The sequence below is a fragment of the Duganella sp. Dugasp78 genome (assembly GCF_059491455.1).
The window spans coordinates 6,770,135-6,823,350 of sequence record NZ_CP168506.1 but is presented as its reverse complement, the minus strand read 5'-3'; the positions used below and the strand labels follow the sequence as shown (position 1 = coordinate 6,823,350).

58 protein-coding genes (1 of these 58 cut by a window edge) are annotated in these 53,216 nt (G+C 66.5%); 30 read left to right on the top strand and 28 right to left on the bottom strand.

Annotated elements, in window-relative coordinates; all coding sequences use genetic code 11:
• The 3 genes from alaC to ACEN9O_RS30360 all read left to right on the top strand — a co-directional run.
• A protein-coding gene (gene alaC, locus ACEN9O_RS30370) for an alanine transaminase (RefSeq protein ID WP_495615490.1) crosses the window boundary here: on the top strand, positions 1-589 show its 3' end. It extends 608 nt beyond the left edge of the window; the window shows 589 of its 1,197 coding nt (coding positions 609-1,197); the start codon falls outside the window, past its left edge; it ends in the stop codon at positions 587-589.
• A gap of 84 nt (positions 590-673) precedes the next feature.
• On the top strand, positions 674-1,210 hold the full coding sequence (locus ACEN9O_RS30365; RefSeq protein ID WP_495615489.1) for a hypothetical protein: 537 nt from the start codon (positions 674-676) through the stop codon (positions 1,208-1,210).
• Positions 1,211-1,400: 190 nt separating this feature from the next.
• On the top strand, positions 1,401-2,474 hold the full coding sequence (locus tag ACEN9O_RS30360) for an AI-2E family transporter (protein WP_495615488.1): 1,074 nt from the start codon (positions 1,401-1,403) through the stop codon (positions 2,472-2,474).
• A 72-nt stretch (positions 2,475-2,546) separates the two neighbouring features.
• Here the strand turns inward: ACEN9O_RS30360 and ACEN9O_RS30355 are convergent, their stop codons facing one another.
• Positions 2,547-2,771: a hypothetical protein gene (locus tag ACEN9O_RS30355; protein WP_495615487.1), complete on the bottom strand. Its 225-nt coding sequence runs from the start codon at positions 2,769-2,771 to the stop codon at positions 2,547-2,549.
• A gap of 139 nt (positions 2,772-2,910) precedes the next feature.
• On the opposite strand from ACEN9O_RS30355, the gene ACEN9O_RS30350 reads away from it, so the two are divergent.
• From ACEN9O_RS30350 to ACEN9O_RS30340, 3 genes are read left to right on the top strand one after another with little or no spacing between them, the layout of a single operon-like run.
• On the top strand, positions 2,911-3,624 hold the full coding sequence (locus tag ACEN9O_RS30350; protein WP_495615486.1) for a phosphatase PAP2 family protein: 714 nt from the start codon (positions 2,911-2,913) through the stop codon (positions 3,622-3,624).
• Complete coding sequence (locus ACEN9O_RS30345; RefSeq protein ID WP_495615485.1) at positions 3,558-4,541, top strand: diacylglycerol/lipid kinase family protein; 984 nt, start codon at positions 3,558-3,560, stop codon at positions 4,539-4,541. The genes ACEN9O_RS30350 and ACEN9O_RS30345 overlap by 67 nt, the downstream gene beginning before the upstream one ends.
• Before the next feature lies 1 nt (position 4,542).
• A complete protein-coding gene (locus ACEN9O_RS30340; RefSeq protein WP_495615484.1) occupies positions 4,543-5,361 on the top strand; it encodes a metallophosphoesterase family protein in 819 nt (272 codons plus the stop codon).
• Between the two features lie 87 nt (positions 5,362-5,448).
• Here ACEN9O_RS30340 and ACEN9O_RS30335 read toward each other — a convergent pair whose 3' ends face one another.
• The 3 genes from ACEN9O_RS30335 to ACEN9O_RS30325 all read right to left on the bottom strand — a co-directional run bounded on the left by ACEN9O_RS30335 (position 5,449) and on the right by ACEN9O_RS30325 (position 9,276).
• The gene (locus ACEN9O_RS30335; protein ID WP_495615483.1) at positions 5,449-5,598 is read right to left on the bottom strand and encodes a hypothetical protein; all 150 of its coding nucleotides are present in this window, start codon (positions 5,596-5,598) and stop codon (positions 5,449-5,451) included.
• 199 nt (positions 5,599-5,797) lie between these two features.
• Positions 5,798-7,174 (bottom strand): cardiolipin synthase, encoded by a 1,377-nt coding sequence (gene cls, locus ACEN9O_RS30330; RefSeq protein ID WP_495615482.1) that lies wholly within the window; start codon positions 7,172-7,174, stop codon positions 5,798-5,800.
• Positions 7,175-7,185: 11 nt separating this feature from the next.
• Positions 7,186-9,276 carry a site-specific recombinase gene (locus tag ACEN9O_RS30325; protein ID WP_495615481.1) on the bottom strand — a complete coding sequence of 697 codons (2,091 nt, stop codon included), beginning with the start codon at positions 9,274-9,276 and terminating at the stop codon, positions 7,186-7,188.
• Between the two features lie 214 nt (positions 9,277-9,490).
• On the opposite strand from ACEN9O_RS30325, the gene ACEN9O_RS30320 reads away from it, so the two are divergent.
• The gene (locus ACEN9O_RS30320) at positions 9,491-10,570 is read left to right on the top strand and encodes a porin (RefSeq protein ID WP_495615480.1); all 1,080 of its coding nucleotides are present in this window, start codon (positions 9,491-9,493) and stop codon (positions 10,568-10,570) included.
• 42 nt (positions 10,571-10,612) lie between these two features.
• Complete coding sequence (locus tag ACEN9O_RS30315) at positions 10,613-11,449, top strand: branched-chain amino acid aminotransferase (protein WP_495615479.1); 837 nt, start codon at positions 10,613-10,615, stop codon at positions 11,447-11,449.
• Here ACEN9O_RS30315 and ACEN9O_RS30310 read toward each other — a convergent pair whose 3' ends face one another.
• From ACEN9O_RS30310 to ACEN9O_RS30300, 3 genes are all read right to left on the bottom strand, one after another.
• Entirely contained in the window at positions 11,450-11,980 is a 531-nt protein-coding gene (locus ACEN9O_RS30310; RefSeq protein WP_495615478.1) for a DUF3617 domain-containing protein, read from the bottom strand.
• Between the two features lie 78 nt (positions 11,981-12,058).
• Positions 12,059-12,205, bottom strand: coding sequence for a lmo0937 family membrane protein (locus ACEN9O_RS30305; RefSeq protein ID WP_019921959.1), 147 nt, complete (start codon positions 12,203-12,205; stop codon positions 12,059-12,061).
• Between the two features lie 137 nt (positions 12,206-12,342).
• Positions 12,343-12,975 (bottom strand): glycine zipper 2TM domain-containing protein, encoded by a 633-nt coding sequence (locus tag ACEN9O_RS30300; protein ID WP_495615477.1) that lies wholly within the window; start codon positions 12,973-12,975, stop codon positions 12,343-12,345.
• 120 nt (positions 12,976-13,095) lie between these two features.
• Between ACEN9O_RS30300 and ACEN9O_RS30295 the strand changes: the two genes are divergently transcribed.
• Complete coding sequence (locus ACEN9O_RS30295) at positions 13,096-13,845, top strand: Crp/Fnr family transcriptional regulator (RefSeq protein ID WP_495615476.1); 750 nt, start codon at positions 13,096-13,098, stop codon at positions 13,843-13,845.
• 103 nt (positions 13,846-13,948) lie between these two features.
• Here the strand turns inward: ACEN9O_RS30295 and ACEN9O_RS30290 are convergent, their stop codons facing one another.
• Both ACEN9O_RS30290 and ACEN9O_RS30285 read right to left on the bottom strand, forming a co-directional pair.
• The gene (locus ACEN9O_RS30290) at positions 13,949-14,173 is read right to left on the bottom strand and encodes a YMGG-like glycine zipper-containing protein (RefSeq protein WP_495615475.1); all 225 of its coding nucleotides are present in this window, start codon (positions 14,171-14,173) and stop codon (positions 13,949-13,951) included.
• A 117-nt stretch (positions 14,174-14,290) separates the two neighbouring features.
• Positions 14,291-16,357, bottom strand: a complete 2,067-nt coding sequence (locus ACEN9O_RS30285) for an AsmA family protein (protein WP_495615474.1) — start codon at positions 16,355-16,357, stop codon at positions 14,291-14,293.
• Positions 16,358-16,495: 138 nt separating this feature from the next.
• Here ACEN9O_RS30285 and ACEN9O_RS30280 point away from each other — a divergent pair, with 138 nt between their 5' ends.
• The 7 genes from ACEN9O_RS30280 (at position 16,496) to ACEN9O_RS30250 (ending at position 20,678) form a co-directional block, all read left to right on the top strand.
• Positions 16,496-16,885 carry a DUF4398 domain-containing protein gene (locus tag ACEN9O_RS30280; protein WP_495615473.1) on the top strand — a complete coding sequence of 130 codons (390 nt, stop codon included), beginning with the start codon at positions 16,496-16,498 and terminating at the stop codon, positions 16,883-16,885.
• A 10-nt stretch (positions 16,886-16,895) separates the two neighbouring features.
• Entirely contained in the window at positions 16,896-17,789 is an 894-nt protein-coding gene (locus ACEN9O_RS30275; RefSeq protein ID WP_495615472.1) for an OmpA family protein, read from the top strand.
• Between the two features lie 22 nt (positions 17,790-17,811).
• Positions 17,812-18,339: a ferritin-like domain-containing protein gene (locus tag ACEN9O_RS30270; protein ID WP_495615471.1), complete on the top strand. Its 528-nt coding sequence runs from the start codon at positions 17,812-17,814 to the stop codon at positions 18,337-18,339.
• 61 nt (positions 18,340-18,400) lie between these two features.
• A complete protein-coding gene (locus ACEN9O_RS30265) occupies positions 18,401-18,703 on the top strand; it encodes an ElaB/YgaM/YqjD family protein (RefSeq protein ID WP_008446875.1) in 303 nt (100 codons plus the stop codon).
• A gap of 16 nt (positions 18,704-18,719) precedes the next feature.
• Entirely contained in the window at positions 18,720-19,088 is a 369-nt protein-coding gene (locus ACEN9O_RS30260; RefSeq protein ID WP_495615470.1) for a phage holin family protein, read from the top strand.
• Positions 19,089-19,100: 12 nt separating this feature from the next.
• Complete coding sequence (locus ACEN9O_RS30255; protein WP_495615469.1) at positions 19,101-19,469, top strand: hypothetical protein; 369 nt, start codon at positions 19,101-19,103, stop codon at positions 19,467-19,469.
• A gap of 45 nt (positions 19,470-19,514) precedes the next feature.
• Positions 19,515-20,678 carry a patatin-like phospholipase family protein gene (locus ACEN9O_RS30250; protein ID WP_495615468.1) on the top strand — a complete coding sequence of 388 codons (1,164 nt, stop codon included), beginning with the start codon at positions 19,515-19,517 and terminating at the stop codon, positions 20,676-20,678.
• On the opposite strand, the gene ACEN9O_RS30245 is transcribed toward ACEN9O_RS30250, so the two are convergent.
• The 3 genes from ACEN9O_RS30245 to ACEN9O_RS30235 are packed head-to-tail and all read right to left on the bottom strand — an operon-like array spanning position 20,675 to position 21,672.
• Positions 20,675-21,013: a hypothetical protein gene (locus tag ACEN9O_RS30245; protein ID WP_495615467.1), complete on the bottom strand. Its 339-nt coding sequence runs from the start codon at positions 21,011-21,013 to the stop codon at positions 20,675-20,677. The genes ACEN9O_RS30250 and ACEN9O_RS30245 overlap by 4 nt on opposite strands.
• Positions 21,014-21,030: 17 nt before the next feature.
• The gene (locus tag ACEN9O_RS30240) at positions 21,031-21,183 is read right to left on the bottom strand and encodes a DUF3309 domain-containing protein (RefSeq protein WP_161007251.1); all 153 of its coding nucleotides are present in this window, start codon (positions 21,181-21,183) and stop codon (positions 21,031-21,033) included.
• A 42-nt stretch (positions 21,184-21,225) separates the two neighbouring features.
• Positions 21,226-21,672, bottom strand: a complete 447-nt coding sequence (locus tag ACEN9O_RS30235; protein ID WP_495615466.1) for an outer membrane lipoprotein — start codon at positions 21,670-21,672, stop codon at positions 21,226-21,228.
• Positions 21,673-21,878: 206 nt separating this feature from the next.
• Between ACEN9O_RS30235 and ACEN9O_RS30230 the strand changes: the two genes are divergently transcribed.
• The 3 genes from ACEN9O_RS30230 (at position 21,879) to ACEN9O_RS30220 (ending at position 23,783) form a co-directional block, all read left to right on the top strand.
• The gene (locus tag ACEN9O_RS30230) at positions 21,879-22,190 is read left to right on the top strand and encodes a BON domain-containing protein (protein ID WP_486066981.1); all 312 of its coding nucleotides are present in this window, start codon (positions 21,879-21,881) and stop codon (positions 22,188-22,190) included.
• A gap of 63 nt (positions 22,191-22,253) precedes the next feature.
• Complete coding sequence (locus tag ACEN9O_RS30225; RefSeq protein ID WP_495615465.1) at positions 22,254-23,408, top strand: AI-2E family transporter; 1,155 nt, start codon at positions 22,254-22,256, stop codon at positions 23,406-23,408.
• A gap of 84 nt (positions 23,409-23,492) precedes the next feature.
• Positions 23,493-23,783, top strand: a complete 291-nt coding sequence (locus tag ACEN9O_RS30220; protein ID WP_495615464.1) for a hypothetical protein — start codon at positions 23,493-23,495, stop codon at positions 23,781-23,783.
• Here ACEN9O_RS30220 and ACEN9O_RS30215 read toward each other — a convergent pair.
• The gene (locus ACEN9O_RS30215; protein ID WP_495615463.1) at positions 23,759-24,637 is read right to left on the bottom strand and encodes a YihY/virulence factor BrkB family protein; all 879 of its coding nucleotides are present in this window, start codon (positions 24,635-24,637) and stop codon (positions 23,759-23,761) included. The genes ACEN9O_RS30220 and ACEN9O_RS30215 overlap by 25 nt on opposite strands.
• A gap of 39 nt (positions 24,638-24,676) precedes the next feature.
• Positions 24,677-25,717, bottom strand: coding sequence for an OmpA family protein (locus ACEN9O_RS30210; RefSeq protein ID WP_495615462.1), 1,041 nt, complete (start codon positions 25,715-25,717; stop codon positions 24,677-24,679).
• Positions 25,718-26,053: 336 nt separating this feature from the next.
• Here ACEN9O_RS30210 and ACEN9O_RS30205 point away from each other — a divergent pair, with 336 nt between their 5' ends.
• The 3 genes from ACEN9O_RS30205 to ACEN9O_RS30195 all read left to right on the top strand — a co-directional run bounded on the left by ACEN9O_RS30205 (position 26,054) and on the right by ACEN9O_RS30195 (position 29,117).
• Positions 26,054-26,686 carry a winged helix-turn-helix domain-containing protein gene (locus ACEN9O_RS30205; protein ID WP_495615461.1) on the top strand — a complete coding sequence of 211 codons (633 nt, stop codon included), beginning with the start codon at positions 26,054-26,056 and terminating at the stop codon, positions 26,684-26,686.
• A gap of 132 nt (positions 26,687-26,818) precedes the next feature.
• Positions 26,819-27,688, top strand: a complete 870-nt coding sequence (locus tag ACEN9O_RS30200) for a M90 family metallopeptidase (RefSeq protein ID WP_495615460.1) — start codon at positions 26,819-26,821, stop codon at positions 27,686-27,688.
• Between the two features lie 109 nt (positions 27,689-27,797).
• Positions 27,798-29,117, top strand: a complete 1,320-nt coding sequence (locus tag ACEN9O_RS30195) for an ATP-binding protein (RefSeq protein WP_495615459.1) — start codon at positions 27,798-27,800, stop codon at positions 29,115-29,117.
• Positions 29,118-29,134: 17 nt separating this feature from the next.
• On the opposite strand, the gene ACEN9O_RS30190 is transcribed toward ACEN9O_RS30195, so the two are convergent.
• Genes ACEN9O_RS30190 through ACEN9O_RS30165 form a run of 6 tightly spaced genes read right to left on the bottom strand, consistent with a single transcriptional unit; the run spans position 29,135 to position 35,267 of the window.
• Positions 29,135-29,629, bottom strand: coding sequence for a response regulator (locus ACEN9O_RS30190; RefSeq protein WP_495615458.1), 495 nt, complete (start codon positions 29,627-29,629; stop codon positions 29,135-29,137).
• Positions 29,626-30,954 (bottom strand): response regulator c-di-GMP phosphodiesterase, NosR family, encoded by a 1,329-nt coding sequence (nosR, locus tag ACEN9O_RS30185; RefSeq protein WP_495615457.1) that lies wholly within the window; start codon positions 30,952-30,954, stop codon positions 29,626-29,628. Before nosR ends, ACEN9O_RS30190 begins: the two co-directional genes overlap by 4 nt.
• A complete protein-coding gene (locus tag ACEN9O_RS30180; RefSeq protein ID WP_495615456.1) occupies positions 30,951-32,441 on the bottom strand; it encodes an ATP-binding protein in 1,491 nt (496 codons plus the stop codon). The genes nosR and ACEN9O_RS30180 overlap by 4 nt, the downstream gene beginning before the upstream one ends.
• Complete coding sequence (locus ACEN9O_RS30175; RefSeq protein WP_495615455.1) at positions 32,438-33,271, bottom strand: HDOD domain-containing protein; 834 nt, start codon at positions 33,269-33,271, stop codon at positions 32,438-32,440. The genes ACEN9O_RS30180 and ACEN9O_RS30175 overlap by 4 nt, the downstream gene beginning before the upstream one ends.
• Positions 33,268-33,600 (bottom strand): hypothetical protein, encoded by a 333-nt coding sequence (locus tag ACEN9O_RS30170; protein ID WP_495615454.1) that lies wholly within the window; start codon positions 33,598-33,600, stop codon positions 33,268-33,270. Before ACEN9O_RS30170 ends, ACEN9O_RS30175 begins: the two co-directional genes overlap by 4 nt.
• Positions 33,597-35,267 carry an EAL domain-containing protein gene (locus ACEN9O_RS30165; RefSeq protein WP_495615453.1) on the bottom strand — a complete coding sequence of 557 codons (1,671 nt, stop codon included), beginning with the start codon at positions 35,265-35,267 and terminating at the stop codon, positions 33,597-33,599. Before ACEN9O_RS30165 ends, ACEN9O_RS30170 begins: the two co-directional genes overlap by 4 nt.
• A gap of 236 nt (positions 35,268-35,503) precedes the next feature.
• Here ACEN9O_RS30165 and ACEN9O_RS30160 point away from each other — a divergent pair, with 236 nt between their 5' ends.
• Positions 35,504-35,866 (top strand): hypothetical protein, encoded by a 363-nt coding sequence (locus ACEN9O_RS30160; RefSeq protein WP_495615452.1) that lies wholly within the window; start codon positions 35,504-35,506, stop codon positions 35,864-35,866.
• 54 nt (positions 35,867-35,920) lie between these two features.
• Here ACEN9O_RS30160 and ACEN9O_RS30155 read toward each other — a convergent pair whose 3' ends face one another.
• The 7 genes from ACEN9O_RS30155 to ACEN9O_RS30125 form a co-directional block, all read right to left on the bottom strand.
• Entirely contained in the window at positions 35,921-36,295 is a 375-nt protein-coding gene (locus ACEN9O_RS30155; RefSeq protein WP_495615451.1) for a TraR/DksA family transcriptional regulator, read from the bottom strand.
• A 56-nt stretch (positions 36,296-36,351) separates the two neighbouring features.
• Positions 36,352-36,774 (bottom strand): hypothetical protein, encoded by a 423-nt coding sequence (locus ACEN9O_RS30150; RefSeq protein ID WP_495615450.1) that lies wholly within the window; start codon positions 36,772-36,774, stop codon positions 36,352-36,354.
• Between the two features lie 18 nt (positions 36,775-36,792).
• Positions 36,793-37,560, bottom strand: a complete 768-nt coding sequence (locus ACEN9O_RS30145; RefSeq protein ID WP_495615449.1) for a hypothetical protein — start codon at positions 37,558-37,560, stop codon at positions 36,793-36,795.
• Positions 37,561-37,629: 69 nt separating this feature from the next.
• Positions 37,630-38,409: a 2-oxo-tetronate isomerase gene (otnI, locus tag ACEN9O_RS30140; protein WP_495615448.1), complete on the bottom strand. Its 780-nt coding sequence runs from the start codon at positions 38,407-38,409 to the stop codon at positions 37,630-37,632.
• Positions 38,410-38,560: 151 nt separating this feature from the next.
• On the bottom strand, positions 38,561-39,961 hold the full coding sequence (locus ACEN9O_RS30135; protein WP_495615447.1) for a DEAD/DEAH box helicase: 1,401 nt from the start codon (positions 39,959-39,961) through the stop codon (positions 38,561-38,563).
• Between the two features lie 194 nt (positions 39,962-40,155).
• Positions 40,156-40,953, bottom strand: a complete 798-nt coding sequence (locus ACEN9O_RS30130) for an inositol monophosphatase family protein (RefSeq protein WP_495618558.1) — start codon at positions 40,951-40,953, stop codon at positions 40,156-40,158.
• A gap of 202 nt (positions 40,954-41,155) precedes the next feature.
• Positions 41,156-41,773: a LysE family translocator gene (locus ACEN9O_RS30125; protein WP_495615446.1), complete on the bottom strand. Its 618-nt coding sequence runs from the start codon at positions 41,771-41,773 to the stop codon at positions 41,156-41,158.
• 154 nt (positions 41,774-41,927) lie between these two features.
• On the opposite strand from ACEN9O_RS30125, the gene ACEN9O_RS30120 reads away from it, so the two are divergent.
• Positions 41,928-42,809 (top strand): LysR substrate-binding domain-containing protein, encoded by an 882-nt coding sequence (locus tag ACEN9O_RS30120; RefSeq protein ID WP_495615445.1) that lies wholly within the window; start codon positions 41,928-41,930, stop codon positions 42,807-42,809.
• Between the two features lie 131 nt (positions 42,810-42,940).
• Here ACEN9O_RS30120 and ACEN9O_RS30115 read toward each other — a convergent pair whose 3' ends face one another.
• The gene (locus tag ACEN9O_RS30115; protein ID WP_495615444.1) at positions 42,941-43,600 is read right to left on the bottom strand and encodes a PEP-CTERM sorting domain-containing protein; all 660 of its coding nucleotides are present in this window, start codon (positions 43,598-43,600) and stop codon (positions 42,941-42,943) included.
• 289 nt (positions 43,601-43,889) lie between these two features.
• Here ACEN9O_RS30115 and ACEN9O_RS30110 point away from each other — a divergent pair, with 289 nt between their 5' ends.
• The 6 genes from ACEN9O_RS30110 to ACEN9O_RS30085 all read left to right on the top strand — a co-directional run bounded on the left by ACEN9O_RS30110 (position 43,890) and on the right by ACEN9O_RS30085 (position 53,192).
• Positions 43,890-44,678, top strand: coding sequence for an RNA methyltransferase (locus ACEN9O_RS30110; RefSeq protein WP_495615443.1), 789 nt, complete (start codon positions 43,890-43,892; stop codon positions 44,676-44,678).
• A gap of 126 nt (positions 44,679-44,804) precedes the next feature.
• A complete protein-coding gene (locus ACEN9O_RS30105) occupies positions 44,805-45,329 on the top strand; it encodes a twin-arginine translocation signal domain-containing protein (protein WP_495615442.1) in 525 nt (174 codons plus the stop codon).
• Positions 45,326-46,981 (top strand): GMC family oxidoreductase N-terminal domain-containing protein, encoded by a 1,656-nt coding sequence (locus ACEN9O_RS30100; RefSeq protein ID WP_495615441.1) that lies wholly within the window; start codon positions 45,326-45,328, stop codon positions 46,979-46,981. Before ACEN9O_RS30105 ends, ACEN9O_RS30100 begins: the two co-directional genes overlap by 4 nt.
• Positions 46,982-47,011: 30 nt before the next feature.
• Positions 47,012-47,956, top strand: a complete 945-nt coding sequence (locus ACEN9O_RS30095) for an esterase/lipase family protein (RefSeq protein ID WP_495615440.1) — start codon at positions 47,012-47,014, stop codon at positions 47,954-47,956.
• 72 nt (positions 47,957-48,028) lie between these two features.
• Positions 48,029-49,513 carry a PAS domain-containing sensor histidine kinase gene (locus ACEN9O_RS30090; RefSeq protein WP_495615439.1) on the top strand — a complete coding sequence of 495 codons (1,485 nt, stop codon included), beginning with the start codon at positions 48,029-48,031 and terminating at the stop codon, positions 49,511-49,513.
• A gap of 16 nt (positions 49,514-49,529) precedes the next feature.
• A complete protein-coding gene (locus tag ACEN9O_RS30085) occupies positions 49,530-53,192 on the top strand; it encodes an EAL domain-containing protein (RefSeq protein ID WP_495615438.1) in 3,663 nt (1,220 codons plus the stop codon).
• Positions 53,193-53,216 lie beyond the last annotated feature (24 nt).

Sequence of the window (53,216 nt, the reverse complement as noted above, 5' to 3'; positions counted from 1 at the left end):
CAACATCCTGGTGGTGCACGACCTGGCCTACGCCGACATCACCTTCGACGGCTGGAAAGCGCCGTCCATCATGCAGGTGCCGGGCGCGCGCGAGGTGGCGGTGGAATTCTTCACCATGTCCAAGAGCTACAACATGGCGGGCTGGCGCATCGGCTTCATGGTCGGCAACAAGGAACTGGTGGCGGCGCTGGCGCGCATCAAGAGCTACCACGACTACGGCAGCTTCACGCCGGTGCAGGTGGCGGCGATCGCCGCGCTGGAAGGCGACCAAAGCTGCGTCAGTGAAATCTGCGCGATGTACCAGAGCCGCCGCGACGTGCTGCACAAGGGCTTGTGCGAGGCCGGCTGGCCGGTGGACAAGCCGAAGGCGTCGATGTACATCTGGGCGCGCATCCCGGAACAGTATCGCCACCTGGGCTCGCTGGAATTCTCCAAGCTGCTGCTGGCCGAGGCCAAGGTGTGCGTGTCGCCCGGCATCGGCTTCGGCGATTACGGCGACGAGTACGTGCGCTTCGCGCTGATCGAAAACGAGGCCCGCATCCGCCAGGGACTCCGCGGCATCAAGGCCATGTTCCGCAAGGCCGAATAAATCTGCGTCGACTTTACGCCGCGTCAAACGGGAGGTTTGACGCGGCGGCTACTGTGTTCCTGAATTCCTACAGGAGCATCCGCCATGCCTTTCCCGTCCGTCAGCGACAGCACGCGTCGGTTGCTCGACGCCGTCAGGAAACTCGAACTCACCTTGCAATCGGCTGGCCTGCCGCGCATGCTGGCGCGGCTGCCGGTGTGCTGGCTGTGCTGGCACTATTGCCGCACGCTGGACCAGAAGATCGTCCGCATCCAGCGCATCGCCGGCAAGTTCGAACAGTGGCTGCCGGCGATCCGTGCCTACTCGGGCGGCGGGGCGACGCAGATGGAGCTGATCGACGTCGACCTCAGCATGCGCAACGATATCGAGATCACCAAGAACACCATGTGGGAGCTGCGCAGCTACTGCATCGACGTCGGCCGCATGTTCGAGCAGCTGGGCTACCAGTCGCCGAGGTTGCGCAAGCGGCAGGCGCTGTTCCTGCAGATTCTGGAGAACTCGTGCGTGGCGGCAGGCACCATGCAGGCCGCGCTGGCCGAGCACGACAACGCGGCGCTGGCCTTGCTGCGCGCCCGCCAGCTGCAGGAGCAAGCTGGCGGCGGCAAGGCGCCGGCCGTTTAACAGCACCACCTCATTCAGCAGCTGAGGCTGCGTCTCCATCTGGCGTGACGCCCGGACAAATTGCACCGGCGGGACTTCCTGCGCGCGGACTATGCAAAAAGCTTAGGGAATAATTAAAAATACAAGCAAGCGTCTACGGAGGCGCAAAATGCGCTTACCATAGCTCCAATATTTACCAGGAGATACTCCGATGACCGAAACCCAGCGCGACATCCTCAGCGCCGGCTTTACCCTGACCTTGATCGCACTGGCGGCATTTGTCATGCATCGCTTTTTCCTGCCGCTGATCTGGGCCGGCATTCTGTGTGTGGCGACATGGCCGCTGTACCAGCGCATACGGGCGCGCTTCGGCCGCCACGACGTGCTGGCCGCCGCCGCGCTGACGCTGATCTGCGTTGCCGTCTTCATTGTGCCGGTGTCGCTGGGCGTGACGCAGGCGGCCAGGCAGGCGCCGGAGCTGGCCAACTACATCGTCACCGCGAATACCGACGGCATCCCGGTGCCGGCCTTTGTCCAGCACCTGCCGATGGTCGGAGGATGGATCAGCGACTGGTGGCAGGCCACGCTGAGCCAGCCGCACGGCCTGTCGCACCTGCTGTCCGAGCGTGAGATCAACGGCCTGCATTCCGCCAGCGACATGATCAAGGTGGCCGGCGTCGGCTTCATGCACCGGCTGGTCGATTTCGGCCTGGCCTTTTTGTGCCTGTTCTTCTTCTACAAGGACGGCGAGGCACTGAACCGCCAGATCACCGCCATCGGCAGCCATTGCTTCAGCGAGCAGCGCTGGGCGCGCTACGCGGAAAAAATCCCGACGGCGATACGCGCCACCGTCAACGGCCTGGTGCTGGTGGGCCTGGCGGAAGGTGTGTTGATCGGCATCGGCTACGCATTCGCAGGCCTGCCGTCCCCCGCTCTGTGGGCGGCGGTGACGGGCATCCTGGCGATCATACCGTTCGGTGCGCCGGTCGCTTTCGTCAGCGCGGCGGCGGTGCTGGTGTTCAATGGCGCCGTACCGGGCGCCATCGCGGTGGCGGTGTGGGGCACCATCGTGCTGTTCGTGGCGGATCACTTTGTACGGCCCGGCATGATCGGCAACGCCACGCGCTTGCCGTTCCTGGCCGTACTGTTCGGTATCCTGGGCGGGGTCGAGACCCTGGGCCTGGTTGGACTGTTTATCGGTCCTGTGGTGATGGTTCTGTTTGTGACGCTTTGGTACGAGGCGAATCTGTTTGATGACGGCTCGCCAGTTGCCAAACCCAGGTGAGGAGCGCAAGCGAGGCTGCGGCATCGGTCGGCCTGTCTTGCGACTGGATCGGGCAACTGGCACCGGCAACCATTAGTGCGCCTTCGACAGGATCAGCAGCCAGCGGCGGAACATCAGCACTTCCAGATGACCAGCCTGCACGCCGGTGTCGCACTCCATGATCGGGTTCACTGCGTAGTAGCGCTTGCGGAAGTCACGGCACACCAGCAACTCGCGTTTGCCCATGCGTACCAGGAACGAAGTAGGCATATATTCCATGCCGAAGCGGGAACTAAAGCTGCTGTGCAATGTGGTCATGACATTTCCTTTGTGGGGAGTAGTGTTTAACGAGGAGTTCAGAATAGCATAACTACTGTATGAATAAACAGGTACTGTGTAAATAAACAGTAAATTCGCTTTTTCGTGGTTTTTCCACCAACTTGCACGGCAGCGCGCCTTGGAGCACCAAATTTTCAACAAATTCATCCGTTTCATTGAGGCAAGACTGTCGCCGGGCGGCGAATTCGGCCTGCACCTGAGCGCCGGGCTGGCGCTGGTAGTGGCCGCCGCCTCGGTGTTCAGCGAACTGGCCGAGGATGTGATGGGCCAGGAAGCGATCACCGTGCTGGACGTGCGGGTGGCGCACTGGTTCCACGCCCATGCCTTCGAGCCGCTGACCAGTTTCATGCTGGGCGTGTCGCTGACGCACACCGGCTACGGTATCGCGGTGCTGGTGGCGGCGCTGGGCTGGTATTTCTGGCGCGTGCAGGCGCGCTACTGGCTGCTGGCCTTGCTGGTGGCCGTGCCCAGCGGCGCGCTGCTGAACGTGGCGCTGAAGTACCACTTCCAGCGCGTCCGGCCGGCATTCGATGAACCGCTGGTGACCTTGATGACCTACAGCTTCCCCAGCGGCCACACCTCGGCCGCGACCTTGTTCTACGGCCTGCTGGCCAGCTACCTGGTGATTGCCCGTCCGCAGTGGCATGTGCGCTTGGGAACGGTGACAGGCTGCGCCTTGATGGTATTGTTGGTGGCGTTGAGCCGCGTCTATCTGGGCGCGCACTATCTGAGCGACGTGCTGGCGGCCATGGCCGAGAGCGTGGCGTGGCTGGCGGTCTGCATCACGGCGATCTCGACGCTGCGCCGGCGCCGCGAGGCCAGAACGGTATAAACTATTTCCGGGAGAACGAGCTGGACAGCATCATCGTCATCGTCAATGCCGGCGCGGGTCTGGGCTATTGCGGCGGCTGGACCGCCGCGCTGGCGGAAAAATTCCGCAGCCACGGCCTTGAGGCGGACATCACGCTGGCCAGGAGCGGCGAGGAGATGGTGGCGCGCGCCGCGCAGGCCGTGGCCGACGGCGCGCCCGTGGTGGTGGCCGGCGGCGGCGACGGCACCCTCAACGCGGTGGCCTCGGTGCTGGCCGGCACGATGACGCGGCTGGGCGTGCTGCCGCTGGGCACACTGAACCATTTCGCCAAGGACTTGAAGATACCGCTGGACCTCGATGCGGCCGTGGCCAATGTGGTGCGGGGCAGGGTGTGCCAGGTGGACGTGGGCGAGGTGAATGGCCGCATCTTCCTCAACAATTCCGGCCTGGGCATCTATCCCGATATCGTGCGCGACCGCGAGCAGCAGCAGCGCCATCTGGGCCGCAGCAAGTGGCCGGCGTTCGGGCGCGCCTTGTTCGCGGCGCTGCGGCGTTTTCCGTTCATGAGCGTGCGGCTCAAGATCAATGGCGAAGAGCATCTGCGCCGCACGCCCTTCGTCTTCATCGGCAATAATGAATACCTGCAGGGCCTGACGCTGGGTACGCGCGAGCGGCTCGACGGTGGCCAACTGTGCCTGTACGTGGCGCAGAAGCCGACCCGGCTGGGACTGCTGCGCTATGGATTGCACGCCGTGCTCGGCAAGCTGGGCGAGGCGCGCGATTTCGACGTGCTGTCGGCGCCGGAGCTGATGATCGAGACACGGCACCATCATATGCGGGTCGCCACCGACGGCGAGGTGTCGTTGATGAAACCGCCGCTGTGCTACCGCTCGCGGGCGGCGGCGTTGAGCGTCATCGTACCGGTTCAGGAGGGTTAGCATGCGCACCATCGTCCATTTGTCCGATCTGCATTTTGGCCGCGTCGACCAGAATCTGTTGCGGCCGCTGCAGGCGCTGGTCGCCAGCCTGGCGCCGGACGTGGTGGTGGTCTCCGGCGACCTGACGCAGCGAGCCAGGACCGGGGAGTTCAAGGCGGCGCGGGCCTTCCTGGACACCTTGCCGGGACCGCAGATCGTGGTGCCGGGCAATCATGACATCCCCTTGTACAACGTCGCCAGCCGCTTCCTGACGCCGCTGCGCAAGTACACCCGCTACGTCACGCTGGACTTGACGCCGGAATATGTGGATGACGAGATCGCCGTGCTGGGCATCAATACCGCGCGCTCGCTGACCTTCAAGGACGGCCGCATCAACCGCGAGCAGATCGAGCAGATCCGCCTGCGCATGGGCGCGGTGGACCCGCGGCTGACGCGCATCATCGTCACCCATCATCCGTTCGACATGCCGGAGGCGCTCGACGAGAACGACCTGGTCGACCGCGCGCCGCTGGCGATGCGGGCGTTTGCCGAGTGCGGCGTGGATTTGCTGCTGGCGGGGCATCTGCATGTCAGCCACGCGCACAACACGGCGCAGCGCTACGAGATCAGCGGCTACGCGGCCTTGATGGTGCAGGCCGGCACGGCCACCTCCACGCGCGGGCGGGGCGAATCGAATTCGTTCAACGTCCTCTGCGTCGAGCACGACAAGGTGGAGGTCCGGCGCTACAGCTGGGTGGACGGCACGGGCACGTTCGAGCTGGCGCACACCGAGCGCTTCCAGCGCAGCGGCGACGCCTGGAGCCTGACCGCCGAAGCCTGATCCGTCATTCCCGCGCAGGCGGGAATCCATACGTCGCATCCCCCGCCTGCTCGGCATGGATTCCCGCGTGCGCGGGAATGACTTGGGTTAGAGCCAGTAGTTCATGAAGCGGGCGGCGAATTCGCGCAGGCGGTCGGTCCAGGGGCGGTGGTGCCAGGCTTGCGGCGTGATCTGCACCGAGTCGCGCAGGTCTTCCGGGGAGGCGCGCTCCATCTCGCTCCCAAAAGCGTCGCCCATGATGGAGGTCCGGCGCTACAGCTGGGTGGACGGCACGGGCACGTTCGAGCTGGCGCACACCGAGTGCTTCCAGCGCAGCGGCGACGCCTGGAGCCTGACCGCCGAAGCCTGATCCGTCATTCCCGCGCAGGCGGGAATCCATACGTCGCATCCCCCGCCTGCTCGGCATGGATTCCCGCCTGCGCGGGAATGACTTGGGTTAGAGCCAGTAGTTCATGAAGCGGGCGGCGAATTCGCGCAGGCGGTCGGCCCAGGGGCGGTGGTGCCAGGCTTGCGGCGTGATCTGCACCGAGTCGCGCAGGTCTTCCTGGAAGGCGCGCTCCATCTCGCCGCCGAAGGCGTCGCCCATGACCACCACGTTCAGCTCGCTGTTGTGCAGGAAGCTGCGGGTGTCGATGTTGGTCGAGCCCACCGTCGACCAGCTGCCGTCGATGACGGCGGTCTTGGCATGCAGCACCGCCAGCTTCAACTGGTAGATCTTGACCCCGCTGTCGAGCAGGTCGTCATAGAACGCGTGGCCGGCATAGAACACCAGCCCGCTGTCCGAGACGCCCGGCAGCACGATCTTGACGTCCACGCCGCGCCGCGCGGCCGCCATCAGCGCCTCCACCGTCTGCCGGTCCGGCACGAAGTAGGCCGAGGTGATGTGGATGCTCTTCTTTGCTTCCTGGATCGCCAGGTTGTAGGCCTTGTAGATCTCGAACTTGCCGCCGGGCTCGCTGCCCAGCACGCGCACCACCTTGTCGCCGGCGATCACCGGCCGCGGGAAGTAGTCCGCCTCGGTCAGGTCGTCCTTGTCCTGCGAGGCCCACTGGCGCACGAACAGCCATTGAAAGGCCTGCACCGCCGGTCCCTCGACCTTGATGTGGGTGTCGCGCCAGCCCACCTGGGATTTGTCGGTGGGCCGCGAGGCCGAGCGGAACAGCGAGCTCCGGGCGTAGGTCGCGCTGATGTTGATGCCGCCGGTGAAGGCGACCTTGCCGTCGACGATCAGCACCTTGCGGTGGTCGCGGTTGTTGAGCTTCCAGCTTTCGCCGCTCAGCTTGGCCGGGTTGACCGGGTTGAATTCGATCAGGTGGATGCCGGCCTTGCGCATGCGCGCGAAAAACTGGGCCGGCACGCCGATGGTGCCGACGCTGTCGTACAGGATGTTGACCGTCACGCCTTGCTGCTGCTTGTCGATCAGCGCGTCGGCGAACTTCAGGCCCAGCTCGTCCTGGTCGAAGATATAGGTTTCCAGGTTGATGTTGTTGCGCGCCGCGTTGATGGCCTTGAGCATCTCGCTCATGGTCTGCGGGCCGTCGAACAGCAGGGTGCACTTGTTGCCTGCGATCAGGGGCACGCCGGTGGCGGCTTCCTCCAGCGCGGCCTGGGCCTGCAGGTCCAGCGCGCCCCTGGGCCAGCGCTTGGCCAGCAGCGCCTTGCTGCGTGCGGCGCTCAGCTCGCCGTTGACGCCCTTGACGCTGGGCACGGCGGCCGGCTCCAGCTGGCCGCTCATCGCGCTGACGTCGGGCAGCGACGCGCAGGCGCCCAGCAAGCCCCAGCACATCAGGCAGAGCGGAAGCCAGTAACGCATGCGCGCGATTTTCATTTGAGCATTTTGTCAGCAGACAGCGGTTCATCGGGCGGCGCCGCTTGCGCCGTGTCTTCCGCCGCAGAGCCGAACAGGAACGACACCGGCCCCTGGCGGAAGCGGCGGCCCAGCGCCTTGACCAGCAGCCAGCCATGCTTGAAGCGCACCTGGCGCGACCGCAGCGCCACCCACAGTGCCAGCCCGAAGCTGACCAGCAGGTTGACCGAGCCGATCGCCAGGAAGCCGGCTACCGAGGTCAGCACCAGTTCCCAGCCGACATGGTAGTCCAGTCCCACCATCGCTGTCGCAAAGTTGGCGGACGAGAAGGTGACGTGGCGGATGTCCAGCGGTATGCCCAGCAGGAAGCCCAGCAGCGGCATCACGCCGAGCAGGATGCCGAAGAAGAAGTTCCCCATCAGGCCGCCCAGGTTGTTCTCCATGTACACGCCCAGGCGGTTCAGGCGCTCCTGGCCCAGCAGCCAGCGCAGGCCGCGCAGCTGGGCGACGCGCTGCGCCCAGCGGGTGTACAGCGCCTGGTTGTCGTAGTAGCCGGAGATCAGGCCGGCGACGAACAGGCAGACGCCGGCGATGGCGGCGTACACCAAGGTCGGCGCGTGGATGGGATCGATGTCGCGCAGCAGGCGCATGGCCTTCTCCGGCGACACCAGGTGGTGGCCGGTGATCAGCGGCCAGGCCATGGCGATCAGCCAGGCGGTCGGGATGGCGGTGGCCAGGTTGCCCAGCACCGCCATGTTCTGCGTGCGGATCACCTTGTTGCACAGCTCGGCCATGCTGTCGATGTCGATGTTGCGGCCGTCCTTGCTGTGCAGGCCGGCGGCGATGCGCGAGGCCGTCATCGCCGGCTGCTTGGTGGCCACCGTGAAGTGCAGCAGGTGAATGAACATGAAGCCCAGCGAGTAGTTCATGCTGAACAAAAAGGCTTCGACCAGCGGCGCGGCGCGCAGGTAGGACATCAAGATCTTGAACAGCGCCATGAAGCCGATCACCAGGCCGGCGCCGGCCGAGGATACGAACATGGCGCCCAGTTCCTTGCGGCTGTCGGCCACGTAGTGCTCGCCGGTGTGGCTGGCGTTCTCGGTGACGTTGCGCGCCAGCAGGTCGATATTGTCGCGCATCAGGTCGCGCACCATGTACTTGTTGTTGTGTGCCTCGATCAGCTCCAGCGCCAGGCCGACGGCGGCGCCGCGGCGCGGGCTGGGCGGGCCCTCCTGCTGGTGCGGGGCGGCCAGCAGCTTGACGTCGGCCGACGGCGTCGGCTGCAGCTCGCCGCTGACGTCGACCAGGAACAGCAGCTTGCGCAGCCGGTCTATGCTTTGCGTCAGCGTCACCAGCAGGTAGGTCAGGGCGATGCTGGTGCCCTGGCTCAGCGCTTTCTTGCGGATCTTGGCCACCACGGCGTCGCACTGGTCCAGCATCACCAGCAGGTGGCGGGCATCCTCCAGCGCGACCTCGTCGCCGGCCAGCATGCGCTGGTAGCTGTCGAGATAGGCGTTGACCTCGTAGTTCTGCACCATGAACGGCGATTCGTAGGTCTCGATCTCGGTGTGGAAATTGGTCAGCTTGGGCTCCAGGCCGATGGCGCTGACGCGGTAGGACAGGGTGCGTATCGATTCGAGCAGGCCGGGCAGCATCAGGTTGGGGCCGGTGTCGGCGTCGTCGTGCAGGCTGATCACATCCAGCAGGGCCAGCCAGTCGGCGGCCGGCACGGCGGCGATCCAGAGGTGGTCGGTGCGCTGGTAGACCACCTGGTCGAGCGCGTCGCTCAGGTAGACCTCGCCCAGCGCGGGCGGCAGGACGCGGTAGGCGATGCGGCGCTTGAGCTCGGTGAAGAAGCCGTCGTTCGACAGCACGCCGATCTCGGTGTACAGGCTGGCGTGGCGGCGGCTGGCCAGCAGCCTGCACGCGTAGTGGCGCAAAGCCTGGGCGTGCGCCGGATTGCCTTTCAATAGTTGGCACAGGGTGCGCACATTGGCGGTGGCGCGGGCGCCGTCGCTGGCGCGCGCGGGACGCAGGGTATTGAACAGCTCGACCATCAGGCCGATGTCGCTGCTGTCTGCATCGATGCGTTCGAGGATCTCTAACATGCGTGGGGCGGCGGACCGCGTCGGGACAAAAACGCAGTATAGGCGTATTAGTCTGGCAAGTATGTACGCTGGCGAACGTTGGCTGTCCATCCGGAAACGCCGCTGGCGGCACGGCAAGATCTGTAAATGTGCCGGCAACGTGGTCCTGCGCACAGAGATGTTGCGCCTGCTGTCCTACGATGAGGCTTACTGCCATCGGGATACGCACACCATCATGAAACCCGTCCTGTACGCGCTGGCTTTGATCGGGCCCCTGTCGGCGGCGGCGCAAACGCCGTCGTCGGCGCAGGTGTACGGCGTGCTCGACGCCGGCGTGGTGGCGCAGCGGGGCTGCAGCGGCGATTGCGCGCGGGCCCGGCTCGACAGCGGGGTGGCGTCCGGCTCGCGGCTGGGCCTGCGCGGCCGCGAGGACCTGGGCGGCGGCGTGGCGGCGGTCTACACGCTGGAGGCGGGCATCCTCAACGATACCGGCGCCTCCGACCAGAACGGCAAGCTGTTCGGCCGCCAGGCGTATGTCGGGCTGGACGGGCCGCTGGGCGTGGTCACGCTGGGCCGGCAGTACAACCTGGTGTACGAGACGCTGACCGACGTCGCCGATCCCTTCCACGGCGGCATGGCGGGCAGCGCGGCCAACCTGGTCGGCTATACCACTAAGCGCTACGACAACACCATCAAGTACCAGTCGCCGCGCAGCCGCGGCGGCTGGACCGGCGCGGCCATCTACAGCTTTGGCGAGTCGCCGTATAACAGCAAGGTCAACCGCGCTTACGGCGCCACCATCGGCTATGCCAACGGCGCCGCCACGCTGCGCATCACCCACCAGCGCAAGGACAACCTGCTGGACGCCAGCGGCACCACGCCGCCGGTCGACCAGTCGGCCAGCAATACGCTGGTGGCGGCCAATATCAATTTCGGCCGCTTCATCGGCTATGCCGCATACGGCCACAGCCGGGGCGACGGCAGCTCGCCGTGGGACATGTCCAACCCCTACGGCGCGGTGGCGCAGAGCACGCCGTCCAACAACAGCCGCGATGTGCTGGTCGGCGTCGCCGTGCCGATGGGCGCCACCACCTGGCTGGCATCCTACATCCACAAGGACGACCGCAGCGGCGCCAACCGCGACGCCAACCAGATCGCGGTCGGCGCCAGCTATGCCTTGTCGCGGCGCACCGACTTCTACGCCTCGTTCGCGCGCATCCAGAACCGCAACGGCGCCGGCTACACGGTCGGCAACGCCAGCAGCGCCGGCCGCGGCGACCGCGCCATCACCATCGGCCTGCGCCACGCGTTCTGATCCGTGATAAATTGCTTGTTTTACTGATCACCAGGAACAAGCATGTATCTGACTTACTTCAACGGCGGCTGGTCCGAAGGCAATACCCCTTTGTTTGGCGCGATGGACCACAGCGTCTGGCTGGGCTCGTCCGTGTTCGACGGCGCGCGCTCGATACGCGGCCACATGCCGGACCTGCGGCTGCACCTGCAGCGGGTGATCACGTCGTCGGAGCGGGTCGGCCTGGTGTGTCCGTTGAGCGTAGACGAGATGGAGCGGCTGGTGCGCGAGGGCGTGGCCAAGTTCCCGCCCGATGCCGAGCTGTACGTGCGGCCGCTGGTGTTCGGCACCGACGGCCTGCTGGTGCCGCTGCCGGACAAGAGCGCCTTCGCGCTGACCCTGTTCGATGCGCCGATGCCGCCGTTTACCGGCTTCTCGGCCTGCCTGACGGCGCTGCGCCGTCCCGACCCGTCGATGGCGCCGACCGATGCCAAGGCCTCGGCGCTGTACGCCAACACCAGCAAGGCCATCCGCGAAGCGCAGCAGCGCGGCTTCGACAACGCGGTGATGTGCGACAACGCCGGCAACGTGGCCGAGTTCGCATCGGCCAATCTGTTCCTGGTCACGCCGGAAGGCAAGGTGGTGACGCCGGCGGCCAACGGCACCTTCCTGTCGGGCATCACCCGCGCGCGCGTGATCGCCTTGCTGGCCAAGGAGGGCATCGCGGTCGAGGAACGCCCGGTGCGTCCGGAGGAACTGGAGACGGCCGTCGAGATCTTCAACACCGGCAACTACGGCAAGGTCACGCCGTGCACACGCTATGAGGCGCGCAGCCTGCCGGTGGGGCCGATCGCCACGCTGGCCTTCCAGCGCTACATGGCGTTCTGCGACAGCGAATAATCAGTTGGCCCTGGACGGGCAGCTGGCGCCCAGCCAGCGGCCGGTCGATTCCACCTGCAGGTTCTGCGGCTGGCCGCCGGCCTCGGTGTGGATGGCCATGTTCATCAGATAGGCGCTGTCGCCGTTGTAGTGCAGCGTGCCGTTGCCGGTGGAGACCGGGTCGGTGCAGCTGAACGAAATGTTCAGGCCGCCCGCGATCGGCTCGCTCTTCGAGCTGCACTTGCCCTTCTGGGTCATCGGCAGTTCTCTCTTCGCCGCCATCTCGGGCGTGACGCAGGCCGTGATGACCATGCCGCCGTCGCTGCCGGCCGTGGGCATGGAGGCGCCGTTCTGCTTGAGCATGGCCTCCATCTGCGCGCGCTGCTCCGGCGGCATGCTGGCCAGCTGCTGCAGCGCCATGCTCATGGCCTGGTCGGCCTGGGCGTTGCCGGTCTTGACCTTGTTGGTCAGCTGCCACAGGCCCGGCTTGATGCTCTGGGCCGATGCCTGGACGGCGGCCAATATGGCCAGGGAAATGATCAGTCGCTTCATGGGATCTCCTGAAAAGGAAAACGGCGCGCCACCGTCGGGTGGAGCGCCGCCTTACCGGCTGGGGTGGCGGAAGTGGCGCTACACGCCGCGCCCGCTAATCAGGCGCAGCAGCACCATGATAATGGCAACGACCAGCAGGACGTGGATAAATCCGCCGATGGTGTAGGAAGTGACCAGGCCAAGCAGCCACAGGATAAGCAAAACGACAGCGATGGTATAGAGCATGATTCTCTCCTCAGTTTGTTATGCGACGTCCAGGGTGGTCATCGATTTGCGATCTCGAACCTGCAACGCGCTTGCCGTGTTCGAATCTTGACTCCATTATCTGCAAGGCTATGCCGGCCTTCCGTACGGTATCGTACTTAAGCGGAGTGCAACTGGCCGTTGACAATCCTGACCTGGTCGCCCGAGCGCCATTGCGGCTCGGCCGTCTGGTGCAGCACGCGCTTCTTGCCATTGTCCATGCGCACCACGATCTCCCAGCTGTGCGTGGTTTTCATATTGCCCTCGACCTGGTTGCCGGCCACGGCGCCGCCGACCGCGCCGGCCACGGTGGCCAGTTGACGGCCGTGGCCGCTGCCGACCTGATTGCCCAGCAGGCCGCCCAGGATGGCGCCGCCGGCCGCGCCGACGCCGCTACCATGGCCGCGGTGTTCGATCGAGCGCACCGACTCCACCACGCCGCAGCTGCTGCAGACGGCAGGTCCCTGTTGCGCGGCCGGCTCGGGCTGCTGGGCCGCAGAGTGTCCCTGGCTCTGTCCCTGGGCCGGTGCGGCGTTGCTGGCGTAGCCGGCCGGTTGCGGGGGCTGCGGCGGTTCCGCCGGCGGCACCGACGACAGCTGGCCCGGCATCGGCGCGGCGCCCGGCACGGTGGCGCTGGAGCTCGGCAGCCAGCCCATGATGGCGGCGCTGCCGACGCCGCAGAACAGCACCACCGCGACGGCGGCGATGACCAGGATGGGGGGGAGCGATGGTTTGCTGGTTGGGGTGTCCATGATGTAGGTCCTGTTATTGGTTGGAGTAGTGGATTGCTGGCAGGATTTTCTCCCAGGACTTGCTGTGCTTCCGTGCGTCACCGTACATACAGGGCAATTGGCTGCCTTTAGGCTGGTTCCATGCATACCCATCCCTCCACTTTTGCCGACGACGACAGGGCACAGCCCAGACCGGTGTTGAACCGCTTGTTGTCCAGCCTGCCCGATGACGACCGCAGCAGGTTGCTGGCCTTGTGCGACACGGTCAGGGTGGAGGCGGGCGACGTGCTGTACGAGCCGGGCCAGGCCATCCGCCACATCTACTTCCCGGTCGGCTGCCTGATCTCGCTGCTGGCGGTGGCGGAAGGGCGCATGACGCTGGAGGTGGGCTCGGTGGGGCAGGAGGGCATGATAGGCGCCTCGGTGGCGCTGGGCCAGAAGCAGGCGCTGGTGCGCGCGGTGGTGCAGCGCGCCGGCCGCGCCAGCCGGATGGACGCGGCGGTCTTTTGCGCCGAGTTCAAGCGCATCGCCGCGCTGCAACGGCTGCTGTACCGCTACACCGACGCCTTGCTGGCGCAGGCGATCCAGATCGCCGTGTGCAGCCGCTTTCATGTGCTGGAGGCGCGCCTGGCGCGTTCGCTGCTGATCACGCGCGACCGTCTGCAATCGGAGAAATTCCACCTGACCCACGAGTTCCTGGCGCATGCGCTGGGGGTGCGGCGGGTCGGTGTGACCAAGGCGGCCAGCGCGCTGCAACAGCAGAAGCTGATCACCTACAGCCGCGGCAACATCGAGATCCTCGATCCTGCCGGGCTGGAGGCGGCGTCTTGCCGTTGCTACGAGCTGGTGAAGGACGACGGCGCCATCGGGATGGCCAACGTCTTCCTGTAACTGGGGTCAAGTCTGACATTCGGACACGAGCTCTGCCGTAGCCAAGGCTACGGCAGAGCTCGTGTCCGAATGTCAGACTTGACCCCAGGTTGAGGTGATTTAATTAACGCGGAGGTTTGCTGACCTGGTTGCCGATCACGCCGCCGACCGCTGCGCCGCCCACGGTGCCGACCGCGCTGCCGCCGGTCAGGACCGATCCGGCCACGGCGCCAACGCCGGCGCCGACCGCGGTGCTTTTATCCTGGTTGGACATGCCCGCGCAAGCGCTCAGGCCCAGTGTGGCCGCCACGATGGCGGCGCTCGATACCAGCTGTTTAATGTTGTTCATGATTCTTCTCCTTGCTCCTGATTGAGGCGCGGCAGGAGTGCCTACACCAATACCGCTAGCGTACGCAAGAATCCCTGGCAATTCCGTTCGACAGCGCACACTGAGGCGCGCCCGCCGTCAGTGCTTGAGCGGCGGTTTCGGCGCCAGCGTCTTGCCCGGCGGCGGCGCCACCGGCTTGCCGCCCTGTTCGGCCAGCAGCGTGGTGCAGCCGGTGGTCTCGCCGGGACCGGCGTTGACCAGTGGCAGGATGGCGGCCACCGGCGCCACCACGGCCAGCGCGAGCGCGCCGCCCGCGCGCAGCGCCAGCACCCCCTTGTCGACGCTGATGTCGGGCTGCTTGAAGGTGCCGCGCACATAGATCGGCGCCCGCAGCGAAATCACCCGCAAGCCCTTGGCGTCGGGACGTAGGGTCAGGTCCATCTTCTCGTTGTCCAGGTTGACCGTGCCGGCCACGTCGATCCGGGCGTCCGAGGTGTCGACCACGAACAGCCGCGACTGCATCAGGCCCTTGCTCACGCCGAAGTCCGTCACCATGCAGTTGAGCTTGACCTGCTTGTCGCCGATCAGCTTGGTCAGCACCACGTTGCCGATGTTCAGGCCCATCTCTTCCAGCAGCAGCTTGCTGATGCTGCCTTCGTTGATCACGCCCTTGAGCTCGCCGTTGGACGAGGCCAGCAGGCCGGCCACCGAGTTGCCGGTGGCCGACAGCGAGATGTCGGCGTTGACTTCGCCCACCGTGGCCTGCATTTCCTCGATGCGCGGGAACAGCTGGCGCAGCCTGAGGTGGCGCGCGCCGGCCTTGAGCTCGGCGCGGATGGCGTTGGGGTTGAGCTTGCCGCTGCCGTCAAGCACCACGTTGGAGGTGAAGCGGCCGCCGGCGATGTCGAAGTTCAAGGGCGTCAGCGACAGCACGCCGTCGCGCATGTGCAGCATGGTGTCGAGGTTGGCGATCGGCAGGTCCTTGTCGCGCGTGATGCGCAGCGCCTTGAAGCCGACGTTGGCGTCCAGCGCGGTCCAGCGCTCGGTCCTGAAGGGTTCCACCGGCAGCACGCGGTCGCCCGGCTGCACCGGCGCCACGCCGCGCGCCTCCTTGCTGGCGTTGGAGTCGGCACCGATCAGCGGGCCCAGGTCGGCAAACTGCAGCAGCTTCGATTGCACCGTGCCCGTCAGCAGCGGCCGCGGCAGCGGCGGGCCGGCCTGGTATTCAAGCTTGCCGCCGATGTCGGAGTGGCCGACGCGGCCGCTGAACTGCTCGTAGGTCCAGCGGCTGGCGCGGTCGCCGAGATTGCCGATCAGGTGGCCCTCGGTCTCGAAGGCCGGGGTCTCGGGCAGCAGCACGCCGGTCAGGCCGTACAGCCGCGCCATGCTGGGGCCGGACAGCTTGAGCCGCATGTCGAGCGCGGCCAGCGCGGCCGGCTTGGTCAGCGTGCCGGTCACGGCGATGCGGGTGCCGCCGATGTCGATGTCGGCTGCCAGCGGGTAGGGCGTGGTTTGCTGGCGCAGCGACAGCACGGCGCCGGCCTTGCCGCTGCCGCTGACGGTCTGCTTGTTGCGCTTGCCGTGCAGGCGCCACGCCACGCCGTAGGTCGGATCGGCGTTCAGCGTATCGACCTCGGCCACGGCATCCACCTGGGTCATGGCGTCGACGTAGTGCACCGTGCCCTTGGTGAACACCACGCGCTGCAAGTCCAGCTTCCATGGCGAGGGCTTGTCGGCTGGCTTGAAGGTCCAGTTGTTGCGGCCGTCCGCGTTACGCTGCAGCAGCACCTCCGGGCTGTCGAAGCGCAGCACCGGGATCGACAGCTGGTGCTCCAGCAGCGGCAGCAGGTCGATGGAGAAGGAGAACTCGCGCACGCTGGCCATGGCCGCCTGCGCCGGCCAGCCGGCCGGGTTGCCGACCTGGACGTCGCGCGCCACCAGGTGCGGCAGTGGCAGGTAGTCGGTCCAGCTGCGGTCGGCGGCGCCGTGGCCCTGGCGCTCCCAGGTCAGCGACAGCGCGCCGCGGATGGCGAACGGACGGTCGATCGCCTCGCTGACTTTTTCGTTCAGCCAGGGACGCGCGCGGTTCCAGTCGTAATTGACCAGGACGACGACGGCGATCACGGGCACGGCGATCAGGGCGGCGCCGACGGCAAGCGCGATGCGGGCGCGGCGGCGCGGCGGCCGGGACGGTGGCAGGGACATGGCAGGCCTATCTTCTTATTGGAATAGCGGTATTTTACTAGCCCAGGGCAAGCGCCGAATGTGCGGCACCGTACTGAGGCTGCATCGGCATGGGCTTATAACGTCAACCTACCGCATGTTTTTTTGAGGAGAAGAATAATGATGACCGCTCAACACCGCCTGACCCTGTTGTGTACTGTCGCTGCCGTGCTGGGCCTGAGCGCCTGCGCCAGCGAGAAAACCCCGGCCACCGCCGACGTCGCCGTCTCGCGCGCCGCCGTGGCCAACGCCACCAGCGCCGGCGCCTCCGACCTGGCGCCAGCCGAAATGCAATCGGCGCGGGACAAGCTGATGCGCGCCAACCAGGCGCTGGCCGCCAAGGACTACAAGACCGCGCAGGACCTGGCCAACCAGGCCTCGGCGGACGCCCAGCTGGCGCAGAGCAAGGCCAGCTCCACCAAGGCCACGATGGCGGCGGACGAGCTGCAGCAAAGCATACGCGCGCTGCGTGAGGAACTGAACCGCAGCAACAGCACCAGCCAACAATAAGGAGCCCACCATGAAATCCCACCACCTGATGCCATCCGTGTTCGCGCTGTCCCTGCTGGTCGCCGCCTGCAGCACCACGCCGACCACCACCAGCCTGCTCGACCAGACCCGCGGCGACTTCATGGCCGCGCAAAGCAATCCTTCGGTGGCCAGCAACGCGCCGCTGGAGTTCAAGGCCGCGTCCGATGCGCTGGACCGCGCCAACGCCGCCGCCGCGCGCAAGGAAAGCCTGGACCAGATCGACAAGCTGGCCTACATCGCCAAGCAGAAGATCGCCACCGCGCGTGAAGTCGCGAAGCAGAAGGAGGCCGAGAGCCAGCTGGCCAACGCCGGCCGCCAGCGCGACGAGATCCGCCTGGAGCAGCGCACCATGGAAGCCAACCAGGCCAAGTCGCAGGCCAACCAGGCCAAGGCGGACGCCGACGCCGCGCGCGCCCAGGCCGACGCCGCCGCCAACAGCGCGCGCGACGAGGCGGCCAAGAACGCCGCGCTGCAGCAGCAGCTGGCCGACCTGCAAGCCAAGCAAACCGACCGCGGCATCGTCATCACGCTGAGCGATGTGCTGTTCAACGTCGACCGCGCCGAGCTCAGCGCCGAGGGCATGCGCACCGCGCAGAAGCTGGCCGACGTGCTGATGCAGGAACCGCAAAGCGCGGTGCTGATCGAAGGCTTCACCGACAGCACCGGCACCGCCTCGCATAACCTGGAGCTGTCGCAGCGCCGCGCCGAATCGGTGCGCAACGCGCTGATCGGCCTGGGCGTCAAGAGCGACAAGATCGCCACGCGCGGCTATGGCGAGGCCTTCCCGGTCGCCAGCAACGGCGACGCCGGCAGCCGCCAGCTGAACCGCCGCGTCGAGATCGTGCTGTCGCAGAACGGCGCGCCGATCGCCACCCGTCACTAAACCCACGAAAGGAAAGCAGATCATGGCTGAATCCACTCCCACCGGCATCGACAGGGAGGCCATCCGCGCGGCCGCCCGCAACCTGCAGGACGGCCCGGTCACGGCCGGCTACCAGGGCGACCGCACGGCCGTCATCAAGATGCTCAACGATGCGCTGGCCACCGAGCTGGTCTGCATCCTGCGCTACAAGCGGCACTACTACACGGTCACCGGCCGCGACAACGGTCCGATCAAGGCCGAGTTCCTGGAGCACGCGATGCAGGAACAGGAACACGCCGACTGGCTGGCGGAGCGTATCATTCAATTGAATGGCCAGCCGGATTTCAATCCAGCAACGTTGCTCGCACGTAGCCATGCCGAGTATGATGCATCTGACGATGTGCAATCGATGATCAAGGCCAACCTGATCGCCGAGCGTGTCGCCATCGAGTCCTACCGCCAGATGATCGAACAGATCGGCGTCACCGACCCGACCACGCGCCACTTGTTGATCAAGATCATGGCGGTCGAGGAGGAACACGCGGACGATATGCGCGATTTGCTGGGATAATGGCTTTTTTGCAGTTTGCTGTACAGTTTTCACTTCACACAACCATAACAGGAGCTCCATCATGCTGGAACAAAACATCAGTACCGTGAATAACGACGTGAAAACTCTGGTTAAGGATGCGCAAGCATTGTTCACCGCCGCCACCGCGCTGACCGGCGAAAAAGCCGAGGAACTGCGCGGCCGCGGCATGCGCGCGCTCGACACCGCGCTGGCCAAGGCCCACGAAGCCCAGCAAAGCGCGGTCGCCGCCAGCAAGGAGATGGCCAAGCAGGCGGATGTCTACGTCAAGGAAAACCCGTGGCGCTCGATCGCCGCGGCAGCCGGCGTCGGCCTGCTGATCGGCGTCATCATCGGCCGCAAGTAAGCCCGTGTCCGATGAGATGAACCGTCCACCGGGCCTGATCGCGTCGCTGGGCAATATCGCCCGCAACGGGATCGGCCTGGTGCTGACCCGGCTGGAGCTGGCCGCGCTGGAATTGTCGCAGGTGCGCAACCACCTGCTGCAACTGGTGCTGGTGTTCGCGCTGGCGGTGGTGGCGGGCTGCTTCGCGCTGGCCTACGGCACGGTGACGATCGCCTACCTGGCCTGGGACGCGATGGGGTGGAAGATCCTGCCCCTGATCACCGGCGTGTTCCTGCTGATCGCGATTGCCCTGATCCTGTATGCGCGCAGCATGATACGCAGCGGCAAACTGTCGATGCCGGCCACGATGGCCGAACTCAAGTCCGACCGCGACATGTTGTTGTAACCGGGAGAGCAGATGAGCAAAGAAGCTGAACGCGCCAGCGTCGAGGCAGACAAGCAGCGCCTGATCCGCGAAGGCGAGCTGTATCGCATCAAGGTGGTGCACGCCAAGGCGCTGGTGGGCAACGCCCTGCAGCCGGACGCGCTGCTGCATGGCGCCGTCGAGCAGGCCATCGGCATGGCCCAGGCCCGCCTGGGCGGCCTGCTGCAGCCGGGCGGCCTGAAGAGCGTCAACTTCAAGGCGCTGTTGCCGTATGCCTTGACGGTGGGGTCCTATATCGCCCGCAAGCGCCTGGTCAAGCCGGCGATGGGCGTGGCCGTGGCCGCCGGCCTCGGCCTGGCGTGGCTGTTGCGACGTCAACCGGCCGCGCCGGAGCAGGAGTAATCCGCCAGACGCCGCAGCCGCGGCGTTTTTTTATCGGAGTCACAGATGAGCATTGCCATACCCGAATTGAATCCCGAACGCTTGCGCGTGGTGCTGGTGCTGCAGGGCGGCGGCGCGCTGGGGGCCTACCAGGCCGGCGTGTTCCAGGCCATGCATGAGCACGGCCTGGCGCCGGACTGGATCGTCGGCACCTCGATCGGCGCGATCAACGCCGCCATCCTGGCCGGCAATCCGCACGAGACCCGCCTGAGCCGCCTCAAGCAGTTCTGGGACGGCGTGGCCCACCGCGACAGCTACGACATGAGCCGGGTGTCGGACCCGCAGCGGCGCTCCAATGTGCTGCTGCAAACCTGGGACACCGTCATGCGCGGCGTGCCGGGCTTCTTCCGGCCGCGTTTCATGAGCCTGTTCCCGACCGGGGCTCCGGTCGCGCCCGAAGAGGCCAGCTTTTACGATACCAGCGAGCTGGGCGACACGCTCAACCGTCTGATCGATTTCGACTACCTCAACGCGCCGGGTGGCATGCGGCTGACGGTCAACGCGCTCAAGGTCACCTGCGGCAGCCTGCGCAGCTTCGACAACCGCGAGCTGACCGTCAACGCCGACCATATCCGCGCCAGCGGCGCGCTGCCGCCGGGCTTCCCGCCGGTGCGCATCGACGGCGAACTGTACTGGGACGGCGGCCTGTATTCCAACACCCCGCTGGAAACCGTGCTGGACGATAACGAGCATGTCGATACCCTGTGCTTCATGGTGGATCTGTGGAACGCCGACGGGCCGGAGCCGACCACGCTCGACGAGGTGCAGACGCGGCAGAAGGACGTGACCTTCGCCTCGCGCTCCAAGCGCCACCTGCAGGACTATGTCGCCACCCACAAGCTCAAGCAGAAGCTGCGCGAGCTGTACGCGGAGTTGCCGGAGCGGGCCAAATCGGAGCAGGGCGCGCAGGAGCTCGCCGGGCTGGGCGGCGACAGCACGCTGCACGTGGTGCGGCTGGCATATGCGGGGCGCGACTGGAATATGGCGGCCAAGGATATCAACTTCTCCAAGGGCTCGATCGAATGGCGCTGGGACCAGGGCTACCAGGACGCGCTGCGCGCCATCAAGGCGGCCGGCTGGTTGTCGTTCGTGTCGGAAGACACGCCGCTGGTCGTGCACGAGCTGCCGCCGTTGCGGCAGCCGGCGCACGGCCAGGAGCGGGCGGCCTAGTGCTGATGGTTCTCCGCGCGGATCTGCGCGGCGTTGGCCATGTCGTGGCGGTAGGTCTCGCGCGCGTCCTTGATGCAGGTGCCGCGTTCGGCGGCCGGGCCTTGTTTGCAGGCGATAGTGGCCTCGGCCAGCGCGGCGCCGATTTCCTTGCGCAGGGTGCGCATCTGCGCGGCCGGGCTGGTGTCGTCCTGGTACCAGCGCGGCGGATCGCCCTTGGCGATTTCCTGTTTCTGCAACTGGACGTTCTGCGGCGGCGTGGTGTTGCTGCGGGCCTGGGTTGCCAGTGCGGCGCCCGCCAGCGCCACGCCCAGGATCAAGTGCTTGAAGTGAGCCATGATGTCCTCCGAGGTGGTTACAGCCTGCCGGTCAGCAGCATGATCAGCAGGATCACCACCACCAGTCCGGTGATGCCGCTGGGCGCATAGCCCCAGTTGCGGCTGTGCGGCCAGGTCGGCAGGGCGCCGATCAGTGCCAGCACCAAAATGATCAGAATGATGGTACCCATATTGTTCTCCTTGTTGAATGCTTGGCTGCCGGGGCGGCAGGATTAATAGCGGTACAGGCGGCCGTCGACCAGGCGCACGCGGTCGCCGGTGCGCAGGTCGTAGACGCTGTCCTGGTTGACGATGCGGTAGTCGCCGTTGTCCATGCGCACGCTGATCTGGTACTGATCGTGCGGCTGGTTGCGGCTTTCCTCCACCTTGTTGCCGACCACGGCGCCGCCGACCGCGCCGGCCACGGTGGCGGCGGTGCGGCCGCTGCCCGAGCCGACCTGGTTGCCCAGCAGCGCGCCCACCAGGCCGCCGGTGACGGCGCCCGCGCCGCTGGTGCCGGCCTTGGTCTGCACCGGCTGGATCGATTCAATGGTGCCGTAGGAAGCGGTGTCGGTCGGGTTGACGTAGCTGCTTTGCTGCGGCGAGCTGGTGCTGGCGCAACCGCCCAGGACGGCGGTTCCCGCGATCAGCACGGCTGCTATGGTGGTCGAGTGTTTCATATTGTCCTCCCGAAAAAGTGTGATTCCAGAATAGACAGCGCACAGGCCGGGGTCTGTGCGCTTTCGCACCCAGCCCGGCGATGCGCGTCTGTGTACGTTAGCGTACAGAGGCGGGCGGGGAAGGAGCGTAAAACCTCTACATCGGTAGCGGGGACATCCAATTCCGCTGGCTGACAAACCACTGTTCAATACCCAAGGAGAATGCCATGAAAATCGCACATAAAATCGCTACTGCCCTGTTCACCGTTTCGCTGCTCGCCACTGCTGGCTGCGCATCGACCTCGACCAAAGAAGGCACGGGCGAGTATGTCGACGATTCCGTCATCACTACCAAAGTCAAGGCCGGCATCTTCAACGAGCCCAGCCTGAAGTCCACCGAAATCAATGTGGAAACCTTCAAGGGCACGGTGCAGCTGAGCGGCTTCGTGGCCCAGCCTGAGGATATCGCCAAGGCCGGCGAAGTGGCGCGCAGCATCAAGGGCGTGACCGCTGTGAAGAACGACATCCGCGTCAAGTAAGTCTTACCTGCCGGCGCGGCCAGCCCGGCGGGGCGCCGCGCCGGGAGTTCTTTGCGAGCCATCATGGACCAGCCGTCTGCCGAACTTCCCCACGTCAACGCAGTGGCCGCCGATGGCGATCCGCCCCGTATCCCCCTGCACGTCAACGCCCGCGGCCTCGCGCTGGGCGTGATCGCCACCGTGGCGTTTGTCTATGCGCTGCAATGGTCGCGCAATTTCCTGGTGCCCCTGTTGCTGGGCATACTGCTGACCTATATGCTCAGTCCCATCGTCTGCTGGCTGGAGCGCCTGCGCGTGCCGCGCGTGCTGGGCGCCACGCTGGTGACGGCCGCCATCCTGGGCGGCGCCTTTGTGGTGATCGACAAGGTGCAGGACGAGTTCCAGTCCATCGTCGACGAGCTGCCCACCGTCAGCCATAAACTGTCGCGCCTGCTGACCGACCGCATGCATGGCGGCCCCAGCACCTTGCAGCGCATCCAGGCCGTGGCCACCGAGCTGCAGCAGGCCACCGCCGGCGCCCAGGAGCGCCGCGCCGTGCGCAAGGCCGCGCCGTCGGCGGACAGCGGCAACCTGCCGGTGCTGGACTGGATCTGGGCCGGCTCGATGGGCGTGATGGGCTTCCTCAGCCAGGCCATCATGGTGATCTTCCTGGTGTTCTTCCTGCTGCTGTCGGGCGACACCTTCAAGCGCAAGCTGGTCAAGCTGACCGGGCCGTCGCTGAGCAAGAAGAAGATCACCGTCCACATCCTGGAGGACATCAATTCGTCGATCCAGAAATACATGCTGATGCTGCTTGTCACCAACGGCTTGCTGGCCTTGCTGATGTGGATAGCGCTGCGCTGGATCGGCCTGGAGAACGCCGGCGCCTGGGCCATCGTGGCCGGGCTGCTGCACCTGATGCCGTACTTCGGGCCGCTGCTGATCACGCTGGCCACCGGCGCGGTCGCCTTCCTGCAGTTTGAATCGCTGCAGATGAGCCTGCTGGTGATGGGCACCTCGCTGGCGATCGCGACCTTGGTTGGCACCGTGGTGGCGACCTGGATGACCGGCCGCTTCGCCCGCATGAACGCGGCGGCGGTGTTCGTCAGCCTGCTGTTCTGGGGCTGGTTGTGGGGCGTCTCCGGCCTGCTGCTGGGCGTGCCGCTGATCGTCATCGTCAAGGTGGTGGCCGAGCGCGTCGAAGGCATGGACGTGGTGGCGGAATTGCTGGGCGAGTAGGGCCGGGCAGGGCGGCGCGATCGGCCTTGTTTCTGCGCGCGGGTCGGCTAAGATAAGCAGTACAGACACTTTGAGGAGTTCGCCATGAATCCAGAGCATGACCGCCGCCAGCGGCCGGGGACCTCGGACACCGCGGGTTGGCACTCCCTGGAATTTATCGTGCGCCACGCGCTGGAAATGCAGCGCGACATCGGCACCGCCAGCGCGGTGGAGTTCCTGCAGACCATAGGCATCAGCCCGCAGGTGATCTCGCGCGTGCTGGCGCCCGATGCGCAGGTGCGCGAGGCCGACCAGCAGGCGCTGGCCGCGGCGGTGCCGGTGGCCGACCTGCCGGTGGCCACGCGGCGCGCCTATCTGCGGCGCACGCTGGTGTGAGCGTCGGGGGCTATGCGCAGGCTGCCCAGTTGCAGCGCGTACTGGCGCGCGAACTCGGCGCCGAGAAAGAAGATCTGCGCCGAGTAGTACACCCACAGCAGTAGCGCGATCACCGAGCCGGCCGCGCCGAAGCTGCTGGTGACGCCGCTGTTGCCGATATAAACGCCGATCAGATACTTCCCCAGCGTGAACAGCGCGGCCGTGCCCATCGCGCCTATCGTCACGTCGTGCCAGGACAGCCGTATGCGCGGCAGCAGCTTGAAGATCGCGCCGAACAAGGCGGCGATCACGACAAAGCCGATGAGGAAGTTGATGGCCGACAGCACCATGCCGGCGTCGCGCCAGTACGCGCCCCACAGGTTTTCCAGCAGCGTCAGCGCGGCGCTGACCACCAGCGACACCATCAGCAGGAAGGCCAGCACCAGGATCATGCCGAAGGACAGCAGGCGGGTGCGCACCACGTCCCAGACGGTGCCGTGGGTCAGCGGCGGGACTTGCCAGATATCGTCCAGGCTGGCCTTGAGCTCGGCGAACACGCTGGTCGCGCCGAACAGCAGCAGGGCGCCGGCCAGCAGGGTGGCGAGCCGGCCTTCCTCCTTGTTGCGGGCGCCGGCCAGCACCAGCTGCAGCGCCTGCGCGCCCTGGTCGCCGACCAGGGCGCGCAGCTCGCCGAACAGCTGGCCCCGGGCCGCTTGCGGGCCATAGAACCAGCCGGCGATGGCCAGCACCAGCACCAGGATCGGCGCCATCGAAAACAAGGTGTAGAACGCCAGCGCCGCGCCCTTGCTGCTGGCGCGGTGTTCAAACCATTCGGTCACGGTACATCGCAGCACCGACACTAGATTCCGCTTCATCAGAAAAAAGCCCCGCTACCGGAGCGGGGCTGAGCTGGCTTATTGCACGCGCCGTTCGACGGTGATCTGTTCGACTTCCACGCGGCGGTTGGGTTCCAGACACTTGATCAGGTCGGCGCGTTTCTTGTCGTGGCACTGCACGACAGGATTGGCTTTGCCCTTGCCCACGGTACTCAGGCGGCTGGCCGCGACCCCCTTGCCGACCAGGTAGTCCTTGACCGCGTTGGCGCGGCGCTCGGACAGCTTGAGGTTGTACTTGTCGCTGCCCAGGCGGTCGGTGTAGCCGGAGATGACCACGTTGTCGATGCTGGGGTTGGTGTTGAGCACGTTGGCGATGTCGTCCAGCTTGGGCTGGTCGGGGCCCAGCTTGGCGCTGTCGAAGCCGAATAGCTCGGTGGCCGACATCGTCACCTTCTCGAACCGCGCCGGTGGCGGCGGTGGCGGTGGCGCCGGCTGCGGTGGTGGTGGCGGAGGTTCGGCCACCACCGGTGGTGGCGGCGGCGCCGGCGGCGCGGCTTTTGGCGGCGCGTTGAAGGCGATGTTCAGGCCGATGGTTGCGTAGTAGTTATTGCTCTTGCTGTTGGGGAATTCGCTGCCGCGGATGAAACCGTGCACATCGCGCAGGTCGGCCTGGAAGGCGACCTGGTCGCTGATGTCGGCCTGGAAGCCCAGCCCGGCGCTCAGGTAGGGCGAGGTCTTGGTGCGCTCGCCGATGACGTTCAGGTTGGCCTTGTCGCGCTCGGCGCCGATGCCGACCAGCAGGAAGGGCCGGAAGCTTTTACGGGAGAACATATACAGGCCGTCCACGCCCAGCGTGTTCTGCTGGTAGCGCTGGCCGTTTTCGCGCGAGCGGGCATAGGTGCCGCCGAGCTGGATATCCCAGTCCGGATTGAGCGCCTTGCCGAACTTGAGGCCGGCGCCGTAGCCGCGCTTGTCCACGCCGAAGTCCGAATCGGGCTTCATGGCGTTCAGGCTGGGCTGGATATACCACGATGGATTGATGACCGCATCCTGAGCCAGGGCGGAAAACGACGCGCATAGCAGCGCGGCGGCGAGGGCGATTTTTTTGGTGTTGTTCACAGGTTTGCTCCCGATTATTGATTGGATGTGTTTCATTGCCAGCAATGTTGAGGCACCGCTGTTGGACCGAAGGTTAAGCAGTTTGGTGCAGCTCTTCCGTGCGCTAGCGTACCTAATTTTGTGCTGTATCAAATTCATCACAGTTCCGGAAACTTAGCGCGGCGCCGCGGGTCACACCTTAAGTGCCAAGGATGGTCGCTAATGTTCGTTGCCGCACAGACCAATGCGCTGCGAAAAGGCATTCTTGAGCCAGATGCAGAGACCGTAGCGAAAGCCCGCCGCCCGCCACGCTATCCGCTGCCACTAATCTCGGCAATTGTTATAAGGAGTGTTCCCATGCATGCAGTTAGACAACCTCAACATCTGGTCCAGAACGAGATGAAAGCCTCGCCGGAAATGCAAGCCACCACCGCCAAGCTGATGCTGGTGGAGCGTCCTGCCCCGGCCCCGCTGGACCGGAAGCCTGCGCTGTCGATGGCCTCTATCGAGCGCGTGCGCTCGACCTCGGCCACGCTGCGTCGCATCGAAAACATGCAAAAGCTGATCGGCGAATTGCAGCTGCATGAAATGCTGGCCGATGAAATCGCCTGGTTCCTGAAGTTTTCGCCGTCCGGCGCCCGCAAATACATCCGCGACCTGCGCGAAGCGGGCGTGATCGAACTGGCCCGCTATGTCGAAGGCACGGCCACCTACCTGGGCAAGGCGGTCTACCAGCTGACCCCCGACCCGGAACGCGTCAGCGCCTTCCTGGCCGCCATCGTCCAGCCCAAGCGCGAAGGCGCGCCGCCGCGCAAGGAACGTCCCGGCCTGCGCGAACAGGCGATGGCCGGCAACGGCCGCCATTTCCACATCCTGGCCGACGACACCCACTACGCGATCCGCGTCAACCGCGGTCCGGTGATGCGCGACCCGCTGGTGGCCGCGCTGTTCGGCTCGGCGCCGTCGATGCAGAAGGAAGAAGCCGTCTGATCGCCGATATGGCCGCGCCCCGCTGCGCACGCGTATGATGGAACAGCCGGGCATGCCCGGCTGTTTGCATATTGAAATGTCGACCAGGCCCCCCACCTAGCCTGGACTGGACATCAAACGGACGCGCGGCACATGGAAGCTTTGACCTGGATCGGCCTGACGGCGCTGCTGATAGCGCTGCCTTTTTACTACCCGCGCTGGCGACTGCGGCGGGTGCTGGCCCAGCCCCTGCCGGCCGAGGCGCTGGCCATCCTGCGGGACAACATCCCGGTCTACCGCCGCATGGCGCCCGACCTGCAGCAGCAGTTGCAGCGCATGGTGGTGCAGTTCCTGCACCAGAAAAAATTCATCGGCTGCGAAGGCCTGGAAGTGAGCGACGAGATGGCCGTCACCATCGCCGGCCAGGCCTGCCTGCTGCTGCTGAACCGCCCCAGCAAGGTCTATCCGGCGCTGCACACCATCCTGGTCTACCCGAGTGCCTTCGTGGCGCGGCGCGCCGAGGTCGGGCCGGGCGGGGTGGTCACGCCGGGCCACCACAGCATGCTGGGCGAGTCCTGGGACGACGGCCGCGTGATCCTGTCCTGGGATGACGTGCGGCGTGGTGCCGGCGACTGGACTGACGGCCACAACGTCGTGCTGCATGAATTCGCGCACCAGCTCGACAGCGAGTCGGGCCGCGCCAACGGCGCGCCCTATCTCGGCAATCCCGCCAGCTACCGCGAATGGTCGGAGGTGCTGGAGCGCGATTTCCACCACCTGCGGCACAGCGCCATGTACCGTCAGCACAGCGTGATGGACCACTACGGCGCCACCAATCCTGCCGAGTTCTTCGCCGTCGCCACCGAGACCTTCTTTGAAAAACCGTACCAGATGGCCGAGCACCACGCCGAGCTGTACGCCGAATTCCTCAAGTACTACCGGGTCGATCCTCGAGCATGGATGACGCCGCCGCCACCACCGGCCGAGCCCACCTACGACTGGTCGCCCGGCTGGTCGCATTGAACACCCACGATTTCCGAACTAGTGCATAATCGTTTCAGCCGCGCACGCTGATGCATGTCGTCCGCCTGCGCGATCTGCACAGGACAGACGCTGTCGCGAGGCTATTGATATGCAATTTGACGAATTCGACTTTCTTTCCTCGGATGCCGCCGGCGCGCCCGCCGCGGCAGCGCCCGCGCCCGAGGCGGCGTCACCGCTGGTGCGCCTGCAGTACCTGGTCGACAACACGCCGGCCATCATCTATTGCACCGTGCCCAGCGGCGACTTCAAGATGACCTTCGTCAGCAACAACGCCTTGAACGTGCTGGGCTACCGTCCCGAGCAGATGGTGGCCGACCCCAACTTCTGGTTCGACCACATCCATCCCGACGACGCCCCCAACATCTTCTCCAGCCTGGCGCTGGTGTTCAGCGAGGGCCAGCGCGCCTACGAATACCGCTTCCGCATCAGCGACGGCAGCTATCTGTGGATGCACGACACGCTGCGCCTGATCCGCGACGACAAGGGCGTGCCGCTGGAGGTGATCGGCTCGCTGACCGACATCACCGCGCGCAAGCGCATGGAGGAGGCGCTGCAGGCCAAGGGCCTCGAGCAGCAGGCGCTGATCGGCGAGCTGCGCAACGCCCACGAGCAGCTGCTGCAATCGGAAAAAATGGCCTCGATCGGCCAGCTGGCGGCCGGCATCGCGCACGAGATCAACAACCCGGTGGGCTTCGTCAACTCGAACATGGGCTCGCTGAAGAACTACGTCGGCACCCTGCTGGGCGTGATCGAGCGCTACGAGCAGGCCGCCGCGCCGCACCCGGCGCTGGCGGCGCAGCTGGCGGCGCTGCGCCAGCAGGCCGACCTGGAATTCCTCAAGGAGGACGTGACCGACCTGGTGCGCGAATCGATGGACGGCCTCAAGCGGGTCAAGGACATCGTCCAGGCGCTCAAGGATTTTTCCCACGTGGGCGAGACCGAGTGGCAGGTGGCCGACCTGCACCACGGCCTCGACAGCACGCTCAACATCGTCAGCAACGAGATCAAGTACAAGGCCCGGGTCGACAAGCAATACGGCACGCTGCCGCCGGTCACCTGCCTGGCCTCGCAGCTGAACCAGGTGTTCATGAATCTGCTGGTCAACGCCGCCCACGCGCTGCGCGAGCAGGGCGTGATCACGCTGCGCACCGGCGCCGCCGACGGCTGGGTGTGGATCGAGGTGGGCGACAACGGCTGCGGCATCGCGCCGGAAAACCTGAACCGCATCTTCGAGCCCTTCTTCACCACCAAGCCGGTCGGCAGCGGCACCGGACTGGGCCTGTCGCTGTCCTACGGCATCGTCAACCGCCACGGCGGCCGCATCGAGGTGGCCTCGGTGGTGGGCCAGGGCACGCGCTTCACGGTGCACCTGCCGGTGCAGCCCACCCAGGCCGCGACCAGCGGCTGACCACCGGGGGCTGAGCGCTACAGGATGACGGCGCCGTCGTCGTCGCGCTTGACGTCGAGCAGGCCGGGCTCCTCGGCCTCCAGCCGCCGCGCCTCCAGTTCCTGCGGCGTCAGTGGCGGCGGCGCCACCAGCGTGGCGCGCTCGGCCAGCGCCAGCCGCACGTTCTGCTCCAGCTCGGCCGCGTCCCAGGGCTTGCTCATGAAGCGGAACGCCTGCGCCTGGTTGATGGCGCTCAGCACGGTGGCGTACTCGGTCGAGGCGCTGAGCATGATGCGCATGGTGTTGGGCGCCACGTCCCGCAGCGCCTGCAGCAGCTCGCCGCCGGTCATCTGCGGCATGTTGTAGTCGCAGATGACCAGGTCGAAATCGCAGTAGCAGATGCGCTTGAGGGCGTCGTAGGGATCGAGGCAGGTCTCGATCTGCGGCGGGTCGGCGCGGAACATTTGCAGCAGGGCGCGCTGCAGGGCGTTGAGCACGTTGACCTCGTCGTCCACCAGCAGGATCTTGCTCATGCGTCCCCCTTGGGATTGCGCACCCAGATCGCCAGCCTGCTGCCGCTCTTGGTCTCGAAGTCCTGCACCTGCTGGATCATGCGGGCGTCCAGCACATGGTCGACCGACAGCAGCATCAGGCCGTCGCGGCTGATCAGGTCGCGCGCCAGCACCATGCCGGGCAGCAGCTCGCCGGACAGCACCTCGACCCCGGCGCCGGCGTCGGCGCCGCCGTCCATGATCTGGCGGAAGGCCGTCACCACGTTGGGATCGTAGCGCTTGCCGCTGGCGTCGAGGATCAGCGACTTGGCTTCCTCGGGCCGCAGGTGGCGCTGCACCATCGCCCCCTGCTGCAGATTGTAGTAGTCGGCCGCCAGCGCCAGGATGCGCGCGCCCAGCGGGATCGCCAGGCCGGCCTTGCCGTCGGGGAAGCCGTTGCCGTCGAAGCGTTCGAGCTGGCTGCGCAGGATGGTGGCGCTGCCGCGCAAGTCCTCCAGCGGCATCAGCAGCTCGGCGGCGCGCTGCGGGTGCTTGCGGAACAGGCCCAGTGATTCGCCGTGCAGCATGGTCAGCGGGGTTTGCAGCAGCTCGTCGGAAAAGCCGATCTTGCCGATGTCGTGCAGCAGCGCGGCGATGAAGATTTCCTGGGTCGCGCGCGGGTCCAGCTCCAGCCGCACCGCCAGCTGGCGCGCCAGCTCGGCCACCAGGCGCGCGTGGCCGGGCCGGTTGTGGGCGCGCAGCTCGATCATGCTGGAGAAGATCTTGATGGTGGTGACGAAGTTGGACTTGAGCTTGCTGTTGGCGGCGCTGGTGGCCTCGTGCTCGGCCTTCAGCTGCCGGGTGCGCTCCTCGACCTTGGCCTCCAGGCTCTGGTTGAGCGCCTTCAGTTCCTCGTTCTGGCGCAGCGTCAGCGCCTCCAGCCGCAGCTTGTCCTGCTCCAGCTGGCGCCGCTCCAGCGCGTGGCGCACCACCAGCAGCATGTCGCCGTCCTCCCACGGCTTGGTGATGTAGCGGTAGATCTCGCCGCAGTTGATGGCGTCCTGGATCGACTGGATGTCGGAATAGCCGGTCAGCAGCAGGCGCACGGTGTCGGGCCAGCGCGCCCGCACCTGGGCCAGGAACTGGGCGCCGTTCATTTCCGGCATGCGCATGTCGGAGATCACCAGGTCGACCTGTTCCTTCTCCAGCACCTCCAGGCCCAGCGCGCCGCTCTCGGCGATCAGCACGCGGTAGCCGGCCGGGCGGAACAGGCGCCGCAGCGAGGACAGGATGTTGGGCTCGTCGTCCACGCACAGCACGGTGGCGATGGTGGCCGGCGCGGCCGCGGCGGACAGCATGCTGCTCATGGCGGGGCCTCGCCCGGCGCCTCGGCCTGGTGGATCGGCAGCCGCACGCGGAAGCGGGTGCCTTTGCCGAGCTCGGTTTCGACGTCGATCCGGCCGCCGTGCTTCTGCACGATGCCGTAGGCCAGCGACAGCCCCAGCCCGGTGCCCTTGCCGACCGCCTTGGTGGTGAAGAAGGGGTCGAAGATGCGCGACAGCGTGTCCGGCGCGATGCCGCTGCCGTTGTCGGCGACGTCGATCCACACCTGGCCGTCGCCGTCGGTGCCGGTGCGCACGGTGATGCGGCCGCGCTGCTCGCCGATGGCGTGGGCGGCATTGACCACCAGGTTCATCACCACCTGGTTGATCTGCAGCGGCAGGCACTGGATGTCGGGGATGTCGCCGTATTCCTTGACCACGTCGGCCTTGTACTTGACCTCGTTGCCGACGATGTTGAGGGTGGAGTCGATGCCGCGGTGCAGGTTGGACCAGACCCAGTCCTGGTTGGCGTCGACCCGCGAGAAGTCCTTGAGGTCCTGGACGATGTGGCGCACCCGCACGATGCCTTCGCGCGACTCGGCCATCAGCGAGGGGATGTCCTCGCGCAGGAAGGCCAGGTCGATCTGCTCGCGCCGCGCGCGCAGCGCGGCCGCCGTGGCCGGGGCGCCGACGTCGGCCTCGGCCTGCTGGTAGGCGTCGAGCATCTCGAACAGCTGGTCCAGGTAGGTCTGCAGGGTGGTGAAGTTGGAGAAGATGTAGCCGATCGGGTTGTTGATCTCGTGCGCCACGCCGGCCGCCAGCTGGCCGATCGAGGCCAGCTTGTCGGCCTGCACCAGCTGCTGCTGGGCGCGCGACAGTTGGCTGTTGAGCTCGGTCAACTCCAGGTTGCTGCGGCGCAGCTCGGCCTCGGCCAGGTGGCGCTGGCGGATGTCCTCCTGCAGCTGCTCGTTCATGTCGGCCAGCTGGGCGGTGCGCTTCTCGACCACGTTTTCCAGGTTGTCGTAGGCGCGCCGCAGCGCGTTCTCGGCCACCCGCCGCTCGGTGACGTCGCGCAGCGTCTCGATGGCGCCGACGATGCGGCCCTGGTGGTCGCGCAGCGGCGCCGCCGTGAAGTGCAGCCAGTGGCCGCTGGCGCCGATGTTGGGGAAGAAGTCCTCGGCCTCGTAGGCGCCGGGGATCAGCGCCGAGCGCTGGAACTTGCCGGGGTAGTGCAGCTCCAGCAGATGGTCGTCGCCGGCCACGATCAGGTCGGCCAGCACCGGGCGCTGCTTGGGATAGAACGCCTGCCAGTGGTTGCTGGTGCCGACCATGGCCAGCTTGCTCCAGCCCAGCAGGTGTTCGCAGGCGCGGTTCCAGTGCGTGATCACGTGCCGGGTGTCGATGGCGAAGGTGGCCACCGGGTGGCCGTCGAAGAACTCGGACAGCGCGATCCCGGCGTGCGCCGCCAGGTCGGCCTCGGGCAGCGGCAGAGGGGCGCTGGCGCCCGGGGTGGAGGGGGCGGCGGCGTTCATGGCGTCAGCATCTGGCACATGGTTTCGAACAGCTGCTCGCTCTCGGCGAACACGCCGGCCCAGGCCGCCTCGCTCAGGCCCAGCGACCGCCAGGCCGTCAGCGACAGCGGCGGCACCTGGTCGTCCTCCTGGCCCGACAGGTCGAGCGCGTGGGCCAGGACGTTGGCCACGTAGATCACGGTCGACAGCGTGGCCGGGCCGGCCTCGGCGGCGCGGTGGTGGTCGGCCACGGCGGCCTGGATGGCGGCCGGGAACTTCCAGTGCTTGGCCAGCGCGCTGCCGACGCTGGCGTGGTCGATGCCGAACACCGCCATCTGGGCCGGCGCGGCCGGGCAGTCGTGCTCGCGGCGGTGGGCGCTCACGCGGCGGTACTCGGCGGGGAAGCGGGTGGCCAGCACCAGCGTGCCGAGGTCGTGCAGCAGGCCGGCGGTGAAGGCGGTGTCCGGGTTGACGCGCACGTGCGGCGCCAGCACGCGGGCGCACACGGCGCTGGCGATCGAGTGGCGCCAGAAGGCCGGGAAGTCGAACTCGCTGCCGGGCGCGGGCGCGAAGCTGGCGGTCACCGAGCAGGCCGTCACCAGCGTGCGGATGGCGTGGAAGCCCAGCACCGACACCGCCTGCTGGATGGTGGTGACCTTGGCCGGCATGCCGTAGAACGAGGAGTTGGCCAGGCGCAGCGTCTTGGCGGTGAGCGCCTGGTCGAGCGTGATCTTGGCGGCCAGCGCGTGGGTGTCGATGTCGTCCTGGTCCATGGTGGCCAGCAGTTCGCTGACCACCGCCGGCAGCGACGGCAGGTCGCGCACCGCCTTGATGATGTCGTCGGCGGTCATGCTGGCGGTCCTTCGCGGTAGGCGCGCAGCTGTTGCAGCAGCACAGCGCCGCCCTCGCTGCCGGCGCTGTGGCGGAACAGTCGGTCGAGCCGCTCCAGTTGCAGGGCGCGGGCGCGCGCCAGCGCGGCCGGGTCGGGCGCGTCGGCCTGGGACCAGACCACGCAGCGCTCGATGCCGCGCCGGCGCAGCGAGGCCAGCGTGGCGCTGGTCAGCGTGGCGTCCTGCGGCAGCAGCACGCCGCCGTGGTCATCCAGCAGGGGGGCGGCCAGGGTCATGCCTTCGACGGCTTGCTCCAGGCCGATTTCATTGGGGTGAGCGGTGACGGTCATCGTTCTGTCTCCATGAGGCTAAGGGTGATCAGGCTGCCGCGCGAGGCCGAGTGCTCGCCCATGGGGTAGCACATCACGGCGTAGCGCAGGCCGTCGATGTCGGCCAGGTGGCGGTGCGGCTGGCCGGCGTCGGTCTGGGGGGCGGCGCCGTCGGCCGGGAACAGTTCGGGCAGCACATGGCAGGCCTCGTTGCCGAGCAGCGCGCCGCTGTGGCGGAACAGGCCGGCGGCGGCGCCGTTGATGAAGGCGATCATGCCGGCGTCGTCCATGCCGATCACCGCCAGCGGCAGGTGCTGCAGCAGCTCGCGTGCGACGTTCAGGCTGATCTCGTCGCGGCTGATCTGGCGCTGCTTTTCCTGCAGCAGCTGTTCCATGCGGCGGTTGGCGGCCGCCAGCTCCTGGTTGGCGCTGCGCACCTCCAGGTGCAGGCGCTGGTTGTCGTCGGCGATTTCCTTGACCCGGAAGGCGTCGGCGATGTGGCCGCGCAGCTGTTCGTCCTCCCAGGGCTTGGTGAGGAATTTGTAGATCGCCCCCTCGTTGACGGCGTCGGTCACCGACTGCAGCTCGGTGTAACCGGAGAGCATGATGCGTATGGTGTCCGGCACCACGTCCCTGGCCTTGCGCAGGAAGTCCGCGCCCAGCATGCCGGGCATGCGCTGGTCGGAGACGATGACGTCGACCGGGTGCTCGGCCAGCACGGCCAGGCCCTGCGGGCCGTCGTTGGCGGTGTAGATCTGGTACTGGTCGCCGCGCAGCAGGCGCTTGAGCGCGGCCAGGATGTTGGGCTCGTCGTCCACCAGCAGCAGGCGGCGCGGCGGCCGGTGCATGCGCAGCAGGTGCTCGGGCAGCAGGCGGCCGCTGGCCAGCAGCTGGTGCAGCTCGGTCGAGGCCAGCGGCGGCGCGAAGAAATAGCCCTGGATCTGGTCGCACATATTGCGGCGCAGGAAGTCGCACTGGGCTTCCGTCTCCACGCCCTCGGCCACCACCTTCATGCCGAGGTTGTGGCCCATGGCGATGATGCTCTTGGCCATGGCGGCGTCGTGGCTGTCGGCCACCACGTTGCGGACGAAGTCGGCGTCGATCTTGATGGCGTCGAAGGGATAGCGCCGCAGGCTGCTGAGCGAGCCGTGGCCGGTGCCGAAGTCGTCCAGTGTCAGGTTCAGGCCGCGCGACTTGAAGCCGGCCAGCACGTCGTCGCAGGCGGCGCCGGCTTCGTTGAGCGCGGTCTCGGTGATCTCCAGCGTCAGCGCGGCGGGGGTGATGGCGTAGTCGTCCAGCATGGCGGCGACGGCGGCGCCGAAGCCGGGGTCGCGGAACTGGCTGGGCGCGACATTGATCGCCACCCGCAAGCCGTTCTGTCCGCCGCGGCGCCAGGCTTGCAGGTCGCCGCAGGCGCGCCGCAACACCCAGTGGCCGATGGCGGCCGTCATGCCGGCCGCCTCGGCCTGCGGCAGGAAGGCGTGGGCCGGCAGCAGGCCGCGTTCGGGATGCTGCCAGCGCACCAGCGCCTCCAGGCTGACCACGGCGCCGCTCTGCAAGTCCACCAGCGGCTGGTACAGCAGGCACAGCTGGTCCTGCGCCAGCGCCTGTTCCAGCGCGGTATGAAACGGCTGGTCCGCTGCGGCCGGCGCAGGTGGGGTATCGTGCGTGTTCGGGGCTGCATGCATGGGGCGTGCCTAGCTTGTTGATAGCCAATAGATATCGAAAACCCAAATCGATTATAAGGCCACGCCCGTTTTGTTGCGTGTCCGCTGGCAGCTTTTTTTGCCGCCCCGCGATTTGCATGGGGTTGTTGCTTATCGGAGACTATGCCTGCGCTGGCGGCAATTTTGGGTATGATGGTCGCTATACTAAAAAACCTGGCAGCCGCCGGACTAAGGCGTTGTGATAGGGGGATAGGGCAATGGCACACGCATGGGTAGTGCTCACTCGTCCGGACGGCCGCGATGTGGCGGCGCCGTCCGAAGCCCAGATGGCGGCGGTGCTGGCCGATGTCTACAGCGGCAAGGCCGCCAGTCCCGACGGCGGCCCCGGCAGCGCCGTGCTGCGCTTCGGCTATGACGACGGCTTGATGTATGAAGTCGAGGTGTCCACCGACGGCCGGGTCCGCTTTGCCGAATGGTCGGACCGCGATTGCGAAATCGCGCTGGCCGGCCCGCGCGTGATGACCGCGCTGGCGCAGGCCGACGCGCTGCAGCTGTGGCGCCTGCTGGCGCTGCGCCAGGTGGCCAAGCTGCGCAGCCAGCCGTGGCTGGAGGCCGGCTGAAGCGGGCGGCCGAACGCAGCGATTGAACCCGGCGATGGAACCCGGCGATTGAACTCAGCGGCGGCGCTGTTCCAGCCGCGTCTGGCAGGTGATGCACAGCCGCGCCTCGGGCCGCGCGTTCAGCCGCGAGTAGCCGATCAAGTCGCCGCAGTGCTCGCACAATCCATAGCTGTGGTCGTCGAACTTGGCCAGCGCCTGGCGCACGATGCGCAGCTGGCGCGCCGTGTGCTCGGCCGCCTCGAGCACCAGCGCGTTGAGGGTGCGCTGGCTGGCGTTGTCGGCCGGCGACGCCTCGGCCTCGTGCGGCGGCGGCGCGCGCACGTCGGCGCTGCGGTCCAGGTCGCCCGCCAGTTGGCTCAGCAGGTCGGCCCGCGCCCGTTCCAGCCGCGCCTGCAAGGCCGCCCATTGATTGTCATCGAGTCCGTTCATGCCGCGTGCTCCTTACGGCATTGGACCTGCGCGGCGCGATTTCGTTCGGCGCGGCGTCAGCCCGGCGCGGACAGGGCGGCCAGGTGGTGCCTGAGTTTTTCCAGCGGCGCGGCCAGGTGGTCCGGCTTGCCGGCGGCGACGGCCGCGCCCAGCGACAGCAGGTCGGCGCTCAGGTCGATCCAGTCCTTGATCCGGTCGATGCGGGCGATGGCGTCCTGGGCGCGGCGGCTCAGGTCCAGCAACTGCTGCTGGTCGCCGCCCAGGCCGGCGGCGGCCAGCCGGGCGCTGTCGAGGTAGAGGCTGTTGGCGCGCTGGCGCAGCTGCACTTCGGTTTCAAACAGCGCCTGCGCCGTGCCCTGCGCCATGGCGGGCGCGCTGCCGCTTGGCGTGCGCAGGGCGCGCATCAGCTGCGCGTGCAATGCGTCGGCGCTGGCGGACAGGCTGTCGGCCAGCGCTTCGATATCGTGCTGATCTGCCATGGCAGCTCCTTGCTGGGGTTATGGTTGCGGGATCTGGCTGAGCAGGGCGCGGTGGCTTTGCTCGATGGCGGCCAGGCTGTTTTGCGCCCGCGTGTTGCGCACGCCGACCAGGTGGTATTCGGTCTGCTTGTCGTGCTGCTGCGACCTGGCCAATGCCAGCAGCAGGCGGTCGCGGCGGGCGTCGAGGAAGGGGATCTCCGTCTCCAGCATGCCGAGCACGATGCGCTCCTCGTTGTCGCTGGTCTTGCCGTACAGGCGCAGCAGGGTGCGCATGGCGGCCAGCAGCTCCTGCATCGCCTGGTGGCCGTCGCGCATCAGTTCCTGCACCGCGTTCTCCTGCGCCGGCCGGGTGAGGGCGCGCGCGAGCAGCCGCGTCAGGCCGGCGTAGGCGTTGACGTGGCGCTCGTCGATGCCGTTGTCGGGCCAGGCGCGGATGCCGCCGCTCATCGACTTGATCTGGTCCTCGAGGTCGTACTGGTGGTCGCCGGCCAGCTGGCCCAGCGCCTGCATATACGCCTGCACGCCGGCCTGCAGCTTGACGAAGTCGTCGCAGGCGGCCTGGCGCTGGCTGTCGAGCTGGCGCTCGCGGGCGTCGGCGGCCGGGCTCAGGAAGGGTTGTTCGCGCTGGTAGGTGGAGCGGTAGCGCTCGGTCAATTCATGGTAGGCGCCCAGCTTGGGCGATTGCGCGGCGAAGGCGCGCACCTCCGCCATCCGGGGCGTGCTGCTGGCGCAGCCGCCCAGCAGGGCCAGCAATCCGAAGATCAGCAATACACGGGTGAGTTTCATCGCGGTGGCTCCCAAAGTGTCAAGACATTTTTGTCCCGGCTAAATACCGCCGTGTTGCGAATGCGCAGATCAGGCGGTCAGCGCCTGGCGCCAGCCCAGGCCGGCCATGGTGTCGCCGGCCGGCAGGTATTCGCAGCCCAGCCAGCCGTCGTAGCCGAGCGCGTCGATGTGGCGGAACAGGTGGCGGTAGTTGATCTCGCCGGTGCCCGGCTCGTGGCGGCCGGGGGTGTCGGCAATCTGCATGTGCTTGATCATCGGCAGGTGGGCGCGGATCGTGTTGCTCAGTTCGCCCTCCATGCGCTGCATGTGATAGATGTCGTATTGCAGGAACAGATTCGGGTTGCCGGCCTCGGCGATGATGTCCAGCGCCTGCCGGCTGTGGTTGAGGAAGTAGCCCGGCATGTCGTAGTGGTTGATCGGCTCGATCAGCAGCTCGATGCCGTGCGGCGCCAGCGTGGTGGCGGCGTGGCGCAGGTTGTCGACGTAGGTGGCGTGGGCGCGCTCCGGCGCCACGCCGGCCGGGAGCTTGCCGGCCATGCAGTGCAGCCGGGGCACGCCCAGCTCGGTCGCGTATTCCAGCGCGCTCTGCACGCCGGCGCGGAACTCGTCCTGGCGGCGCGGATCGCAGGCCATGCCGCGGTCGCCCGCGTTCCAGTCGCCGCAGGGCAGGTTGAACAGCACCAGTTGCAGCTGGTGGCGGCGCAGGCGCTCGGCCAGCTGTCCGGTCTCGTAGGCGTAGGGGAACAGGAATTCGACACCGTCGAAGCCGGCCTCGCGGGCCAGCGCGAAGCGTTCCAGGAAGGGCGCTTCGTTGAACAGCATGGACAGGTTGGCGGCGAACTTGGGCATCGATGGCTCCGGGCGGACTGTGGCGGAGCCGCTATCGTAACCGCAAATGCCGTTGGCACGGCGCGCCGTCACACCCCGCGCGGCGATCCGCCTGGGGTCGGACCCCGTACGGGGTCCGACCCCGCCTTGCCGGGGTGGTTCGGGGAACTGCTTATCGGCCGCGGCCGCCGGAGCGGTGCTGGGCCGCCGCGCGCGGGGCGCTGGTGCCGGTGCGTGGAGCGCCGCCGGCCGGCGCGCCGGGAGCGCGTGGCTTGCCGCCGCCGTTGCCGCCACCGCCGCCCGACTTGGCGCCGGCCGCGGCAGGCTTGCCGCGTCCGCCGCCGCCGTTACGGCCGCCACCGCCGTTGCGATGGCCGGGGCCGCCGCTACGCAGCTGCACCGGTTGCGGACGCGCGTTCAGGTCCGGCTCGAAGCCAGGGATCACTGCGCGCGGCAGGGTTTGCTTGATCAGCTTCTCGATATCCTTCAGCATGTCGTGCTCGTCCACGCAGACCAGCGACACCGCTTCGCCGGTGGCGCCGGCGCGGCCGGTACGGCCGATGCGGTGCACATAGTCTTCAGGAATGTTCGGCAGGTCGTAGTTGACCACGTGCGGCAGCTGGTCGATGTCGATGCCGCGCGCGGCGATGTCGGTGGCCACCAGCACTTGCAGCTTGTTGTCCTTGAACTCGGACAGCGCCTTGGTGCGCGCCGACTGGCTCTTGTTGCCGTGGATCGCCATGGCGCCGATGCCGTCGCCGCCCAGCTGTTCGACCAGCTTGTTGGCGCCGTGCTTGGTGCGGGTGAACACCAGCACCTGCGACCAGTTGTTGGCCTTGATCAGGTGCGACAACATCGGATGCTTCTTGTCGCGGTCGACCGGGTGGATCAGCTGGGCGATCACTTCCACCGCCGAATTGCGGCGCGCCACTTCGATCATGGCCGGCTTGTTCAGCAGGCCGTCGGCCAGCGCCTTGATCTCGTCCGAGAAGGTGGCCGAGAACAGCAGGTTCTGGCGCTTGGGCGGCAGCGCGGCCAGCACTTTCTTGATGTCGCGGATGAAGCCCATGTCCAGCATGCGGTCGGCTTCGTCGAGGATCAGGATTTCCACGTGCGACAGGTTGACGGTGCGCTGTTCCATGTGGTCCAGCAGGCGGCCCGGGGTGGCGACCAGGATGTCGACGCCGTGCTTGAGCTGCTTGATTTGCGGGTTGATGCCGACGCCGCCGAAGATCACGGTGGAGTTCAGCTTGGTGTACTTGCCGTAGATGCGCACGCTTTCCTCGACCTGGGCCGCCAGTTCGCGGGTCGGGGTCAGGATCAGCGCGCGGATCGGACGGGCTGCGGTGTTGCTGGCGAGCGCAGCGCCTTTGGCGTCGGTCGACAGGCGGTGCAGGATGGGCAGGGTGAAGCCGGCGGTCTTGCCGGTGCCGGTTTGTGCGCCTGCCAGCAGGTCGCCGCCATTCAGGACAGCTGGGATCGCCTGCTGCTGGATGGGAGTGGGCGCGGTGTAGCCGGCTTCGGTAACAGCGCGGACGATAGCGTCGGACAAACCGAGGGAAGAAAATGACATGATGACTTTTTGTTAAGATAGGCCTGTCGCATTTGAAGCGCCAGTCGCAGGCAATCAGAGTGGATGACACTGCGGCTAAAGGACTGGTCAGAGGTGCCGCAGTCCTGAGTATAACAGCTCAGGCCAACTCATGTTTCATTTAGGAAATGAAAAAGGCCCGCAAGGGCCTTTTTTTTGTAACAAACATTCTAATTTCAGGCTTTTGGCTGCTCGCCGAACTGCGTCAGCAGGCCGACCATCTGGCCGAAGATCTTCGGGCTGGCGGCGATGATGTCGCCCTTGTACAGGTAATCGGACTCGCCGTTGAACTCGCCGACGATGCCGCCCGATTCCGTCACCATCAGGGCGCCGGCGGCGATATCCCAAGGCTTGAGGCCTTTTTCATAGAAGCCGTCCAGGCGGCCGGCGGCCACGTAGGCCAGGTCCAGCGCGGCGCTGCCCGGGCGGCGCACGCCGTGGCAGCGTTCGGCCATGATGCCGTACATCTTCAGGTATTCGTCCAGCGCCTTGGCGTTGCCAGCCACGTAGCCGGTCGACAGCAGGGCGTTGGCGATGCGGTCCAGCTTGGTGACGCGGATGCGCTTGTCGTTCAGGTAGGCGCCGGCGCCCTTGGTGGCGGTGAACAGGTCGTTGCGCACCGGATCGTAGATCACGGCCTGGGTGATCACGCCGCGCTGCGACAGCGCGATCGAGATCGAGTACTGCGGGAAGCCGTGCATGAAGTTGGTGGTGCCATCGAGCGGGTCGATGATCCAGGTGAATTCAGTCTCGTCGTTGGCGTTCTTGGACGGGCCCGACTCTTCGCACAGGAAGGCGTGGTCGGGATAAGCTTTGGACAGCACCTCGATGATGGCCTGTTCGGCCGCCTGGTCGACGTCGGTGACGAAGTCCTTGTGGTTTTTCTCGGTGACGATGACGCGGTCGAGGTCGAACGACGCGCGGTTGATGACGGCGGCGGCGCGGCGGGCGGCTTTGATCGCCGTGTTGAGCATTGGGTGCATGTAAGCTTTTCCGTTAAAAGAACGCTAACGCCCACCGGGGGCCTCAGCCTGCCCGGCAGCACATTAGTGTACAAGAATGAATTAAAGAGCGGAGCGGCGCCGACTGTGTCGAAACCGCGCAATAGCGCTATTTTAAATGAAGCTGCCCCAAATCAACACGAATCTTTTCAAACAGCGGCGATTTATTCGCTTTTCAGCGGCTGAAATTGGCAAACGCCAGTGAAATGCCCAGTGCCATCAGGATGGAGCCGATGGATTTGTCGATCGCACCCTGAAGATGGACGATCCGCGAACGCAGCGCCTGCCGCGAAAAGAACAGGGCGACCAGGCCGAACCAGAAAAAGTGGGTGAACGACATGAACAGGCCGTAAGCAAACTGTGTCGACAGCGGCGTCGCCGGTTGCACCACTTGTGTGTACGTGCTGACAACGAACATGGTGGTCTTGGGATTCAGCGCGTTGGTCAGGAATCCGTTGCCGAGCATGCCGAGCGGGGAGGTGGCGCGCTCCCGGTGCAGGTCGATCGCCAGCTTCGATTTGTTCGCGAAGGTTTTCCAGCCGATCACGATCAAATACAGCGCGCCGGCGATTTTGATGGCGGTGAACAGCGCGGGGGAATGCGCGATGACCAGCGCGACGCCGAACATCGTATAGAACACATGGACCTGCACACCAAGCGCGACGCCCAGCGCGGCCAGCAGGCCGGCGTTGCGGCCATAGAGATAGCTGTTGCGCGTTACCATCGCGAAGTCCGGGCCGGGGCTGATGGTGGCGAGTATGGTGATCAAGGCGACGGCGATCAGTTCAGTCATGTTGTCAGTTCCAGTGTAGGGTTATCGGTGAAAAATCATCGACCGGCCGCAGCGGCAGGCGACAGGCTTGCGTGGCTTTTCGATTATTGATATATTCAAAGCGAGAAAAAAGCGATTTATACTTTCGATAACATGTGAGGAAAACTGACAGATCATGAGCAGACAGCCGCCGTTGAATTCCCTGCGTTTTTTCGAGGCCGCCGCCAGGCTCGGCAGTTTTGTGAAGGCCGGGGACGAGCTGCGGCTCACCCACGGGGCGGTCAGCCGGCAGATCCGTCTGCTGGAGCAATCGCTGGGCGTGGACTTGTTCGAGCGGCGCAACCGCGGCGTCTTTCTGACGCCGCAGGGCGAGCAATTGTCGGTCGCTGCGCAGTACGCTTTCGAGCATCTCAACGCGGCGCTGGAGTCCTTGCGCAAACCCGTGCACCACCTGCCCCTGGTGGTCTCCTGCGAACCGACCCTCTCGATGAAGTGGCTGATACCGAGGCTGGGCGATTTCTATCAGCGGCATCCCGACATACAGCTGCATATCTTCGCGTCCGGGGGACCGGTCGCTTTCCAGCGCGACGGCGTCGATGTGGCCTTGCGCAGAAACGACTTCAAGTGGGAGGCCAGCGTGCACGCGGAAAAGTTGTGCGACGAGTGGGTGGGCCCGGTCTGCGCGCCGGCGTTATTGAAGCGCAGGCAGCTGCATTTGCCGGCCCAAAGAATCCTGCATACGTCCTCGCGCAAGAACGCCTGGGCCAGCTGGCGCGCCGTCACCAAAACCACGGCCGCCCACACCGGCAGCCAGACCTACGAGCATTTCTATCTGACGCTGCAGGCGGCCGGCGCCGGACTCGGTGTCGCCATCGGCTCGGTCTTCATGGCGCAGGAGGAGATCGACAGCGGGCGCCTGGTCGCGCCGTTCGGCTTTGTGCGCGACGGCTCCGAATATTGCCTGCTATCGATGGTGCCGTTCGAGGCCGATCCGCGCCATTCGGCATTCCTGCGGTGGATACGCCAACAGATGCGGTTTGGCACGCCGGCGAGTTAGAACCCGGGCCTGCGGAGCATGTTGCGCGGACGCCGGTCCTGGCCGCAGCCGCTTGCGGTCCGAACCTGGCCCTGAGACAGCGAAAAAAAATCCCGCGCGAGGCGGGACCGGATGCCGTGCGAGGGTGGCGTTTACGCTTTTGCGGCGGCCTTGCGGCGCGCGATGAAGCCGACCAGGCCCAGGCCGGCAAGCAGCATGCCGTAGGTTTCTGGCTCGGGAACGGCGGTCACCGTCACCTTGAACGCCATTTCAGGCGTAAAACCGCGTCCGTCGAAGCTCATGCCGCTCGGATCATTCGAGTACCAGAACCGGCCACCGTCGACGATGCCGTCGGAATTCTGCGTATGGCCGCCCACATTGTAGGTGCCCGAACCATTCAAACCCACGGTGGTGGCGGCAAACCAGTAGGTCTTGCCGGCGACGAGCGTGGCGCTGCTGATGCTGCTGGTGACGTCGACGAAAGTCAGTCCATTGTAGGTCTGGCCTGGCAGAACAGCGGTGCTAGCGAGCACGGCACTGGCGTCCGGGCCAAGGCTGATATTGCCGCCGATTGAGCCAAATACTTTGAATTGCAGGTCGCTGGCACCACCGTTGAGCCACAGACCCAGTTCGGTGATGTTGCCGGTCACTGGTGCGACGAAGCTGTCCGCGTAGGTGTAGGTGCCGTGCGCCGAGATCGGGTACCAGTAATTGCCTAAGTCCGGGGTTTTGACAATGGTGTCGGCCATGGCGACCGAAGAGGCCCCCAATAAAATGGCGGCTGCCGCGAAAGTGCTGATCTTGGACATCATTTGATGCTTAATTGAACTCATTTTTTTATCCCCTAGTTAGAAGTATCACAAAGACAGAACTATCACGACGACCTGCGCATTGCACTGCCCATTGTCAAACAATACAAATTAAAAGGCAATAATTTTGTGTTTTTGAGTAGAATTTAATGAAATATAGTTTATTTTTGACATCACATTTCTTGAGGCAAGTTGGGCTGGTCGAGGACGGGGTAAAATTCGGCCTGCTGGGCAGGGGAGCTGTCACCTTGCTGCAATCCCGTTTTTATCGCTACGCCACAATACGCTATTCATGAATCTGCCAGAAACCCATACCAATCTTTTCACGCGACTGCGTTTTATCCTGGTCGAGACCAGCCGCGCGGGCAATATCGGCGCTGTGGCGCGCGCCATGAAAACCATGGGTTTCAGCGACCTGGTGCTGGTGACGCCGCGCTTCGAGCACGCGTTGGACGATCCGGAGGCGGTGGCCTTCGCCAGCGGCGCCGGCGACATCCTGGCCGGCGCGCGGGTGGTCGACAGCATGGCCGAGGCGCTGGACGGCATCAATTTCGCCGCCGCCGTGTCGGCCCGGCTGCGCGAATATTCGCCGCCGGTGCTGGCCCCGCGCCAGCTGGCCGGGCAGCTGGCGGCCCAGCCGGAGCTGCGCGCCGCCCTCATCTTCGGCAACGAGCGCTTCGGCCTGCCGAACGGGATCGTCGAACAGTGCAATGTCCTGATCAATATTCCCGCCAACCCGGACTACTCCTCGCTGAACCTGTCGCAGGCGGCGCAGGTGCTGGCCTACGAATGCCGAATGGCGGTGCTGGACGGCGCGCCGGCGTCGATGAACACGCGCCAGCCCGGCGGCGACGCCAACGAGATCGGCTTCCAGGGCGAGGCCGCCAGCGCCGCGCAGATCGAAGGCATGTACCAGCACCTGGAGCAGTCGCTGGTGGAGATCGGCTTCCTCGACGCCGGCAATCCGCGCAAGCTGATGCCGCGCCTCAAGCGCATGTTCGCCCGCGCCCAGCTGGAGACCGAGGAAGTCAACATCCTGCGCGGCATCGCCCGCCACATGGTGGGCCAGCGCAAGGACTGAGACAAGATCCGCGCCCGAGCCTGGATCAAGGCGCGCCGACTAGACGCGGCGCTCTATTTTTTGCGAACAAGGTTCTCCGTCCGTTCACGTACACTAGCTGGATTAAAAAAACAGACGGACGGAGACATGACCACCCGCAGATCTTTCCTCAAGATCGGCGCGGCCGCTGCGATCACCCTCGCAGTCGGCGGCGCCGTCTATCGCCTGACGCATCCGCCGGCGCTGCCCCATCCCTTCGCGCTGGACGGCGACGCCAGGGCGGTGCTGGCCGCCATCGCGCCGGTGATGCTGGGCCCGGTGCTGCCGGCCGAAGCGGCCGCGCGCGCGGCGGCGCTGGACGGCGCCATGACACGCACCCTGGCCGCCATCCACGGCCTGCCGCTGGGCACGCAAAAAGAAGTGCAGGACCTGTTCGGCCTGCTGGCGCTGGCGCCCGCGCGGCGCTGGCTGGCCGGTGTGTCGGGCGGCTGGGAGCAGGCCGCGCCGCAGGAGGTCGCGGCGTTCCTGGAAGGCTGGCGCCATCATCGCCTCGACGCGCTGCAAACGGCCTACCTGGCCTTGCATGACCTGATCCTCGGCCCGTGGTATGCGGAGCCGTCCTCGTGGGCCGCGATCGGCTATCCCGGTCCGCTGAAGGAGCTGCAGAAATGACCAACACGAATATTCCGATCGCCGCCGCCAAGGGCCCGATACCCGACCCGATCCAGGCCGGCCTGGCCGCCGGCTGGCGTGTCACCGATTGCGCGCGGCTGGACGCCGACCTGACGCTGGAGGCCGACGTGGTCATCGTCGGCAGCGGTGCCGGCGGCGGCGTCAGCGCCGAGATCCTGGCGCTGTCCGGCCTGCGCGTGCTGATTGTCGAGGAGGGCGCGCTGCGCTCCTCGTCCGACTTCAACATGAAGGAGGCCGAGGCCTATCCGCAGCTGTACCAGGAATCGGCGGCGCGCAAGACGCGCGACAAGGGCATCAACATCCTGCAGGGGCGCACCGTCGGCGGCACCACCACCGTCAACTGGACCAGCAGCTTCCGCACGCCCGACATCACGCTGGCGTATTGGACTAAACAGTATGGTTTAAAGGACTACACGCCGGAGCAGCTGGCGCCGTGGTTCGGCATGATGGAGCAGCGCCTCAACATCAGCGACTGGCAGGCCGCGCCCAACGAGAACAACGACCTGCTGCGCCGCGGCGCGGCCAAGCTGGGCATCCCGACCGGGCTGATACGGCGCAACGTCAACGGTTGCTGGAACCTGGGCTACTGCGGCATGGGCTGCCCGACCAACGCCAAGCAGTCGATGCTGGTCACCACCATCCCGTCCGCGCTGGCGCGGGGCGCGACCCTGCTGACGCGCGCGCGCGCCGAGCGCTTTGTCATCCAGGGTGACAAGGTGGCGCAGCTGGACTGCGTGGCGCTGGACGCCGCCGGCCAGGTGCCGAGCGGGCGCCGCATCACGCTGCGCGCCCGGCACTACATCGTCGCCGGCGGCGCCATCAATTCGCCGGCGCTGCTGCTGCGCTCGGGCGCGCCCGATCCGCACGGCCTGCTGGGCAAGCGCACCTTCCTGCATCCGGTGGTGATCTCGGCCGGCACCTTCGAACAGCGCGTGGACGGCTACGCCGGCGCGCCGCAGACGGTGTACTCCGACCACTTCCTGCACACCGGCCCGATCGACGGCCCGATGGGCTACAAGCTGGAGGTGCCGCCGCTGCATCCGCTGCTGCTGGCCACCACCACCGCCGGCTTCGGCGCCCAGCACGCCGGCGACATGGCGCAGTTCCCGCACAAGCAGGCGATCCTGGCGCTGCTGCGCGACGGCTTCCACGCCGGCGCCCCCGGCGGCAGCGTGGCAGTGGACGGCCGCGGCGCGCCGGTGCTCGACTATCCGATCGGCGATTTCATCTGGGACGGCGCGCGCCGCGCCTTCCTGACGATGGCCGAGATCCAGTTCGCCGCCGGCGCCCGGGACGTGTCGCCGGTGCACGAGTCGGCGCCGCGCTACACCAGCTGGGCGCAGGCCAAGGCCGGCATCGCCGCGCTGCCGCTCAAGCTGCTGGCGACGCGGGTGGTGTCGGCCCACGTGATGGGCGGCTGCGCCATGTCGGACGATGAGCGCCAGGGCGTGTGCGGCGCCGACGGCCGCTATCATGGCCTGGCCAACCTGTCGGTGCACGACGGCTCGCTGTTCCCGACCTCGATCGGCGCCAATCCGCAGCTGTCGATCTACGGCATCACGGCGCGCCTGGCCAGCAAGCTGGCGCAGCAGCTGACCGGCAAGCCGGCGGCCCGGCCGCTCCGGACCTGACCTGAGGCGGCGCCGGGGTATGATGGCGGCATGATCAAACGCTGGATTATCCTGTTGCTGGCGGTGCAAGCGGGCGCCGCGCTGGCGCTGGCGGCCGGCCTGTACCGGCTGTGGCGGCCGGCCTGGCCCGCTCCGCTCCATCCAGCGCTGACGGCGCTGGCCTGCCTCGGCGTCGGCCTGGCGGCGGTGCTGCTGGTGCGGCTGGCGCTGTCGGTCAACAACTTCCTGCTCAGCTCGCGCGCCGGCAAGGGCGATCCCACGCCGGCCGCGCACGCGCTCAATCCGGCCAGCGCGGCCAGCCTGTTCCTGCACGAGTTCAGCGCCTCGATGCTGGCCTCGAGCTACTACATGCTGCGTCCGCTCGGCATGCGCTTGCAGCCGCAGGCGCGCGGCCTGCCGGTGCTGCTGATCCACGGCTACGCTTGCAACAGCGGCTACTGGCGGCCGCTTAGCGCGCGGCTGGCGCGGGCCGGCATCAGCCACTACGGCATCGACCTCGAGCCGCCGGGCGCCTCGATCGACGCCTACGCGCCGCAGGTGCAGGCCGCCATCGAGCGCCTGTGCGCGGCGACTGGCAGCAAGCAAGTCATCATCGTCGGCCACAGCATGGGCGGGCTGGTGGCGCGCGCCTGGCTGCGCCGCTATGGCGCGGCCGCCGTGGCGCGGGTGATCACGCTGGGCACGCCGCACCACGGCACGGCGCTGGCGCATTTCGGACCGGGCGGCAACGCCGTGCAAATGCGCTACCGCAGCGATTGGCTGGCAGCGCTGGCCGCCTCTGAGGCAAATTTGCAACGTAGTTTGTTCAGCTCGATTTATTCCGTGCATGACAACATCGTCGCCCCGCAGGAATCCGGCGCCTTGCCGGGCGCGCGCAACCTGGTTTTCGGGGCCGTGGGCCATGTGGCGCTGGGCCGGCATCCCGCCATCCTGCGCTGCGCCATGGATGAAATCGCCACCGCCGCCGAATTGTGATTTTGTGTGCATATTCGCGTTGCGCGTTACTGTATGTTTATCGATGTGTACCCATGAACAACAGGCGGCGCCATGGCAAGCGACTTCGGCACACTCATCCTGAACGAAACGCCGGACGCCGTCGTGCTGACCGCGCTGGACGGCGCCGTCGTCTGCTGGAGCAATGGCGCGCAGGCGATGTTCGGCTACAGCAGCAGCGAGGCGGTGGGCCGCAGCCTGGACGAGCTGATCGTGCCGGCCGGCCAGGACGGCAGCGAGCGCGCGGTGTTGCGTGAGACCTTGCAGCGCGGCGTCGCCAGTTACGAGTCGATGCGCCACGCCAAGGACGGCACGCTGGTCTACATCGACAGCTCGTCCAAGCTGGTGCGCGACAGCGACGGCCAGCCCGAATATATTTTGTGGAGTAAAAAAGACGTCACCGCGCTCAAGGTGCTGCGCGACGCCAAGCTGGTCCAGGCGCGCTTCGCCGGCCTGCTGGAGTCGCTGCCGGACGCCATCATCGTGGCCAACGCCGGCGGCCGCGTGGTGCTGGTCAACGCCCAGGCCGAGGCGCTGTTCGGCTACCCGCGCGGCGGCATGCGCGGCCTGGCGCTGGAGCAGCTGATGCCGTCGCGCTTCCGGCACGCGCACGTGGCGCACCGCAACGCCTACCATGAGCAGCCGGTGGTGCGGCCCATGGGCGGCGGCCGCGAGCTGTACGGCCTGCGCAGCGACGGCGCGGAGTTCCCGGTCGAGATCAGCCTGAGCCCGGTCGTCACCGAGGAGGGCACGCTGGTGATGAGCGCGATCCGCGACACCAGCGAACGCAAGCGGATCGAGCGCGCGCTGCAGGAAAAAAACGCCGAACTGGCGCGCGCCAACGCCGCCAAGGACCGCTTCCTGACCGGCATGTCGCATGAATTGCGCACGCCGTTGAACGCGATCATCGGTTTTACAGGTACTATGTTGATGAAGTTGCCTGGTCCAATTAATGATGATCAGGAAAAACAGTTGCAGACCGTGCAAAGCAGCGCGCGACATCTGCTATCCTTGATCAACGACTTGCTGGAACTGACCCAGATTGAAACCGGCAGCATGGCGCTCGACCTCAAGCCCACCCCCTGCCGCGCAGTGATCGACGAGATATTGTTGCTGTTTGAGCCACAGGCCCGGCATAAAGGGCTGGAGCTGAAATTGGTCAGCGCGCCGGACGACCTGACCGTGGTCGCCGACCGCCACGCGCTGCAACAGATACTGATGAATTTGCTCCACAATGCGATTAAGTTCACCGAGCGCGGCAGCGTGGTGGTGCGGCTGGGGCAGGGCACGGTCCATGGCCGCGCCCGTGCGACGATCAGCATCTGCGATACCGGCATCGGCATCGCGGAGAACGAGCGGGACGGTTTGTTCCAGGCCTTTTCCCAGCTCGATCCCAGCAAGATGCGGCAGCTGGAGGGCACGGGGCTGGGCCTGCACCTGAGCCAGCGCCTGGCGGCGCTGCTGCACGGCGAGATTGTGTTTGAAAGTGTATCCGGCGTCGGGAGCAGTTTCACCCTGGCGCTGCCGCTGGAACGATGACAAAGGGGAGTTCGACGTGTCGGCCCGTATCCTGATCATAGAAGACAATGCCACCAACATGGAGTTGATGGTGTACCTGTTGCGCGCCTTCGGCTACGAGCCCTTGTCGGCCAGCGATGGCGAGGCCGGCGTCGCCGCGGCGCGGCGGGAAGTGCCGGACCTGATCATCTGCGACATCCACCTGCCCAAGCTGGACGGCTACGGCGTGGTGGCCGCGCTCAAGGCCGATCCGGCGCTGCGCCACATCCCGATGCTGGCGGTGACGGCGCTGGCGATGGCCGGCGACCGCGAGAAACTGCTGGAGGCCGGCTTCGACGGCTACATCGGCAAGCCGGTCGAGCCGGACAGCTTCGTCAAGCAAATCGAGTCTTTCTTGACCGGGGCGGTGTCGACCCCGCTTAAAAACGACATCGCCACGATCCTGATCGTCGACGACCACGTGCTGAACCGCGAATTCCTGATGACCCTGCTGGGCTACGGCGGCCACCGGCTGCTGGAGGCGGCCAACGGCGCCGAGGGCCTGACCATGGTGCGCGCCGAAAAGCCCGACCTGGTGATCTCCGATATCCTGATGCCCAATATGGACGGCTACGAGTTCGTCACCCGCCTGCACAGCGACCCGCAGACGGCCGACGTGCCGGTGATCTTCTACACCGCCACCTACCGCGAGCGCGAGGCGATGGCGGTGGCGCAGTCCTGCGGCGTGCGCTGGGTGCTGCCCAAGCCGTCCGATCCCGAGGTGATCCTGCGCACCGTGCACGAGGCGCTGGGCCTGGCCGAGGTGAGCGAGGACGAGACGCTGCCCACGTTCGCGCCGGATCCGCCGCAGGAAGGGCGCTTCCACAACATCGACGACAAGGTGGCCGAATACCTGGGCGAGCTGGAGTCGAGCAGCCAGCTGCTGTCCAAGTTCGCCCACGAGACCGACGAGGCGGCGCCGGAAAACCTGACGCGCATGACGCAGCGGCTCACCAGTTCGCTCTCCAGCCTGCAGGCGGTGAGCCTGCGGCTGACCGCGCTGATCGAGCTGGGCATCGAGCTGGGCGCCGAGCGCGACCCCGGCGCGCTGGTGGAGATCGGCTGCCGGGTGGCGCAGAACATCTGCGTCTCCAAGTACGCCTGCATCGGCGTGCTGGAGCCGGGCGCGGCCGAGCTGGCCTACTTCGCCAGCTGCGGCGCCGGCGTGCCGGGCCGGCAGATCGCCCAGGCGCCGCGCGCCGGCGTGCTGCGCGGCCTGCTGGAGCAGCGCCAGGCCTGCCGCATCAACGACTTGAACGGCGACCCGACCGGCATCGGCCTGCCGGCCAGCCATCCGCCGGTGCACTCCTTCCTCGGCGTGCCGATCGCCTCGCGCGAGCGCATCCACGGCTGGCTGTACCTGGTCGACAAGCTGGGCGCCGACGGCTTCTCCGAGGTCGACGAGCGGGTCGCCGCCACGGTGGCCGCGCAGATCTCGGTGGCCTACGAAAACCTGCTGCTGTACGACGAGATCAAGCGCCACCACGCCCAGCTGACGCTGGACATGAACGCCCGCATCCGCCTTGATGAGGACCTGCGCCGCTTCCGGCTGGCGATGGACGCCACCGCCGACGCCATCTTCCTGGTCGACCGCGCCGGCATGTGCTTTGTCGACGTCAACGTCACCGCCTGCCGCATGCTGGGCTACGAGCGCGAGGACTTCCTCAAGGTCGGCCCCAACAAGTCCATCGAGGGCGGGTTGAACCGGCTGGAGGAGCTGTACGACAAGCTGCTGGCCGGCGACCAGAGCGGCGCCATGACCGAGCTGCTGCTGTACCGCAAGGACGGCTCGCCGCTGTCGGTGGAGGTGCAGCGGCGCACCCTGCGCTCCGGCCCCAGCTGGATCCTGGTGGCGGTGGCGCGCGACATCACCGAGCGCAAGGAAGCCGAGCAGCGCCTGCTCAAGCTGGCCCACTTCGACACCCTGACCGGCCTGCCCAACCGCAGCCAGTTCTACGACTCGCTGAGCCACTCGCTGCGCCAGGCCAGCGACCACAAGTGGTCGCTGGCGGTGCTGTTCCTCGACGTCGACCGCTTCAAGAACGTCAACGACACGCTGGGCCACACCATCGGCGACGAGCTGCTGCGGCAGTTCTCCAGCCGGCTGGTGGACTGCCTGCGGGTGCGCGACACCATCGGCCGCTTCGGCGGCGACGAATTCGCCGCCATCCTGATGCTGCCCGAGGGCGCGCAGAACGCCATCGCCGTGGTCGACAAGATCCGCGAGTCGATGCGCCGGCCGTTCGACCTCAAGGGCCACGAGGTGACGGTGACGGCCAGCATCGGCATCTCGGTCTATCCGGACGACGGCACCGATCCCGACACGCTGATCCAGTACGCCGACACCGCCATGTACCGCGCCAAGGAGGCCGGGCGCGACGCCTTCCGCTTCTTCACCTCGGAGATGAACGCGCAATCGCTGGCGCGGCTGGACCTGGAGAACGCGCTGCGGCGGGCCATTGACAACGAGGAGTTCGTGCTGCACTTCCAGCCCAAGGTGCACATCGGCACCGGCCGCATCAGCGGCGCCGAGGTGCTGATACGCTGGAAGCGGCCGGGCCATGGCATGGTGTCGCCGGCGCTGTTCATTCCCATCCTGGAGGAGACCGGGCTGATCGTCCGGGTCGGCACCTGGGTGCTGCACGAGGCGTGCCGCAAGATCGCGCTGTGGGGCAAGTCGGGCGCGGGCGCGGTGCATCTGTCGGTCAACGTCTCGGGCATCCAGTTCTTCGTCGGCGGGCTGGAGGAGGAGGTGCTCAAGGCGATCAAGGAGCACGACATCGCGCCGGAGCTGCTGGAGCTGGAGCTGACCGAAAGCTCGCTGATGTCCAACGCGGAAGAGACCATCACGGTGTTGCAGAACCTGAAGGCGCTGGGCATCCAGATCTCGATCGATGACTTCGGCACCGGCTATTCCTCGCTGGCCTACCTGAAGCGCTTCCCGATCGACAAGCTGAAGATCGACATCGCCTTCGTGCGCGAAGTGACCAGCAACCCGGACGACGCCGCCATCGTGCTGGCCATCATCAACATGGCGCACAGCATGAAGCTGGAAGTGATCGCCGAGGGCGTGGAGAAGGACGCCCAACTGGCCTACCTGCGCCGCCACGGCTGCGACGAGATGCAGGGTTATTACTTCAGCCGGCCGTTGCCGGAGGACGACTTCGAGCTGATGTTGCGCGAGGGCCGCTTCCTGCAGGCGCCGGCCGACGAAAGCGTGGTCGATCAGCAGACCCTGCTGATCGTCGACGACGACGCCTTCATGCTTGACGTGCTGACCGATTTCCTGTCGCAGGACGGCTACCGCATCCTGACCGCGCAGACCGCGGCCGAGGGCTTCGACATCCTGGCGCAGAACCGGGTGCAGGTGATCCTGTGCGACCAGTGCATGCCTTTGATGAGCGGCACCGAGTTCATGGAGCGGGTCAAGAACCTGGCGCCGGACACCTTCCGCATCATGCTGTCGGCCTATGCCGACCTGACGCCCATCATGGCCGCCATCAACCACGGCGCCATCGACCGCTTCTACACCAAGCCGTGGAAGGGCGCGGTGCTGCGCGAGAACATCCGCGAAGGCTTCCGCCTGCACGCGCAGGTGCATGGCGGCCACGCGCCCACGGCGGTGCCGGCGCGGCAGGTTGCCGAGGACGTCAAGGAGTGAGCCGGGAACAACGCGCAACGCAAG

What these genes read in the sequence shown, in the direction of transcription:
- ACEN9O_RS30220 (WP_495615464.1), top strand. Translation starts at nt 23,493, where the DNA reads ATGAATCCAGAGCATGACCGCCGCCAGCGGCCGGGGACCTCGGACACC.
- ACEN9O_RS30160 (WP_495615452.1), top strand. Translation starts at nt 35,504, where the DNA reads ATGGCACACGCATGGGTAGTGCTCACTCGTCCGGACGGCCGCGATGTG.
- ACEN9O_RS30125 (WP_495615446.1), bottom strand. Translation starts at nt 41,773, where the DNA reads ATGACTGAACTGATCGCCGTCGCCTTGATCACCATACTCGCCACCATC.
- ACEN9O_RS30090 (WP_495615439.1), top strand. Translation starts at nt 48,029, where the DNA reads ATGGCAAGCGACTTCGGCACACTCATCCTGAACGAAACGCCGGACGCC.
- ACEN9O_RS30145 (WP_495615449.1), bottom strand. Translation starts at nt 37,560, where the DNA reads ATGAAACTCACCCGTGTATTGCTGATCTTCGGATTGCTGGCCCTGCTG.
- ACEN9O_RS30155 (WP_495615451.1), bottom strand. Translation starts at nt 36,295, where the DNA reads ATGAACGGACTCGATGACAATCAATGGGCGGCCTTGCAGGCGCGGCTG.
- ACEN9O_RS30190 (WP_495615458.1), bottom strand. Translation starts at nt 29,629, where the DNA reads ATGAGCAAGATCCTGCTGGTGGACGACGAGGTCAACGTGCTCAACGCC.
- ACEN9O_RS30205 (WP_495615461.1), top strand. Translation starts at nt 26,054, where the DNA reads ATGCATGCAGTTAGACAACCTCAACATCTGGTCCAGAACGAGATGAAA.
- ACEN9O_RS30340 (WP_495615484.1), top strand. Translation starts at nt 4,543, where the DNA reads ATGCGCACCATCGTCCATTTGTCCGATCTGCATTTTGGCCGCGTCGAC.
- ACEN9O_RS30245 (WP_495615467.1), bottom strand. Translation starts at nt 21,013, where the DNA reads ATGGCTCACTTCAAGCACTTGATCCTGGGCGTGGCGCTGGCGGGCGCC.
- ACEN9O_RS30305 (WP_019921959.1), bottom strand. Translation starts at nt 12,205, where the DNA reads ATGCTCTATACCATCGCTGTCGTTTTGCTTATCCTGTGGCTGCTTGGC.
- ACEN9O_RS30170 (WP_495615454.1), bottom strand. Translation starts at nt 33,600, where the DNA reads ATGACCGTCACCGCTCACCCCAATGAAATCGGCCTGGAGCAAGCCGTC.
- ACEN9O_RS30215 (WP_495615463.1), bottom strand. Translation starts at nt 24,637, where the DNA reads ATGAAGCGGAATCTAGTGTCGGTGCTGCGATGTACCGTGACCGAATGG.
- ACEN9O_RS30130 (WP_495618558.1), bottom strand. Translation starts at nt 40,953, where the DNA reads ATGCTCAACACGGCGATCAAAGCCGCCCGCCGCGCCGCCGCCGTCATC.
- ACEN9O_RS30195 (WP_495615459.1), top strand. Translation starts at nt 27,798, where the DNA reads ATGCAATTTGACGAATTCGACTTTCTTTCCTCGGATGCCGCCGGCGCG.
- ACEN9O_RS30150 (WP_495615450.1), bottom strand. Translation starts at nt 36,774, where the DNA reads ATGGCAGATCAGCACGATATCGAAGCGCTGGCCGACAGCCTGTCCGCC.
- ACEN9O_RS30355 (WP_495615487.1), bottom strand. Translation starts at nt 2,771, where the DNA reads ATGACCACATTGCACAGCAGCTTTAGTTCCCGCTTCGGCATGGAATAT.
- cls (WP_495615482.1), bottom strand. Translation starts at nt 7,174, where the DNA reads ATGCGTTACTGGCTTCCGCTCTGCCTGATGTGCTGGGGCTTGCTGGGC.
- ACEN9O_RS30225 (WP_495615465.1), top strand. Translation starts at nt 22,254, where the DNA reads ATGGACCAGCCGTCTGCCGAACTTCCCCACGTCAACGCAGTGGCCGCC.
- nosR (WP_495615457.1), bottom strand. Translation starts at nt 30,954, where the DNA reads ATGAGCAGCATGCTGTCCGCCGCGGCCGCGCCGGCCACCATCGCCACC.
- ACEN9O_RS30275 (WP_495615472.1), top strand. Translation starts at nt 16,896, where the DNA reads ATGAAATCCCACCACCTGATGCCATCCGTGTTCGCGCTGTCCCTGCTG.
- ACEN9O_RS30365 (WP_495615489.1), top strand. Translation starts at nt 674, where the DNA reads ATGCCTTTCCCGTCCGTCAGCGACAGCACGCGTCGGTTGCTCGACGCC.
- ACEN9O_RS30230 (WP_486066981.1), top strand. Translation starts at nt 21,879, where the DNA reads ATGAAAATCGCACATAAAATCGCTACTGCCCTGTTCACCGTTTCGCTG.
- ACEN9O_RS30105 (WP_495615442.1), top strand. Translation starts at nt 44,805, where the DNA reads ATGACCACCCGCAGATCTTTCCTCAAGATCGGCGCGGCCGCTGCGATC.
- ACEN9O_RS30300 (WP_495615477.1), bottom strand. Translation starts at nt 12,975, where the DNA reads ATGGACACCCCAACCAGCAAACCATCGCTCCCCCCCATCCTGGTCATC.
- ACEN9O_RS30315 (WP_495615479.1), top strand. Translation starts at nt 10,613, where the DNA reads ATGTATCTGACTTACTTCAACGGCGGCTGGTCCGAAGGCAATACCCCT.
- ACEN9O_RS30165 (WP_495615453.1), bottom strand. Translation starts at nt 35,267, where the DNA reads ATGCATGCAGCCCCGAACACGCACGATACCCCACCTGCGCCGGCCGCA.
- ACEN9O_RS30120 (WP_495615445.1), top strand. Translation starts at nt 41,928, where the DNA reads ATGAGCAGACAGCCGCCGTTGAATTCCCTGCGTTTTTTCGAGGCCGCC.
- ACEN9O_RS30280 (WP_495615473.1), top strand. Translation starts at nt 16,496, where the DNA reads ATGATGACCGCTCAACACCGCCTGACCCTGTTGTGTACTGTCGCTGCC.
- ACEN9O_RS30135 (WP_495615447.1), bottom strand. Translation starts at nt 39,961, where the DNA reads ATGTCATTTTCTTCCCTCGGTTTGTCCGACGCTATCGTCCGCGCTGTT.
- ACEN9O_RS30310 (WP_495615478.1), bottom strand. Translation starts at nt 11,980, where the DNA reads ATGAAGCGACTGATCATTTCCCTGGCCATATTGGCCGCCGTCCAGGCA.
- ACEN9O_RS30200 (WP_495615460.1), top strand. Translation starts at nt 26,819, where the DNA reads ATGGAAGCTTTGACCTGGATCGGCCTGACGGCGCTGCTGATAGCGCTG.
- ACEN9O_RS30235 (WP_495615466.1), bottom strand. Translation starts at nt 21,672, where the DNA reads ATGAAACACTCGACCACCATAGCAGCCGTGCTGATCGCGGGAACCGCC.
- ACEN9O_RS30095 (WP_495615440.1), top strand. Translation starts at nt 47,012, where the DNA reads ATGATCAAACGCTGGATTATCCTGTTGCTGGCGGTGCAAGCGGGCGCC.
- ACEN9O_RS30270 (WP_495615471.1), top strand. Translation starts at nt 17,812, where the DNA reads ATGGCTGAATCCACTCCCACCGGCATCGACAGGGAGGCCATCCGCGCG.
- ACEN9O_RS30290 (WP_495615475.1), bottom strand. Translation starts at nt 14,173, where the DNA reads ATGAACAACATTAAACAGCTGGTATCGAGCGCCGCCATCGTGGCGGCC.
- ACEN9O_RS30100 (WP_495615441.1), top strand. Translation starts at nt 45,326, where the DNA reads ATGACCAACACGAATATTCCGATCGCCGCCGCCAAGGGCCCGATACCC.
- ACEN9O_RS30250 (WP_495615468.1), top strand. Translation starts at nt 19,515, where the DNA reads ATGAGCATTGCCATACCCGAATTGAATCCCGAACGCTTGCGCGTGGTG.
- ACEN9O_RS30240 (WP_161007251.1), bottom strand. Translation starts at nt 21,183, where the DNA reads ATGGGTACCATCATTCTGATCATTTTGGTGCTGGCACTGATCGGCGCC.
- ACEN9O_RS30320 (WP_495615480.1), top strand. Translation starts at nt 9,491, where the DNA reads ATGAAACCCGTCCTGTACGCGCTGGCTTTGATCGGGCCCCTGTCGGCG.
- ACEN9O_RS30265 (WP_008446875.1), top strand. Translation starts at nt 18,401, where the DNA reads ATGCTGGAACAAAACATCAGTACCGTGAATAACGACGTGAAAACTCTG.
- ACEN9O_RS30295 (WP_495615476.1), top strand. Translation starts at nt 13,096, where the DNA reads ATGCATACCCATCCCTCCACTTTTGCCGACGACGACAGGGCACAGCCC.
- ACEN9O_RS30255 (WP_495615469.1), top strand. Translation starts at nt 19,101, where the DNA reads ATGAGCAAAGAAGCTGAACGCGCCAGCGTCGAGGCAGACAAGCAGCGC.
- ACEN9O_RS30260 (WP_495615470.1), top strand. Translation starts at nt 18,720, where the DNA reads ATGAACCGTCCACCGGGCCTGATCGCGTCGCTGGGCAATATCGCCCGC.
- ACEN9O_RS30335 (WP_495615483.1), bottom strand. Translation starts at nt 5,598, where the DNA reads ATGGGCGACGCTTTTGGGAGCGAGATGGAGCGCGCCTCCCCGGAAGAC.
- ACEN9O_RS30285 (WP_495615474.1), bottom strand. Translation starts at nt 16,357, where the DNA reads ATGTCCCTGCCACCGTCCCGGCCGCCGCGCCGCCGCGCCCGCATCGCG.
- ACEN9O_RS30360 (WP_495615488.1), top strand. Translation starts at nt 1,401, where the DNA reads ATGACCGAAACCCAGCGCGACATCCTCAGCGCCGGCTTTACCCTGACC.
- ACEN9O_RS30115 (WP_495615444.1), bottom strand. Translation starts at nt 43,600, where the DNA reads ATGATGTCCAAGATCAGCACTTTCGCGGCAGCCGCCATTTTATTGGGG.
- otnI (WP_495615448.1), bottom strand. Translation starts at nt 38,409, where the DNA reads ATGCCCAAGTTCGCCGCCAACCTGTCCATGCTGTTCAACGAAGCGCCC.
- ACEN9O_RS30175 (WP_495615455.1), bottom strand. Translation starts at nt 33,271, where the DNA reads ATGACCGCCGACGACATCATCAAGGCGGTGCGCGACCTGCCGTCGCTG.
- ACEN9O_RS30325 (WP_495615481.1), bottom strand. Translation starts at nt 9,276, where the DNA reads ATGTTAGAGATCCTCGAACGCATCGATGCAGACAGCAGCGACATCGGC.
- ACEN9O_RS30180 (WP_495615456.1), bottom strand. Translation starts at nt 32,441, where the DNA reads ATGAACGCCGCCGCCCCCTCCACCCCGGGCGCCAGCGCCCCTCTGCCG.
- ACEN9O_RS30110 (WP_495615443.1), top strand. Translation starts at nt 43,890, where the DNA reads ATGAATCTGCCAGAAACCCATACCAATCTTTTCACGCGACTGCGTTTT.